Origin of the sequence: Aerococcus viridans, assembly GCF_002083135.2 — a bacterium.
GTDB classification, from domain to species: Bacteria; Bacillota; Bacilli; order Lactobacillales; family Aerococcaceae; genus Aerococcus; species Aerococcus viridans_C.
This window is the reverse complement of sequence record NZ_NBTM02000001.1, coordinates 1,153,426-1,211,096: the sequence shown is the minus strand read 5'-3', so window position 1 is coordinate 1,211,096 and position 57,671 is coordinate 1,153,426. Positions and strand designations below refer to the sequence as shown.

Genomic DNA, 57,671 nt, shown 5'->3' with positions numbered 1-57,671 from the left:
TTGAGTAATTAAAATGGGAAGAGATTTTTTGTCTCTTCCCATTTCCAGATCTAATTGTATTATTTACAGTACGCTAGATTTCCGAGTTAAGCCATTGGCGGAAATTTTCCTAGCATGCCTTCGCGGTGAAGCAAGGATGTCCTGCCAAATATCAGAATGTTCGGGGGCCCTCCATTACAGTTTGAAACGTCAGTCAGGCAAGCCCTCGGACCCAGGCAGAATAAGGTCTCACCGCTAGTCCAGCTCTTCAGGGCAGACACGCTTGAACGCCCTGAAGAGCATCTTATATCTAAGGCAATGATGGAAAAAAACTGAAGCCGAAGCCTTCCTAGAAATTTTATTATTCTGCTGAAAATTCGAATGTGTCGTTTTTATGCTCTTTTAAGTTCATGTAGAAGCCACTACCTTCGTATACTTGAAGAGCGACAACTGATTTCCGGTCTTCTTCATCAGGATAAACATCTTTTACATATGGATTGTCTTTTAGAATATCCTCCAAGTAAGATTGATTCACTTCACGCACTTTACCGTCAACGGTAATGGCTTGAATACCATTTTCGTCATTTGACATAGCTGAAATTGATACATGCTCATTTGCTTGTAATTGTGTATAGAATTCATTCCCTGGTTTAGTCATAAAGAAAATACCATTTTCATTCGCTACACCAACATTCGCAAACCGTGTACGAGGTTTCCCTTCACTATCTACCGTCGCAAAAACCGCTGCCCCCATATTTTCTAAGATTGTCATGTAATCTTGTAATGCCATTTTTCAACATCTCCTTTATAATCTTGCTTTCTTCTATTGTATCGCAAAATCTCATATTTCTTTAGCAGAATCTAAGTCAAAAATCCAATAAAAAAACGGAAAATGACAGGGTGGCCGTTTCCAGTTTAAGGTGTCTAAATCCTATTGAATGGTGAGGGTAAAGTGAACGGTGTATTATCACTAGCGTTCCCTACGTAGAACTTGTACTCACCGGGCTCGATGATAAAGTCGTGGGCGTTGTGGCCCCATACGCCTAGTAGGTGATTGGTTGCGAATGGATCAATTGTGATAGCGATATCTGTTGTTTAGCTTGCTTCTAAGTAGACTTTCTTGAAGCCAGCTAAACGCATTTATGGTGGCCAGGGAAAATGGTTTCTTCCTCGCGAGCTGGGTAAGTTGTTGGATTTTTTGATCAATATTCATATGTTCAACTAACAATTCTGCACGTTTCTTTGGCTCTAAACTTGTATCTCACCACGGCATCTTTTTTGTATCCGCTTCCACAAATATCTCCCATTTTTTGCTTTAGTTCTTATAGATTAGCGAATTGCTCAAACCTCTTTACTTTCAATCATTGAAACCCTTATCATTTTTTCTATCATATAATAAATTTAAGTTTTTGACTACCGTTTACATTTTGGAAAAAGCAATCTTTGAAAAATTCTTCGCACAACCCTCCCCTCGAAATAACCCGCTAATAGCTAGTTCTTAATATTTGCATTTCCTCCTAGCTGTCGCTATATTGGCAAGTGAACAAAAGCTGTAACCAGTGATTGAATGCGAGGAAGTGCCATTGAAAACAACCATTAGAAGACGACAAATTGGCGAGATACCTTTGCTTGAAGTCGTCCCTTTAGACCAGCGAAATGCCCCATTACCCTTGATTGTCTACTATCACGGCTGGCAATCCAATAAGGAACTGAATTTGACCCAGGCCGAAAGTTGGCCCAAGTAGGTTTTCGGGTCCGCTTACCAGACGCTATGAACCATGGTCGCCGCAAGCAAGCCATATCTGCCATCCCGTCTTTGACTTTTTGGCAAAGTATCCAATCTAATTTATTTGAATTCGGGGCTATTATCCAACATTTCAAACGACTGGGTTTGGTCTTAGATGACCGGATCGGGATTGGTGGGACTTCTATGGGCGGGTTTACATCATCTGCTTTACTGACCCACCATCCAGAAATTAAAGTAGCGTCTTGTATGATGGGTTCACCTACCCCTATCCAATACCGAGAGCGACTAATTGAACATGCCAGCAGATTATCTAACCGGTTTGTTCCAGATGATTTAAGAGATTTGACGGCTTGGGTTGACCGGTATGATTTGTCCACCCAGGTTGACAGCTTAGCAGGCAGACCTTTCTTCATTTGGCACGGCGAGCGCGATTGGCGGGTCCCTTATGACCAGACTGTGGGGTTCGTAAAAGACAACAGCCACTTGGACAATATTATTTTTGTACACGAGGATGAAGACCATTTGGTTAGGACAAAAACAATGGATATGATGACGACATTCTTCTTAGGCCACTTATAGGATTGCCAACATCACGAAAAAAGGACAACCTTTCCTAGCTGAGGTTAGCTAAGAGGGTTGCCCTTTTTCAATGATTTAAAGTTTAATTTTTAAGATTTTAATTATTCAGCTTTTAACGCTGCTTTTGTGATGTAGTTGTATGGTTGGTTGAAGTGAGGTAAGAAGAACAAGTCTAATAACGCTAATTTATCGACTGTTAATTGTTCTTGCACTGCTAATGAGAACATGTGGATACCCATTGATATATCATAGCGTGATACCATTTGCGCACCTACGATACGACGAGATTCTTCTTCGTATACAATACGTAATTTGACTTCGCCATTTTCTTCTGCTGGCATGAAGCTTGGTAGTTGTGTATCTTCGATGTCTGTGTAGTTCACTTTCAAGCCGTTTTTCTCTGCTGCACGTACTGATAAACCAGTAGATACTAATTTCAAGCCAAAGATTTCGATACCGTTTGAACCTTGAATACCAGCACCTTCTACGTGGTTACCTAAGATATTTTGACCTGCAACGATACCTGAACGAACAGCGTTTGAAGCTAATGCAATATAAGCTGTGTCATTTACAGCGTTTGAGTAGTTAGTTGCACAGTCACCTACTGCATATACTGAGTCATCGTTTGTTTTGAATGTACGGTCTACTAAGTAAGCACCGTTAACGAATGTATCTAAGTGGTCTGCACCTAATCCAGCATTTGGACGGAAACCGATACAGTTGATGATAACATCAGCTTTGTATTCACCGTTAGTCGTTTTAAGACCTGTTACCTTACCGTTTTCACCTAAGTATTCTTCAGCTAATTCACCAAAGTGAGTGTGAACGCCGTTAGCTCGTAGGTTTTCGTCCATTGCTACTGCGAAGTCTACATCGTAGTAGTTCATTAATGAATGTTCTTCAGCATCGAAGATGTGTACTTCTTTACCACGACGAGCTGCTGCTTCAGCGATTTCAACACCGATGTAACCAGCACCAATAACACATACAACGTTTGCGTCGTCTGCTGCTAAGGCTTTGTCAACTGCTTGACCTTCTTGGAATAATTTTAGGAAGTGTAATCCTTCTAAGTCGTTACCTGGTAATTTAGGTGCGATTGGAAGAGATCCAGTTGCTAAAACTAATTTGTCATAGTTTTCTTCTAATTTTTCACCTGATTTAGTTTCTGCGTATACAACTTTATTTTCAAAGTCGATTTCTTTTACTTCCGTTTCCAAAGATACTTTAGCACCTTTAGCTTCGAAATCTGCAGCATTTGTGTAGAATAACCCTTCGTAGCTATCGATTTGACGTCCTACCCACAATGCGGTCCCACAACCTAAGTATGATAAGTTTGAGTTACGGTCTATTAATGTAACTTCTACGTCTTGATCTGAATCTAATAATGTATTTGCTGCTGAGATACCTGCATGGTTAGTTCCTACTACTACAACTTTCATTAAATGTTTCCTCCTCGGTGTACATATCGTTTGCTCATTTATTTACAAGCACAGAATAACACCATTTTTTGGGGATGACAAACCAAAGTTGTATAATTTATAAAAGCTCACAAAGTCCATAGCAAGCAATTTTAAAAGAAAGTTTGTGAAAAACTTATTAAGCCCCTTTATTTATGGGCTAATTATTGCAAATTTTGTTATTTTTTTAAAAATAATCTTTTTCACTTCAAATTCGTTATTTCACAAATTCAGATGTTTTCGTACATTTTTTGTACTTTTATAGATTTTGAACCTATCTTAATGAAAAAGACGCTCACAATTAAGTGGCGTCTTTCCTTTATATCTCAACGTTTATCGCGTTTTTACTTGTGAATGTGTCGCATGTGAGAAAGTTTGTGCATTTTTATACGATGTTACATCTTATCGATTTCTTCCTCAGTCAAAGCTTGGTGGCGTAAACTCTCTAAAAAGCGCACTGGCAGATCCACATCTTGCTCCCCAGCTTCTTGACTAACCTGCTCGCGGTATCTGACATCAATCCTGATAATCTTATAGACAGAAGCTAGGACTGGCACCCCGATTAACATACCAGGAATACCCATCAAGCCCCCACCAACAGTCACGGCGAATAGGACCCACATACTAGGCAAACCAATCGAATCACCCACAACACGCGGATAGATTAAATCCCCTTCCAATTGTTGAACAAACAAAACAAAAATGAGATATACCACTGCATAGGTCGGGCTTAAAGCGAGTAGGATCACGACACCAACCGCACCCGATAAGAAGGCCCCAATAATTGGAATTAATGCCATAACACCTTGCAAGACACCTAACATGGCGGCATAAGGAATTTGTAGAATGAACAATCCGGCTGTCACTAAAGCCCCTAAAATAATGGCTTCTGTCACCATACCAGAAATAAATTTAGAAAATGTTTCATTGGCCACATGCGCCACATTCTCAATTAACTGATGAATATCATCTCTGACATAAACGGTCAGCAACCGGTCTACTTGCTTGCCCAATTTCTCCTTTGAAAAGAGAATATAAATAGCAAATAGGATACCCAAGAAAATGTTGGTTACTGCCCCAACTGAAGTTGTCAATACGGAAACAGAAGTGGTTGCGACATTAGATGCTAAGCTATTAATCCCACTAGCTACACTAGAAAACATGCTACCCCAATCAATGTTGACTTGGTTGGCCAATTCATTGACTAAGGGTACTAACGCTTCTTGACGGTTAAACCAGTCTGTTAGGTTTTGAATCGCTTCTGGAATAACATCAATCAAGGTCATGACAGCTGAAGCCAATTGCGGTACGACAATGACAACAGTCGCTGCAATGACTAAACAGACAATTAAAACCGCTAGAGTAATGGCTACAGGGCGTCTAGACCCCTTTAGATATTTATTTTTGGCATTTGGATACAGGTATTTCTCGATCCAAGTCATCAATAGGTTCAAGACAAAGGCAATCATTCCACCTAGAATTAAAGGGAAGACGACTGACCAAATCATAGAAACTGTTTGGACAAGATACGACCAATTGATGACGGTTAGAATAAATAACGCAATCAAGGCCAACCATTGGACCCCTTGCTTTGTTGGCCCGTTTAATTTTCTCAAAATAATTCAACTCTTTCTTTACTTTAATATGTATATATTTTAGCATATCATGCTAAAAGTAGGTTAATGAGAACAGTTGGGTCAATGGGGCCAAAATAAGGCGTTAAATCGATATTCCTTAACAGCTCAGCCAGCGATTCTTGTCTAAGGGGTTGGCCGATGAGCACCTGTTCTAGGTCAGCAATATCCTTTTTACCAAAAAAGTCGCCATAAATCCGACATTTTTGAATATGGCCTTTAGCGACTTCTAAGGACACTTCAATGGTTCCTATGCCAGGGGCGCGGACGGCGTTATTGATGGCATATGTCGGGTTATTGCCGAAGTTCCAGTCCCAATTCTTGTATTTATCGGCCACCATCTGGTCGATAATAGCCCAGTCTCGGTCGGTTAAATCATACCGCTTGGCTTGACTCATATCCTCGATGCCTAAAAATTCAGCAGCCATCAAATCTTTGAATTCAAAATTGGTCAGCTTTTGGTAAGCTGGCGCTAAATGACTTCTGATGTCCGTTACCCGTGCACGGACAGATTGGATGCCTTTTGAAGTAATTTTCTTTTCATTAGGATTGAGGGCTTTGACCATAGCATCATAGTCGACATCAAGCATTAAGGAGAAGCCACCATATACTAAATTATTCTTCATGGTCATGGCAGCCCCTGAAATCTTTTTACCAGCAATCTCTAAATCGTTCCGTCCACTCTGACTCAGGTCTTTGACCCCAAATTTCTCTAGGGCATCAATCGTTGGCTGGTACATCTTGGCGTAATTGCCGTAAATATCTGTGTTCCCTGGATAAAGGAAGCAAAAGTTGACGTGGCCGGCGTCTTGGTAAAGGGTCCCGCCACCGGTATCGCGGCGGACGAGTAGGATGTCATGGTCTTCAACATAGTCTTCATTGACTTCAACCAGGGAATTTTGAAACCGGCCCACTTGGACTGTTGGCTCGACGATATAAGGTAATAATATCGGCTCTGTAATTTCAAGATGCTCTTGCACATAGACTTGGACCGCTAAGGCGTAAGCACCATCCATGATATATTGGCCATTTCGGATTGGTTCAATGACGATCATTTGGCTAATTCCTCCTGCATTAAAGCATTTGCACCAATAATCGTTTCTGCAATATCCTCATCTAAACGATACGTTTGTTGTTTTAAGTGGTCAGGAATGCGGTATAATTTCTTATTCATTGGTACATACATCGCTTTAGGGTTTTTAGCCGTCATCTCTTGGAAAGGTGTCTTTACAAATTGTGGCGTGGTATAACCGACCCCTATATCTAAAAAGAGAATAGCTTGTCCCTCGTATTCATCCAAAAAGGCATCATAGCGTGCTTTTTGTGCAAAGAAATCTGGACTTTCAACCATCCCTTTACCTGCTTTTCGTTTATTTACTTCCATAACAGCTCCACATTTTGGACAACGCGGAATTAAATCATAAGGAATCGCCATATTTTCTTGCTGGTCCACCATTTGCCGGATTAAATCGTCGTCTCGGTAGGTTTCTTGATGGCACATTTGACTACACTGCATCAGGATATACTCTCCTTGAATATGGAAGACCTTATCTATATCATAATCAGCAGCCGCAAAGGCATTATCGGCATTGGTCGTAATAATATGATGTGGTTTACTTCTTAATAAATCTTTCAACGCAATGTAAGATTCTCCAACTGGTTGATCAAGATAATTTAAGGCGATAAAACGTGATTCAAAAGCCCAATATTCTTGCGTCGATGGAAAATCGAATAAACTAGCTTGTAACATATCGAAGAAACCATATTTCTCAATAAAGTCAGGGAAATTATTTTCAAACCGCGGCCCCACATAGGTAAAGCCATCTGCAGCCGACATGCCAGCCCCGATACCGATAACTACAGCATCTGCCTCAGTTATTGCTTCTTTTAACATACTTGCTTGATTTTCTGTAGGGTCCTCAAAGGATTTCCACATACCTATACTTCTTCCTTTCCTGTAAAAAGAGTAGGCAGCTAGTTTTTAGCCTACCTACTCCAAAAATTCGTCATTATTTTTAACGTTTTTACATCAATACGTCTTCATATAGGGCCAGATCTTCAGCCGAATAGACATTGAAGAGGACCTGTAACCCACTAGCCGTCTGCGCCAAATAATCGCGGACCGTTTGGATGGCAATATCCCGGGCCAAGGTTTTAGTAAAGCGGAATTCACCCGTAGAAATGGCACAGAAGGCAATACTCGAAAGCCCCATCTTATCCGCTTCTACCAGGCAATTTCTATAGCAAGCAGCCAACAAATCTTGGTTCATTTTTGACACAGGTTCCTTATAAATCACCGGCCCCACCGTGTGAAAAATGAATTTTGCTGGCAAGTTGTAAGCTTTTGTAACCATGACCTTCCCCACTGGCAGTTTACGGCCATTAAGGGCAAGCGCCATGTCCGTTCTTACCTGAGCACCCGCCATTGTATGGATTGTATTGTCTATACAATGATGGTTTGGAATATAGCAACCTAGTCCATTCTTATTGGCCGCGTTCACAATGGCATCCACCTTCAAGCGGGTAATATCCCCTTGCCAAAGAAAAATACGTTGGTCCAACTGGCTTTTTTGCCATTGGTCTGGACTGGCAGCTGGCGCTAGCTTGGCCTGCAAGACTGCTCCTTCGGCCATCAAATATTCTTCACTCGGCTGGTAGCTGTCTCGTACATTGACTAGCCCACGGAAAATGGCCCAGCGGTCGTTTTCGTCGGCGATGGACGCTAAGTTCAATGTCCCGTCAGCTTGGACGATGCCTGCCCTTTTCAAAGATTCAGTAAAGGCTTTCTGGGCGTGACTGCTTTCATTCTGATGGTCCCACAGGTAGTGAATGGCCGTCTTGAGCGCTTTGTCCATCAGTCTAGGCTTCTGGCAGTTGGTCGTATGCTGCTTGGTCTACGCCAGTCATTTTGTATACCCAGCTGGCTTCGGCTTTTTCTGAGTTCAATTGTTCAGGTGCTTCTTCTGCTTCTTTGTTGATGGCTGTGATAGTTCCTGCCAATGGTGCTTGCAATTCTAGGACGGTTTTTGAGGCTTCCAGGTTTAAAATCGCTTGGTCTTTTTCGATTTGGTCGCCGTCATTGGCGATGAATTCGACGTAGCCAACGGTCCCGATGTCGTCTTGTAATTCTGGTGTCATGATAAATGTGAATTCGTCTTCGTTTTGTTCTACCCATAGATAATTTGCTAGTTTGCGCATGTTGTTTCCTCCTAAAATTTGATTGCTTCTTTGTTGATCAATGTAGCATGATTTGCCCTGATTGACTAATGATTTACTTGTAATTTTGTTATCATTATTTTTTGGAAAAAGGGCCATCGCCGCTCAAGCTGATGTCTAGATATCAAAGGCTTGTGCGATCAAGGCCAGGTGTTCTTGACGACTTTCTATGCCCGGCACCGTCGGGATCACCATAAATTCATCGGCAGCTGTGACATCAATGATCCGGTCAATTTGAATTTTGACTTGCCGGATATCACCTGTGATGAGTTTTTTGCGGTTACGGGCTATTTTAACCAAATCTGGTTGCGTAAACTTATAGTTGGCTGCTTCATCGATAGTTGGCAAGTGGTCAAATTCGCTGTAGTCCTTTTTGCCAAGAATCCATAAATCAAATGCTCGCTGAAGTGGCTTGATATCAGTTCCCTCTGGCACAACAGCAATGAAGGCTGAAACCATAAATTGAGGCTTAGCTAAAGTGGCTGATGCTTGGAAATTGTCCCGGTAAATTTTCGCAATCCGCCCCGCCACTTCAATGGCATCTTCGTCCTGGTTAAATAATAAACTATAAACGTAGCCAATCCCTAATCGGGCAGCCTTATAAGCTGATTCTTCGCTGGCTGATAGGGTCCACAAGGTCGGTGGGGTTTCAGCCCGCGGATAAACCTGGACATCCCCATAAGAGGAGGCTGTTTGGGTCAGAAAGTCTCGCACTTCCCCCATAGCCTCTTCATTGTCCCTGTAGCCTTTGAGATTATTATCCAATGCCTCACGAACCGCTTGACGGCCGGGATTGTTGCCCATACCTAAATCCACCCGGCCAGGATACAAGTGAGCGATTGTAGCAAAGACTTCAGCCACTTTCAATGGGGCATAATGGGGCAACATGACCCCGCCTGACCCAAATTTCAACCGCTTAGTCTGACTCAAAAAATGGGTCATCAGAATTTCTGGGGCAGCGGATGGATAAGCAGCTAAACTGTGGTGTTCCGCAAACCAAAAGCGGTGATAACCCAAATCTTCAGCCGTCTTAACTAAAGCGAGTGTATCAGCGTAAGCCTCTCTATCGCTTTTTCCCTTGTCACGGACCACGAAATCAAGGACATTCCATTTCACTGTATTGGTCATACAACTGTACTCCTTTACTTTTATAAACTGTAATATTACAAGTTTACAATTATATCCACAAATTACAGGGCTAGCCTTTTCAACTATTATCATGATATCATATAAACTGTTCAAATGTTTGCATAATTTGTTTTTATCCAACTAATTATGTATCCGCATACACCTATTGTGATTTTCAAATATTCAATCCAAATTCATTCTGAAATCCATAGACATAGAAAGGACAACCAATCATGACCCAAGATTACAAGACTTTGTTACAACCAGTGACCCTACCCAACGGCCTAGTCCTCGAAAACCGCTTTGCCCTATCGCCAATCGTAACCAATTCATCCACCCAAGAAGGCTTCATCACCCAAGAAGACCTCGATTACGCCAGCCGTCGCGCTAAGTCAGCTCCCATCCAAGTGACCGGTGCTGCCTACATCGAACCCTACGGTCAACTGTTTGAATATGGTTTCTCCGTTGACGACGATCGCGCTATTCCAGGTCTTCGCAAAATGGCTACCGCCATGCAAGCTGACGGCGCCAAAGCCATCCTACAATTAACCCATGCTGGCCGTTTTGCCAACCAAGCGATCTTGGACTACTACACAGTTTATGGCCCAAGTCCGCAGCACTTGCATACGCCAATCGACCACCAAGTTTTAGAAATGTCACCACGTAAGATCAAGCAAGTCGTTCGCCAGTACGGAGACGCCACTCGCCGTGCGATTAAAGCAGGTTTTGCTGGGGTGGAAATTTCAGCGGCTCAACGTTTATTGATGCAGACTTTCTTCTCTCCTTATTCAAACCAACGGACAGATGAATATGGTCTACAAAGTTTAGAGAACCGGGCCCGCTTTGGACTTGAAGTCTTTAAAGAAGTACAAAAAGTGATCAATGAAGAAGCGCCAAGTGATTTTATCCTCGGTTTTAGAGGCACCCCTGAAGAAACGCGCGGCAAGGAAATCGGCTATACCGTTGAAGAATTTAACCAATGGGTGGACTGGATCCTTGAAGTGGCAGATTTAGATTACCTCGCTATTGCCTCTTGGGGACAAAACATTTTTCAACATACTGTACGCGCTGAAGGTCAATACTATGGTCAACCAGTCAATAAAATCGTTCATGACCATTTAAATGGTCGCGTTGTCATGATGGCAACTGGTGGGATCAATTCACCTGACAAAGCCATGGAAGCTATCCAATATGCAGATATGGTGGGGATGTCATCGCCTTTTATTACAGAGCCGGATTTTGTCAATAAATTAGCAGCCGGAAAAGCAGATGAAATTGACTTACAATTAACCAACAAAGATATTGATGACCTTGCTATACCAAAAGCAGCCTTCAAAGACATCGTCCGTATGATGGACTACGGCAAAGGCTTACCACAAGAAGCCCGCGACAAATTACGTGAACACGAAAAAAATTATCATTCAAAATAAACACTTAAACATCTAAAGATCTAAACATTTAAATACTTATAGATATGCCTTCGGTTTTAGCTTTCTCTATCATTGCCTTAGTTGCGGGAACGACATATGTTGCGTCTAAACACCCTGTGTCTGCTATGACGAAATCAACTGCCTTCATGTATACCAACAACAAAATTCGTGTTAACGGTATCGCCCCAGGTGCCATCGCTACAAATATTGCCTCAACCGTGACCGACTCAAGTGACTTTGGGAACGCTCGGATTGGTGCCGTCAGCGCCTTAAACCCAGGTGTTATCAACCTGAAGATATTGCCAATGTCGCAGTATTCTTAGCATCAGATGAGGCTAAATTTATCAACGGTGATATTATCACTGTAGATGGTGGCTTCACGGCGCCATTCTAAAATAAATAAATATCCCGAAAAAAAAAGCTGGTCCTCATTTTTCTGAGGGTCAGCTTTTTTTGTTTTCATATTCTTATTTATCGATCATCACGCAATAGTCGATTATGGGTTTGGTCGATTAAGACAGCGCCAAGCGGTGCGGTGACTAAGATGGCAACGACTGAGATGATTAAAATGATTTGACCACTCGGCAAGCCCATCGCTAAGGGCACCGCCCCTATGGCTGCTTGTACTGTGGCTTTTGGAATGTAGGCAAAAATGGCGAATGCTTTTTCCTCCTTGTTTAATTGAGTGCCTAAAACAGATAAAAGTACACCAAGTCCTCTAAATACCAACAACAAGACAATTAACACTATTGCAATGATGCCTGAATCTTTCACGGATTCGATGGACATGCTGGCACCAACTAACACGAACAGGATAATTTCAAAGACTTGCCATAAGTTATTAAACCCTACTTGAACAGATTTAGCTTGAACTGGATTGACGCGAAGTATCATAAAGCCCATCGCCATCACAGCAAGTAAGGCTGAGAAGCCGATTGGTCCTGTCATGGCTTTTTCAATTCCATCAAATAACATAGCCATCCCAAAGGTTAAGATGACTGGGTATCCACCTGATAATTGATATTTTTCAATGGCTAGTGACAGTAGCCAACCTACCAATAATCCCCCAGCGATGCCTAATATGATAGAAGTTGGCATAGATAGCATGCTTAACCAATGGAATTCACCAGTTTGAGCAAGGGCTGTTAAGGCAGTGAATATGATGATGACGAAGATATCATCCATAGAAGAGCCCGCTAGAATCATTTGCGGTACCCCTTTTTTCTTACCGTATCCCTTACCCATTAAATCTAACATGCGGGCAACGACGACGGCTGGTGATGTGGCCGCGATAATAGTCCCTAAGATAGCGGCAGATAAGTATGACATCCCAAAGAATATTGGTGCCAAAATGATAGTCCCGATGATTTCTAGGGTGGCTGGTAGGAAGCTCATCAAGATGGCTGGGCGCCCTACTTTCTTCAAGTCCTGCAAATCGATATTTAAACCCGCTCTAAGTAAGATGATCATCAAGGCAATCCGTCTTAAATCACTGGATATATCCAATGTACTTTGGTCAATTAGATTAAAAAATGACGGTCCCATGATTAAGCCAGCGATGATGTAGCCGATTAAACTAGGTAAATTCATCGCACTCAACAAGCGCCCCAATAAATACCCCACAATAATGATAAAACCTAACGATAGTAACATAATTTCCTCCTTTTGCAGGCAAAAAAAAGCTGATACGCCTGCAGTTTTACTTGCAGAAGTCATCAGCTTTTCAGCGGTTCGGTATGGGATGGCCTAAAATCACCATCTACTTGACCAGGGAGAACCTCATTCCCTCTTTTTATGCTTCCTAAGCATACGCCATTTTTCTGAAAAATACAAGGTATTAAATACACATACTCTTATTATTATAGCAGGTCATCGGCCTTCACATACCTATCATAGTTTTAAAAGCAGTGGGCCCAGAATTAGCCAAGGTCTAATTCTTTGTCTGGCAATTCATTCTGTAAGGGCTAATGCGCCTAATAGAATGATATGGGTCAGTAGTCAGCCTCTCTTCCCTGCTAAGGCATGCTAGGACGTTTCAGTCTCTTACTCATATATAAACGACTACTCTCCATAATAACAATTACAAAAACAGTGAGATCATAATATATACAAAACTTTATCAACCAGACATTTTCGCTTGTTATTAAAGAAGTTGAGGTGTCTTTTCTTGCTATCGTTTTTACCTGGGTGTATAGTGTAGGTAATCCTAAAAACAAAACGGCAGTATCCTTGAAAGGATGGAGAAAGATGACTAAATTAGTATTTATCCGCCACGGACAAAGTGAATTAAATTTACAAAATGTGTTTACTGGATGGTTAGATCCGGCTTTAAGTCCTCTGGGGGTGGAGGAGGCTAAGGCCGCCGGTCTAGCGCTTAAAGAAGAAGGTTTAATTTTTGATGTTGTACACACTTCCCTACTATCACGCGCGATTCAAACAACTTTTTATACGCTAGATAATTTAGACCAACTTTACTTACCAGTCTACAAACATTGGCGGTTAAACGAACGTCATTACGGTGCGCTTCAAGGATTAAATAAGGCAGAAACGGCCGCTATTCACGGTGAAGACCAAGTGCATATCTGGCGCCGTTCTTATGATGTCCGCCCTCCACAAGCGACTGCCAATACTTTTGACCGCCGCTACCAAGACCTTGATATCGACCATTTATTAGCAGGCGAAAGTTTAAAAGACACTTTAAACCGGACCATGCCTTATTGGGAAGACCATATTGCAGCTGATTTAAAAGAAGGCAAAAATGTCCTTGTTGTCGCTCATGGTAACAGTTTGCGGTCATTAACCAAATACTTGGAGGGTATTTCTGATGAAGATATTCCTGACTTAGAAATTGCAACCGGTGAACCCATTATTTATGACGTTGACGAAACCCTTCATATCTCAAACAAAAAAGTTTTAACGAAACACATCGCCAAATAACATGTAATCATATGCAAATAAATAGCTTAGATGTCGGGAACAATGTATTCCTCGACTTCTAAGCTATTTTTCTTCTTTAAGTTTTTCTTCTTTAAATTGTGTTTCATAAGCTTGCGTTAACTCAACCAATTCATCTGGCAATGGCCATTGTGGTGGTTGACCGTTCATGATTTGCACGAATACATTTAAGCAATTATGCCAACCGGTAGCTGTTTGCACTACCCAGGCAAGGTCTGAAAATGTATGGTTAAAATGTAATTTAGCACCAGATTCCGTTTCAGAAATTTCCATGCGCATCACATCGCGACCATCTTCGATAAACTCAAAACCATCTTCAAGTGAAAACTTAGTAATCACACCTTGGTAAAGATTCCCTTCGCCATCGTCAAATTTGATCAATCCGCCAACTTGGCCATCCATTTCCCCTGTTGCGAATGGATACCATTTTGAAAAAATGATCGGATCTGTCAATGCGTTGAATACCGCCTCTTTTGACTGGTAAAAGTCCCTTTCAAAGTATAGTGTATACGAACTTTCGTTTTCAATTAATTGCCCAAATAACATTGTGTTTCCTTTCTCTTAGGCTAAATCTAATAGCCTTTGGATATCAATCTTCTTCATCTAGATCATGGCTTACAATTGTGCCAGATTTTGTTGCCACGCTCCAATACTTGCCGGTACAATTTGCCACGATAAACCATATCTATCTTTTACACAACCACACTGCTCAGCTTTAGGACCAGCGGCATAATTTTTCCCAGTAATAATCTATTTCATCTGACTCTCGCAATTAAGGCTCAAAGATATCACCTCATTAAAATGGAAATATGGCCCGCCATCCAAAACAATTTAAGGTTGATTATTTAAAGTGAACTCTGCCGTAATAACTTAACCTGACATACCCTCAAAGTGTTCCTGTAAACTGGCATCTGGATAGTATTCAATGTGCTGAATTTCTGAATTCGGAATCAAATCTACATAGAAGCGAACCGCCTATCACAATCGCCGTCACTAAACCATAAACAGGGGCAATCCACTTCACGATAGCTCCTCCTCATTGGGTGCTGGTTAGTCATACGTCACTAATACCTATATAGTTTACCACAAGAAATTGAAAATTCGAACGGTCTATCCCAATTAGGCCTATCCCCCACTGAAAAACGACCTACACCATCATCGACCTACCACCAATAACCCTTGTCGATGACTACAGGTACGCTTTAACTACATCGATGATTCCACCATGATCATTCACATTAGCTTCAACAGCAACCGTATCATCAATAGAACAAATAATGTTGCCGTCAGCCTTATGCCTTTCTTTCCTCGATTAAAAAAGTAGTATACCATTTATCCAAAAATACTTTACTTAATCCACATTTTACTTTTCATTGAAGTTATTACTCGGTTGTGGACTTACTAAGCAAAGGCTGGAACATACCTAGCATGCCTTCGCGGTGAACTCAGGGTGGCCTGGCGCATGTCAGTTTGTTAGGCGTTTATCCCTTACAGAATGTATAGTCAGCCAAACCATTAGACCTTGGCAGTTGGAGGCCCCACCGAATCTAAGGTAATGATAGGTATAGTGAAAGCCGAAGGATTTTAATCACTAGATAAAAAAAGATACAGCCTTTACACTGAATCCTTTAGAGTAAATCTACTTAGCTTGTTCTGCTTTTTTATCTTTTTTGTAGACAGCATCGACGATGACGGCGATGGCGTTGTCACCTGATACATTTGTTGCGGTACCAAATGAGTCTTGGGTGATGTATAAAGAAATGGCTAATTGGTTGAAGGCTTCTGTTAGACCAACCATTGGTAAGAAAGGTAAAGCTGACATGATGGCCCCGCCTGGTGCACCTGGTGCAGCGACCATAGCGATTCCTAATACCATGATGAAGCCAGCCATTGTACCAATTGAGATTGGCATTGAGTACATCATTAAGATGGCTGTCACACAAGATATGATGGTAATCATTGAACCAGCTAGATGGATAGTGGCGCATAGTGGCACAACGAAGTTAGCGATTTGCTCAGAAACGCCATTTTTCCGGGCAATTTCAACGTTTGTTGGAATGGTTGCGGCAGATGATTGGGTACCTGCGGCTGTTAACCAACCTGGAATTTGATTCTTCATCATTTGAATTGGGTTCTTACCGGCGTAAGCACCAACCACGGCAAACATGAAGGTTAGGTATAGTAAATGTAAGAAGATGGCAGTGACTAATACCCGCCAAAAGACTGACATAACGGCAAATACTGAACCTGAATATGACATATCTGCAAAGTTGAAGAAGATATAGAATGGCAGGAATGGAATCACGACTGTTTGTAAGGTTAAATCGATAACCTTACCAAAGTCGGTAAATACTGTCATTAAAGATTCTCCGCGTCCTCTTGCTCGTAGCCAAGAAATCCCTAAGCCTAACATAAAGGCGAAGATAATGGCTGTGGTAACTGAAAACATGGGTTCTAGACCAATTGAGAATAAGGCGGTTGCCCCTTCACCTGATTCTTGGATGGTATTTGCCAAGTCAGAGGTGATAAACATTGGGAATAAATTGCTGGCTACAGTATAGGCAAGGATACCGGCAACGATTGTTGACCCGTAGGAAATGGCTACGGTAATTCCTAAAAGTTTACCCGCACCTTCTGCTAGTTCAGCGATACCTGGAATAATCAGGCCGACAATCATCAATGGAATGATGAAGGCCAGGAACTCGGAGAATAATCCGGATAATGTTTTTAATACTTGAAAGAAAATTTCTGGTAGAAAACCAAATTGGCCGACAATAATCCCTAATATAATTGCAATTACTAATTTCAAGGCTAGCGGTATTTTAAACCCCTTCTTTACCATATGAACAACTCCTCTAAATCATTTCTTTCTCAAAAAGAAAAAAGTCCCAAATCAACTTGGGGCTTAACTTATTTTTATGCGTTTACTGCTTCTATTTTAACAGATTTTTAATGAAATAAACTAGGTAATTTCGACAAAATTGCATTCGCTTCTTGCCATTTCGGAAAATATTGGTCCATTAGCTGGTAGAAACGCTTGGTATGGTTGGTTTCTAGTAAATGTACCAATTCATGAACGACGACTGATTCCAGGCAAATTAATGGTGCAGTGACCAAGTTCAGATTAATCCAGATGCGTTTTTTCTGGATATTACAGGTGCCCCACCTGGTTTTCATTTGCTTGATCCGAAATTCATTGGCCCATACGTCCATATGCGTCATCATTTTAGGGCCGGTAATGGCCAATTGGTCTTTCAACGCTTGTCTGTAATAGGTCGTCATGACTTGTGCCCGCTCAGCCTGGTCCATACCTGGTTTGACAGTTAAAACTAGCTGGTTATCCATTAATCGGCAAGACGTCGGCCCCACTTGTTCAATGACTAGTAAAGGATAGGCTTGGCCCCATAAATAATGGCTTTCGCCGGTTTCATAGCGTTTGACTTGGTCTTGGTAACGGTTTTTGATATCTGCTTGCATCCGCTCAATTTGGGCTACGTTGTTTTCCACAAAAGCGACAATAGCGGCTTTACTTTCGTATTTGGGTGCTGAAATGCGCAGGTCTCCATGAGGCGGGACGGCTTTTAAGGTCAAGTTTTTATAGTTGGCCTGCTTGGTTACCTGAATGGGATAGCCCGCAATGGTCATATCAAGTTTAATAACTGGCACCTCCTTGCGTGATTGTTTTGGCAAACTGACTGCCCTTATTCACTCTCGTTAATTTCTGTAATGAGGTTATCGTAATTGACTGTAGCATTCATGAAAGCTGTATTATCAGTTGCGAAATGCTGGTGGAAGTCGGTGACGGTTTGGACGGATACATCTGCATGATTAATCCTATAATCAATGATGTGGCCACCAAAGTTCTTGTCTTCGCTGATAAAATGGCAATGAAAACCTTGTTTAACTACACCTTCAAATAGGTAAGGACCGTAAATCCCGATGCAAGTGCCCTTGACGTTTTCTTGCTTGAATTCGGGTTGCTTACGACTGGCTTCGATAAAGCGCGGGAAAGGTTCTTCAACGCGCGGGATAACCCGGGTATGCATGAAATCAAAAGACCCTTCGATGCGGATGACTGAAAATGTCGATAAGGATTTCAATTTCCCTTTTAAGAACTGATGCCATTCGTCTAGGGTAAATAATTCGTTTATGGTGAAGGTTTGGTCAGGCATAAAGTCAGTCACGGCGGCATACGGCACGGTTTCGTCCCCTTTTAAAACAACTAATTCGCCGTTTTCCTTGGCTTGGTATGCCTTACCGTCAATCACGATCAATTCCCCATCTAAATGGTCCATGGTGCCAATCCCATAGTTGCCCTCTTTTAATAAGGCTTCTATAGTCATCGACCCATCGAAAAAGCCCGCCATCAAGTCGCCCAATGTTTGATGTTGAAATAGTTTCGTCATATCTGTCTCCCCGTATCGCTTTCTGTGCACAGTTCATTTTATTTAAATGATGGTACTTCTTGTCATGTCCATACTACCTTTTTTACCCTCGTCTCGCAAGTTGCTGCGGGGGTGCTAGCTTGAAATTGTTGACCCTTTTTCCTATACTTACTAGTACTTACGAGACAAAAAATTTGAGAGGAGTGGTTGGATGATTTCGCACGAGTTACCTTTGATGCCGATTGGCGAGGATGAGAAGCGGTGGATGGCGGAAATTACTGGTGATGATGAGACTTTCGTCTTGAAGCGGGATTTTCAACCTGAGATTCGGCCCGGCGTTTGGGAAATTTATGATGGTTGGTACCAAATTCACGGCCAATTTCCTGGCATTTCACCCTTTGAGAAGGAATATGTCCTTGTGCAAAATGGGCAAATGACCCGCCACCTTGATTTTCGCTATATGATCAGTGCTCTACCGCAAATTAAGGCCTACGAAGACCAGCGAAAAGAACGGTTAGCATACCAAATCACTAAAGTCCTAGATGAAATCTACGAAGCAGTACCCTACGACGGAGTTTCAGACGCAATTCTAAGCCAAAAAGAGGACATGTCGATGGTAGAAACGTCTAGCGAATTGGTCAAAGGACTAGCCAACATCTTGAAACAAAAAGACGACATCATCAAAAAATACCAGACATATTACGACCAAGCAGAAGACTTGTGGTAAAAAGTTTCTTCAATAACAAAGGCTGAGAACATCCCATTCTCAGCCTTTTTCCATATATATTTATTTCCACTTCGCTTCTGCTGTTGGTTCATAAGCAGCCATTTTCTCTAACAAGACTTCCGGATCAGTTTCAACCAACAACATATCCCGGTATTGTTGATGCATAAACCCATGATCGACTTGGAAATCTAAAAAGTCCAACAAGCCATCATAGTAGTTATTCACATTCAAAATCCCGATTGGTTTATCGTGGTAACCAACTTGCTTCCAGGAAATCACCTCAAACAACTCTTCCATGGTCCCTGGACCACCCGGCAAGGCAATAAACCCGTCAGACAAATCAATCATCTGCGCCTTTCGTTCGTGCATCCCTTGGACAACAAACAGTTTAGTCAGGTCAGGATGTTGAATATTATTGTCCGCCAACTTCTGTGGCACAACCCCCATCACATCGCCGCCAAATGCCAAAGCCCCGTTCGCTACAGCAGCCATACAACCCACATTTGACCCGCCATAAACCAAAGTCCGCCCTGATTTAGCAATCACTTCGCCGACCCTTGTCGCCGTTTCTTCATACATCGGATCATCCCCAACAGCCGATCCCAAATATACCGCAACACTTTTAAGTTCCATACATAACACCCCTTCTTTCCCAATATTTTAGGCAAACCATCAGCATCTGACAAGTACCTCCCTAGAAAATGGCGAAACGCATCCTGCTGGTATTCTTTATCAAGCATCCGCATTGACCCACCCCACGTATCCTGTCATAATACAAGTAGAAGAGGTGGTTATATGACAACAACATTAAATAAAATCGCATATGAAAACTTACAAGACCAAGTAGTGGTGGATATCCGTGAAAATACAACCTTCCGCCAAGGTCACTTGCCGAATAGCTTGAACGTCACAGCCAAACAAAAAGACAAATACTGGGATGGCTTGGTCAAAAACAAAGAAAACCTCGTCATCCTTACAGATAAGGAAGAATCGCTTGTTGACTTTGAAGACTTAGATCCAAACGCTTATCTTCTTTTTGAAGATATCCCGCAAGAAGTATTGGTTACCAGTGCAGAAATCACTGCAGCAGATTTCTTACAATTGCCTGATGACCAGGATTATGTATTATTAGACTTACGTCACCCAGATGAAATTACCCGCCCAGCACCAGAGAAAAACTTGGTCAATATCCCACTAGAAAAGCTAGCGGATAACTTAGAAAAAATTGATAGCGACAAAGATATTTACCTACTCTGTGGATCAGGCGGCCGCGCCACAGCAGGCGACGCCTACTTAACAGCACATGGCTACAACAAAACGCATGTCATCGAAGGCGGCATCAAAGCAGTCATTCAAGCACAAGGGGAATAATTGTTTTAGCTGTATTTTATTTTAATTTGCTATGTTGCTTTACTGAGGAGAATTTCCACTAATATTGCTAAAAAGATAGTGATTGCCAAGTCAGCGGTCACTATCTTTTTCATTTGCGTGATTGTTTTCCTGGAATTTGATTGGGTTTTTTCCGTATTTTTTATCCATTAGTGTATAATGGACATATATTATATGTTATAGGGAGGAATAGAACATGTTGAAAAAATTACCCATTCTATTATTAACAGGTTTGCTTTTAGCTGGTTGTGCTGGAAATGAACAAGAGAAAGACGATGGGTCCCAAGAACAAGCTACTTCTAGTGAATCTTTAGAGGCTAACAATACTAATGATGGTGAAGATGCGGAAAGCATTGGTCACGATGAGGATACTAATGAAGAAACAGATAATCAAGTAGCTAACTACTATATCGACCCTGAGATTTCAAGTGTATTGCCGGCTAATGAGGATGCGAACCCTAATGTTGTGCTCGCCACTGTCGATGATGTACCAAGGAAGTTACCCGAAACACCAACGTCGTCAGTAGAGGAAGCACAAGCTATGGCCGATCGCGGTATTTACGGGATTTTCTTCGTCAACGGTATGTACTTACAAGGTGAAGATGGCGAAGAAGGCAGGCAAGCATTAAAAGAGATTGCCGACATGGGTCATGTGATTGGTAACCACACGCTTACTCATTATAGTCTTGACCAAGTACCTGACGAAGAAACCTTGCGTCACGAAATTATTGGTAACCAAGATATTATTGAAGAAGTTATTGGTTATCGCCCACAATTCTTCCGTCCACCACACGGTATTGAAGCCCCAGGATTAGAAGGGATTTTAGAAGAAGAAAATATGGTGTCGATGAACTGGTCGTATGGTTTTGATTGGGACGAAAACTATTCAGACCCAGCAACACTAGCAGATGTCATGGTGAACACTGAATTCTTATCCCCAGGCGCTAATTTATTAATGCACGACTTAACTTGGACTAACGAAGCTATGCCGGCCATACTAGACGGTATCCAAGCCAAAGGATATGAATTTGTTGACGCCCGTGACATCGCTACACGAGACGAAATGGCTGACTTATAATCTAACCACTTGATTTTTAAAAAATATTTATACACGCAAAAAGATAGTGTCTGTTTAAGTTAACATTCACTATCTTTTTATATTGGCTATTAATTTGACTACATTGAGAAATTACTCATCATAATTAGCATATATTTATATTCTGTAACTATTGAATGTATTCGTGGATTACCTTAAAGCCACAGGCTTCATGTTTTAATTAATCTTTTATTTCTTTTTTCTTTAATAACACGATATTTTCTAAATGTGCGGTATGAGGGAATTGGTCGATTGGTTGCACTTCTACGACTTCGTAGCCAAAGTCGAGTAACCAAACTAGGTCGGCTGCTAAACTTTTCGGTCCGCATGACACGTAGACAATGCGGTCGGTGCCGAATCGACCGATGGCACGCATGACTTTACCGCCCGCCCCGTTACGTGGTGGGTCTAATAATAATAAGTCTGGTTGTCCCCAAACATCTGGTAAAACCCGCAATCCTGCTCTGGCATCTGAGGTCATAAAGAAGGTATTATCTAGGTTATTATCCGCGGCATTTCGTTTGGCTGAGTTGATTGAGTTTTCTACGATTTCAATCCCTGCCAGTGATTTTGAAGCGGCTGCTAATGGTAGTGAAAAAGTCCCGATACCACAGAATAGGTCTAATACTTTCATATCCTCTTTGACCTGAGCCATGCCAATCGCTGTTTCAACCATCTTATTGGCTTGGACAGGATTTACTTGGAAGAAAGTATCTGGCCAAATACGGAATTTAAAACCTTGTAGTTCGTCGTTGATATAGTCACGACCGTGAATGAGATAGACATCATTGTCATACGACCGTTCGGTACCCCCATTTTTCTTCAACCATTGGAATGAAACAATCCGTGGTTGCGCGTTCAGAAGGCGTTGGGTAAGGTCTTCAATGGCTTCAGTATAAGCATCCGGTGCTTCTAAAGCGTAAATGGCGACCATAATTTCCCCTGTTGCAAATGATTGACGCATCAATAGGTTGCATAGCAAACCTTCTTTGGTATCTTTATCCAAGCCTGGGAATTGGTAGTCTTTTTGCCATTTGGAGACAACTTTTTTTATGGCAATCATCTCTTCTGGGGCTAGGATGGAGTCTTCTAAGTCGATAACTTTGCGGTAATTTCCTTGTTGGTGCATGCCTAAAGACCCATCCACACCAAAAGTTAATTCCATCTTGTTGCGGTATCGGTAAGGATTGTCCATGCCGATGATGGGTTTGACTAGGTTGGTATCAAAGCCAGCTTCTGCTAAATAACCCTTAATCAGATTTTCTTTGTGGGTTAGCTGGTCTTCGTATTTCATAAATTGTAGGGGCGCGCCGGCAGCCATTTCTCGGTCTACTGGCATATCCAAATTCCGCATGGGACTAGGTTCCAGCAATTCGTCAAATGATAGACTGGCTTTATGACGTCCTTTGGCATTGGGCACAGTCACGCGGACTTTGTCGCCTGGGACGACATTATCGATAAATAGTAGTAAATGTTTTCCGTGGGGGCCTTTTTCTGGCGGATGGATATAGCGCACAAACCCCACGCCTGTATGGTCCAGTTTCTCAACTGTCACTTCAAGAACTTCTGTTGGATATAGATCTTTCTTCACTTTTTCACACCTCTTCTGGCAATTGTCAAGAAATTATAACAGTTTATGCGAAAAAAGACTAGGTTTCCCCAGTCTGATTTCTACTATTAACTACTATATATGTGACGGTAATTTATTCCCCGCGGTAGCGCATTTTCAACCCATTTAGGAAGTTACGTGCGTACCGGTCGCCACATGGTTTGTAGTTGCGGTGTCCTTCTTTACGTAAGACGGCGCCTAATTCACTTTTGGTTAAACGGCCACCAGCATCTTCCATGATTTCATGCAAATCTTCTGTGGTTAATGACAAGGCAATCTTCATTTTCTTCAATAATAGATTGTTGGCATTGTCGTCAGTTAACTCAAGTTTTGGTTCCGGTGCCCCTTCACGGACGCCACGTTGGGAAGTGATAATCCCATTTAAAAAGCGTTCAAAGTGTTCATTGTCTAAGACTTCTTCATACTCACGCTCATACCCATCTTCACTAGTAGGCGTTGAAGTAGTGAAGGCACGCACTTGATCAGCTGTGACACTTGCCCCACCCATGTCGAAAATTTTTACAACATCTTCGTCTTTGATATCTAAAGCATATCGCAAGCGCGTTAGTCGGTCATTATTATTCATTTTATCTCAACCTCTCTCAATAGTTATTATAGCAGATTAACCGTCACAACGGGCATCTGCTTCAGTAATTTCGCGGATTGGCTTACAAGGGTTACCGACTGCAATCATGTTGGTTGGGATATCTTTTGTGACTACTGAACCGCCACCAATGACAGCCCCGTCGCCTATCGTTACACCTGGCATGACTTTCACGCCACCACCAAACCAGACATTATTGCCGACTGTAATGGGTTTGGCGTATTCTAATCCCTTGTTGCGGCGGTCTGCATCTAGCGGGTGGCCGGCTGTATAAAAGCCACAGTCTGGTGCAACAAATACGTTATCTCCGAAAGTGACTTTAGCCCCGTCTAGAATAACTAAATTATGGTTGGCATAAAAGTTTTCCCCGATTTCAATGTTAAACCCATAATCACAATAAAATGGCCCTGTAATTTCAAATTGGTTACCTGTCTTACCTAACAATTGCCGAATAATACCTTGTCGCTTTGCTTCTTCACTAGGCCGCGCATGATTAAAGTCATAACACAATTCCTTAGCGTATACTCTTGCAGCGACTAACTCCTGGTCATAGTTAGCATCATAAATTTTACCAGCTAACATCTTATCTTTTTCACTTGTCATGAAAGAAACTCCTTATATCATTAACCTATTTCTTAATGCTTAGTATAACAAAATCTATTTATAACCAGAAATAACTATCTTAATCATTTACAAATTTATCTAGATTGAATAAAACGCTTAATATACTAGTCTCGTTAAAAAATTTAAGTTCCAAGTCTCATATTAAAAAGGCCGGGGTAATTCCCGACCTTTCATGCTAATTTAGTTCTTTTTATGATGAAGTTTATTTACAATTATCGATGTAAGAATACTAGTAATAATTGTAAATCAAGGTAAAGTAAAAAGTTAACCATCTAAAGTGTATCACCCTAGATGGTTAACTAGCTACTACTGTTCTATATCATTTGAGCTTAAATCTCTATTCTCATTCAATTGTTTCCACCAGTAGGCACTCTTCTTCGGATATCTTTCTTGCGTATCAAAATCTACATAAAATAGGCCGTATCGCTTATTATAGCCGTTTGACCACGAGAATACATCCATTAATGACCAAACAAAGTAACCGGCTACATTGACACCAGCATCAATTGCCTCTGTACAAGCTATTAAATGCTTTCTGATGTAATCAATTCGAGGCGTATCATCGATTAACTCTGTATTGAAGTCGTCCTTATACCCCATCCCATTTTCAGTTACATAAATCTTCTTATAGTTTGGATACTCTTTAGCTACGCGAATCATTTGGTCTCTTAGGCCATCTGGATAAATTAGCCAATCCCAATCATTTCTTGGGATGTCCATATCAAACATTTGCTCGCCTACTCCATGTAACGCGAAAACTGACGTGCCTTTCTCCCCAGTACCATTATGGTGGATATCATTATCACCATCATAAGCTCTCACAAAATTACTTTGATAGTAATTAATACCTAGGAAGTCATTTAAATCTTTCGCTGCATCAAGATGCGCTAAGTCTTCTTCTGTAATATGAATTTCACCATTATTTGCTAGTAGTATTTCATTTACAGCATCCATCACTTCTTCGGTATAGTAACCTTTATAGGTAGCATCTAGTAAAAACTTATTCGCAAGTACATCATACAAGAATGCTGCATGCTCATTTTCTTTTTTACCTTCATAAGGATACTTCGTTTCTAATGAATGAATAATTCCAATCTCACCATCATACTGGTTGTCCTTAAATAATTTAATGGCTTTTGCATGGGCAACCATCATATTATGTTGTCCTTGCAAAGTTTTTGAGAAATCATAAGTAATTGCTGGTGGGAATTTTCCTACTAAATATTGCCCACTAGTCACAGGCCAAATCTCATTAAAGGTAATCCAATATTTTACTTCCTCTTGATATTCGTTAAAGCAAAATTCTGCATATCTGACAAAACTTTCAATTGTGTGCGGATTTAAGAAATCTCCTTGACTATGTAAGGCATCCGGTGTATCGAAATGATGTAGTGTAACATAAGGCTCAACACCTTGAGCACGAGCTTCTTTAAACAAATCATGGTAAAATTGTACACCAGCTGGATTAGCTTCCGCATCGTCTCCATTAGGGAAGATACGCGACCATGCGATAGATATACGAATAGCATCAACACCAAATTCGTGTGACAATTTTAAATCTATCGGATATTTGTTATAAAAATCACTCGCAGGTTCGGCTTTAAATCGGCCTTGTTTTTCCAAATAATCATCCCAGGCCACCTTACCTTTCCCGTCCACTGACGTTGCACCTTCTGCTTGATAAGCAGCTGTTGCGCCACCCAATAAAAATTCTTTAGGTAAATTCATCATAAACTCCTTTGCTTAACTTTAACTATTATGCTTCTTTTAATACGGAATCAACAAATTCTAATGCGGCTTTTGGATCCCGTGTTAATGAGATGTATTCTTTCCCTCTTGTTTTGACTAACTTCACATTTAATCTATCAGCATCTTCTTTAATATCATCATAGTTAGAAACGACTTGAGGTGCCAATATGATTAAATCATAGTTCCCCATAATCTCTTGGTGAGCACCATAAGCCCCTGCACCTGCTACTACTGGAACATCATATTCCTTAGCCCCCTTGTTTAGGGCGTTGGCTAATAGCCCACTGGTTCCTGCACCGGCACATAAGACCAAGACAGATACTTCCTCTTTGATATGACTACCAGTTGAAACTTGACCGTCATTTTCTCCGACTTCAGTTGCATCAGCTTTAGTTTCTGCTTGTTCTTCAATAATTTCATCTTCGTTACTTAATTCTTTTTCTAAAATTTGTTTGTCATAAACTTTAAAGAATGGGTAGTAAATAATCGCATCTACTGCAATCAGTAGAGCCACTACAACAAATGATAAAGGTGCAATTCCTGTCCCTAATACGATACCTATAGGTCCTGGTGTTGGCCAAGGTAGGAAATAAGAGAATCCATTCATTCCAAAAACTTCTACAAAGAATTTAAAAATCCAGACATTTAAAATAGGTGCTAAAACAAAAGGTACAAAGAATACTGGATTCAGTACCAATGGTCCACCAAATAGGATTGGCTCATTCACACCAAAAGAGGTTGGGATAAATGACGCTTTCCCCACTGCTTTATTTTGTTTTGATTTACCAAACCACATAAATAAGTAAGGCACGACAAACGTTGCACCTGTACCCCCTAATGTTGCAACAAAGTACTGTAAGCCCGGTGTAATAATGTTAGCAGCATGCTCGCCACCTTGGATTAATGCTAGGTTTGCATCCATATTCAAGAAGGCAATTGCAGTAATGGCTGGTTCTACAATTGATGGTCCATGAATACCAATAAACCAGAAGAATCCTATAGCACCGTAAATAATGGCGATCCCCACATAACCATCGGCTGCAGTAAACAAGGGTTGAAACATTTGAATTATGGCTTGTGCAAAACTTACGCCTGTAAAAGCACGAATCGCAATGTCAATACCATACGCGATGACCACTGCAATAGCAAATGGGATAACGTCCGTAAATGCTTGTGAGATATTTGGTGGTACTTCCTCTGGCATTCGAATGGCAATGTCATTTTTCATACAGAAATTATAGACAATCACGGTAATAAAGGCTGCTACAAAGGCTGCTAATAGGCCTGTTGTGCCGAGATAACCAGATGAGAATCCCGCAACAACTGCATCCCCTTCACCCTGTGCAATTTCAGTTGATGAAAGGAATAGGAAGACAACAATCGCTGCAATCATGGTGGAAACCCGATTTAACTGCTTGGTTGCCGGCAAGCGTCTATTATAGGAATCTGTTAGCGCCCTTGCTGTTGTTGCTGAAACGAGTAGCCCTAAAATCCCCATTGAGAAGGTATATGGTTTTACAATGAAGGCAACAACTTCATCACTCCAGTAGAATCCCCACACATTAGGCACATAAGCAATCAGCATAAAGATACTTGAGAATAAGACGACAGGCATGGCTGATATAAACCCATCTTTAATCGCCCTTAAGTAAATATTTCTAGATAGTTTCTCGAAGAATGGCTTCATCTTCTCAATCTGAGAAATCAATTTGTCCATCATTTTAGTCACCTACTCTACGGTAAAGTTCGATAAAATCAGTTATAATCTCTTTTAACAACAAGGTCGTCATTAAGTGGTCTTGTCCGTGGACCATAATGAAACCTAACTCAATATTCTCACCACTCGCTTCTTTAGCTAGCATATTTGTTTGGGCATTATGGGCATCCACTAAACTTTCGTTGGCTTCACCAACCAATCGTTCAGCTTCGTCAAATTCGCCGTTTCGCGCTTTGGATAAAGCTTCCACCAAAATTGACCGTGCCTCACCAGCATATGCGACAATTTCAAAACCTATCATAGTTGCTTCTTCTTTATTCATCACTGCTACCTCCGTTAATTGATCTTATTTACTTGTGGCTAAATTACTGGAAATTTTACTTTCCCAAGATACTGCTGTCTCGTTTAATGTCTGATTTAATTCTTCAATATTGGCCACACCTTGTGTGCTCAACCATTCGCGGGCTGCAGCTTCTCCTTCATTAGCAAAAACGGCAACTGACTCTTTCCAAGTAGCCCGGCCACATAAAACCCCATTAAAGTCTGCGCCAGCTTCTTTGGCGAATACCAAGGTATCTCTAAATAACTGTGAACTTACTCCTGCACTTAAGTAGATATATGGCAATTCTGTCGCTTCGTCTTGCGCTTTAAAGTAACCTTTTGCTTCTTCAGCAGTGTATACTGGCTCATCATCAGTAAAGCCTTCAACAAAGTTCATATTTACAGGTACTTCCACTTTTAAGACATCTACATCATATCTATCCTTAGAGAATTCTTTCATAGCTTCTAAAACTTTTCTTGGTTTCACTTCTGCATATTCTTTCGATTTAGCATCTTCAATATCTTTGTCATAAGTTAAGATCTCTAAGAAGTAAGGAATTTCTTCTGCCTTACATTCAGAACCAATACGTTCTACAAAGGCTTTTTTTTGTTCATTAATCTCATCATCTTCATCTGCATCATAATATAGAAGGAATTTAACAGCATCTGCCCCTTCATCTTTAATTCGTCTAGCAGACCAGATTGGTAATAAGTCTGGTAAGCGACCTGGTTCTGAAGCGTCATAACCTGTTTCTTCATAAGCTAGTAACAAACCTGCAGAAGGTGCTTTCACTTTTGCCGCTGGTAAACCATATTCAGGGTCTAATAAGATAGATGAAGCGTATGGTGTCAACTCTTCAGAAATAGCTTCTTTGAATGTTTCAACCGCCTTTTGAATATCCTCTGTTTCCCCTGCTTGAGCGATCATTTTCTTCAATGACCCCCGTTGATCAATAGCTAGTGCGGAAATAAATCCTTCTTTAGTAGATAATTGTTTTAATTTATTTAGTTTACCTTCTGATACGAATTTCATAATATCCTCCTTGTAACTGATTGTTAATTAATGTTGTTTTATGTTTTTATTTGTTTAATTAGATATTATAACGCTTTCACATTATAGTCAAGCCTTTTTAGAATATTTATTATTCTATTTTTTTATTTATTATGATTGTTATTGTTGATATTTGTTTATTTTTGTTCTACAATGTGTTTGTAAATAAATAAATTAAATTTTGGAGGTTATATTATGAAAGTGTATCTTGGTGCTGACAAAGACGGAATGCAATTAAAAGAAGTCATTAAACAATACTTACAAACAAACAAGATTGATTTTGAAGATCTATCAGAAACACCTAGCATCGATTTTGTAGAATCTACTACTAAGGTAGCTCAACAAATTCTAGCGGATGATAATGCCCGCGGTATTTTATTTGATCGATATGGTGCTGGTTCATACATTTCAGCCACAAAAATCAAAGGGATTATTGCCGCTGAAGTTTCTGATGAACGGTCTGCTTATATGACAAGAGAACACAATAATTCAAAAATCATTACATTAGGTGAACAAATTGTGGGGCACGAACTAGCAGAGAACATTGTGGACGCATTTCTATCTGCCGATTATGACGGTGGTCGTCACCAAATCCGTGTAGATATGTTAAACGCTATGTGCTAAGAGAATAGAATCGGAGGTAAAATTATGAAAATTGCAATTGGTTGTGACCATATCGTGACAGATATTAAAATTCGCGTATCAGATTACTTAGTAGAACAAGGTTATGAGGTGGTTGATGTAGGTACCTATAATCACGTGAGAACCCACTACCCTATCTTTGGGCGTAAAGTTGGTGAGGCAGTAACAAATGGTGAAGCTGATCTTGGTGTCGTCATTTGTGGTACTGGTGTTGGGATTTCAAACGCCGTCAACAAAGTGCCAGGCGTTCGTGCAGCTTTGGTAAGAGATATGACAACTGCTCAATACTCTAAGCGAGAATTAAACGCCAACGTTATCGCCTTCGGTGGGATGATTACTGGTGAATTATTAATGGAAGATATCATTTCTGCCTTTATCCAAGAGGAATATCAACCTTCTGAGGAAAATAAAACCCTAATCAACAAAATTACCCACCTTGAATCAAGCAATCATTCAGACAACCCTGACTTATTCACTGAATACCTTGAAAAATGGGACCGTGGCGAATACCACGATTAAGCGGTGATTATATGATTTTGACTGTAACCTTAAACCCTTCCGTTGATATCTCATACACCATCCCCGACCTACGATTAGATACAACAAATAGAACTGACCAAGTGGGTAAGACAGCTGGTGGCAAAGGGATTAACGTGACTAGGGTCATTCATGATTTAAATAAAGCCGTCACCGCCACTGGTTTTATCGGTGGACATTTAGGTGAAGGCATTGTCTCGGAATTAAATAAAAACGGTATCAAAACAGATTTCTTATCTATCGAAGGTGACACCAGAAATTGTATTGCCATCTTACATGATGGCCATCAAACCGAAGTCTTAGAATCAGGCCCTACCATCACCGATAATGAAAATGCGGCCTTCTTAACTCACTTCAAACAAGCTGTTGACTATGCTGATGTCATTACCATTTCTGGGTCTTTACCCAAGGGTTTAGAAGAAGATTACTATGTAAAACTGATTCAAATTACCAATGATTTAGACAAGAAAACCGTGCTCGATACGTCCAAATCTAATCTTTCAAGTGTACTAGAAAGTCCATTTAAACCTACTGTAATCAAACCCAATATCGAGGAATTGTCCGATTTATTAGGTCAAAAAGTGAGTGCAGATCCAGCCGATTTAAAAGCTGTCTTAGCTGATGAATTATTTTCGGGGATTGAGTGGATTGTCGTGTCTTTAGGAGGCGACGGGGCTTTTGCTAAACATAACAACCGCTTTTATAAGGTAAATATACCAACCATTCCTGTTGTAAATCCTGTTGGTTCTGGTGATGCAACAGTTGCAGGGATTGCCGTGGCCTTAGAGGATAATTTAGATGATATTCACCTACTTAAACAAGCCATGACAACTGGTATGCTAAATACTATGGAGCGTATCACGGGCCATATCGATATCAATCATTTTGATGATTTATTTGATCGCGTGACTATAATCGAATATTAATTCATTTTGTGCTCTTTTCAAGTATACTATGTATTTGAGAAGAGCATTATTTCGTTATATGATATATATACGACCTATTTTCTATGACGATGCTATTGAAGCACTTGCTAATAATAATTGAAAAATACCTATTACACATTACCGGAAATGAGGTGAACTCAACAATGTTAAAAAAGAAGAGACATGAACTTATCTTAGATTTATTAAAACGTAACGGCACCGTATCCGTAACTGATATCGTCGACAAGTTAAATGTATCAGATATGACTGTGCGACGAGACTTAACAGAACTAGAAGAAAGTGGTTCATTAAGACGGGTTCATGGGGGAGCCATTTCACTAGGTGAATATCCAAAAGAAGAACTATCTCATGACGCTAAGAAGGTCATTAATATCAGCGAGAAAAACCGTATCGCTGAAAAAGCGATTGAGCTAATTAATGACGGTGACATCATCTACATGGGCCCTGGTACCACCATGGAAATTATGGCTCAAAAGATGGAACGGCAAGATTACGAGGTATACACCAACTGCTTACCCGTCTTCAATACCCTGGCTGATAAAGACATCAATGTCTACCTACTTGGGGGTAAAATTAAGAAGAATACCCAAGCTTTTAATGGCTATATCACCCTCGCTGTACTGGAAAACCTAAAATTCCACAAGGCCTTCTTTTCTGCCAATGGGGTCACCAGTAACAGCATTATGACTGCCACCCTTGAAGAAGGAAAGACGCAGGAACTGGCTCTGAATAATTCAACTGAGAAGTACCTACTGCTAGACGCCTCTAAAGTTGGTAAAGAGGACTTCTTCACTTACTATTCTTTAAACGACGTGACTGCCGTAGTCATTAATAATGATGAAGACCACCGCTATGAACAGATTGTGAAGCATTCAAACGTCCTATTAGCTTCTGAATAGGCGTCATTTACCCTTTGAAAAATGGTTCTATAATAAATAGTGTTGGTGAGAATTCATATTGAATCTCATTGACACTATTTTTGTGTACGCAAAAAGGACATGATATCCTTAATCCATGTAAACCACTACGAATACAGAAAGAAGGAAAAATCATGTCCCATACATTTATTATAAAACAACTTTGCGGTATTTACGACAATAATATTGATATTACAATACCAAAATCTATGCATCTGTTGCCACTTGAAAAGTATCATGAAATAAATCATTTCGTTTTACATGGGGTTCTTACGTACAAGCCTAAGGCTTATATGCACTGTGGTGTAAAGAATACTGGTAATCAAGATATCATCAAACATGGCTTTAAACCAGCTATCATTCGATTACCGAACACAGCTACTAATCCTATTTTACTTAAATTACAGAAGCAACGCTTTTATTGTAAACATTGTGCACAAACTTTTATCGCTGAAACACCATTAGTTGAAAAATTTTGCTATATTTCTAAAACCATTAAAAGTCAAATTAGCTCCGAATTGGTTGAAACCCAATCTATGCGGTTAATCGCTAAACGTTATCATGTCTCTTCTCCAACAGTGGCCGGAACTTTAATGAAAGCAAGTATGGGACTATCACCTAAGGGAAATTATCTCTCGAATCACCTCGGTGTAGATGAGTTTAAATCGACTAGTCGTGTAGCCAATGCGATGAGTGCTGTCCTTGTGGACACGCATAATAGAAGGCTAATTGATATTGTCGTTGATAGAAAACAAGCGTCGCTCATCGATTACTTTTCTTCTTTTACCCGGACTGCTCGAAGCAACGTGAAGACAGTTTCGATTGATTTATATACACCTTATCTAGAGGTCATCCGCACATGTTTCCCTAATGCGAAGATTGTCATTGATCGATTCCATATAGTAAAGCTGTTGAATGAAACAATCAATTCTATTCGTATTAAAGTGATGAATGCTATCAAAACAACCCGTCCATTGGACTACAATAAACTCAAAAAACAATGGAAATTGTTGTTAAAGAACGCTGAAGATTTAAATTTCACGGATACACATTATGTTCGTCAATTTGGTGAAGCAATATCAGAACAACGTTTTGTTGATTATCTTTTGAGTATCTCACACGAACTTTTAGTTACTTATACCCTGATGAATGAACTAAAATATGCCATTTCAACTCATGATATCAATATTTTCAATGAAATCCTACATGGGACTAAGAACCAAAATTTGCCAAGTCGTACGAGAAGAACTATCAGAACATTAGCCAAATTCTTGCCTTATATACATAACGCCTTAAAATATACTGTATCAAATGGTCCTACCGAAGGTATTAATAATAAAATTAAATTAATTAAACGAACAGGTTTTGGATATTCGAACTTCCATCATTTACGTGCAAGAATTTTAGTCCAATTCAAATTAAATTACAAACCATCCAATCCTAAACCTTATACATTTGAGAGGATGGCAAGCTAACCCAGGGATAGTGGTATATTTTTGAATAAAGAGAATAAAGAGGACTGAAAGTGTACGTCCTTAGCCGTGAACAAGCATGAAATCGAGACTAAGGCTCGATTTCAAAGCAGAGAGACCTTGGCTCTCGCTGGTGCCACGGCTTTTAAGGAACGTACACTGAAGGACAAAACACCATTTGTTAGAAATGTTATCTCATTGGTCATTTCCCTTGCCTAAAGGGAAGAAAAAAGCCAGACACATCACAGCGTGCATGGCATTTAACTTTATTGATTTCTTAATTATTATTAAAAACTAAAAAACGTATTCGTGTGCTTTGAAATTATTTACCAACACTATTTGTAAAAGAACCAATCTTTTTCCTCTCTTTATTTAGTTAACTAAGCCTTTTTTGTCCCAGCCTCTCCTAAAATACTATTATTTATTTCCCTAACATGTCATAACGACCTGTATGTAAGTGTCGAATGGTTTCACCACCTGGTAGTGGAGGTAAGCCTAATGAATCTTCACGAGAGTAGGCTTCTTTCAGCCCTTCTGTCCATGAGACATAGTCCATGTTTTCTGGGCTAATTTCATGGAAGATCTCATTTCCGCGCCCTTCTTGGATCTTACGGCCAAATTGTGGGTCTACTAGCGTACCACGGCCAACAACAACGATATCTGTATAGTTTTCTACTGCATCTTTAGCACTTTCTTCGTCAAAGACACCACCAACCGCTAACAATTTAGTTTGGTCATCTAATACGGCCTTAAATAATTTAGCATATGATTCATCCACGCCATTTGGTGTAGAGTTGTAGCCTCCCCATAATGATAGGTGAATATAGTCGAGTTCATTTTTCACAATTTCAGAGACTAAGGCTGTAGCATCTCTGTAGTCGTAACCAACCACATCGCCGTGAATTTCTTCAGGGCTAAGTCGATAACCAATAATAAAATTGCTTGGCGCTTGTTCAGCGACTACGCGTTTCACTTCTTTCACAACTGCTAGTGGAAAGGCCATGCGTTTCTCAAGGCTACCACCCCATTGGTCGTTTCGCTGGTTTGAAAAGGCTGAAAAGAATTGTTGCAATAGGTAGTGGTTGGCTCCGTGGATTTCAACCCCATCAAAACCGGCTTTTATCGCACGAGTCGTTGCCCGACCAAAGTCTTTGATGATGTCTTCAATTTCTTGACCAGTTAATTCACGCACTGGATAAGATAAGAAATCGAAGTCAATGGCTGATGGTGCCACAACGTCTTGACCAGAAATTGCTTGACCTACTGCTGCTCGACCTGAGTGGTGGATTTGTAGGACAGCTTTGTTGCCATCTTTCTTCATAGCTGTCGCTAATTTTGTTAGACCGTCCAAATGGGCATCAGAATAAACCGCTAATTGTTCTGGGTAGCCAGGATGGTAGGCAGGTCCACCGTTTTCACTGACATAATGGAATTCAGTGACGATTAAACCTCCTGCTTGTGACCGGGAACCGTAGTATTTCAAGGTGTCGTCGCTCACAAATCCGTTGCGTTTACCAGATTGGGATTGCATGGGTGACATGGCTACCCGGTTATTTAAAACGGCTCCGTGACGTAGGGTTACTTTGTCCGTTAATTTGTTTGTCATTCTGCTAGCTCCTTATATAGATTTTCTTCAGCATTTATTTCCGACTGTTATATCGATAAAATTCGATATGTTTGGGTAAAAATATAGGTCGCTGATTAGCTAGTTCCTATATTTCCTTATCTATAAACTTGCTTAATTCTTGAATTGCGGCCTCATTGCGACGGTAGTACGTCCACTTACCAAGCCGAGTTGGGGTCACCAAACCAGCCTTACTCATCATGGTTAAATAATGAGAAGTTGTAGACTGGGTAAGCCCTAGCACCCGTTGAATTTCCCCCACACAAACCCCGTGTTCCGTCATATCAGCATCCGTTTCATGTGAGAAATAAGCCGTTGGATTCTTCAAATAGTGCATAATCTCTGAGCGGTGTTCATTTGCTAAAGCTTTAAAAATATCTATCGCCGCCAAATAATCACCTCCCCTTTTTCAAAAACATAAAACAATCATATCGAGTTATTTCGCTATGTAAAATGAATCGGCTCAAACAAGCTAAATTTTTGAATATCTTTTGTATATGCAATTTGAACACATGAAAATAGAGATAACAACCGTCGCTTTAAATCCTTAAAGGAGAATCGCTATGGACAAATATTCTGTATATGGCAACCTAGTTGCTAAACCAGGTCATCAAATGCGAAACCCCCCCATTTTATACATGAGCTTACTCATCAGTTAAAAGAAACTTTCCAAAAAACACGCCGTCATACTGATTCTCCTTTCAGTATAGCGGCGTGTTTTAGTTTTTTAGATTGACTGGCACAAGTCATTTTGACAAGTCTTCTAGAAATTCGTCGCCCCAGTCACAAATTGCATAGACGACATTATCCAGTCTCTTACCAATATCCGTTAGCTTGTATTCAACTTTTGGTGGCAACTCTTGATAGACTATTCTTTCAATCACCTGGTCGCGTTCTAATTCTCTGAGTTGTCGAACGAGCATCCGTTGATTGATGTCTGGCAACAAGCGCTCAAACTCGCTTAATCGTAGCACTTCCTTTTGCAATAAATGATAAATGATGGGAATCTTCCATTTACCACCGATAATCGATAGCGCCAAATCCTTTGTTGTATAGAATTCCTTGTTATTAAATTCGATAAGCATTGTATCCCTCCATTCAGACTTTTGAACTGAATCATTATTAAAGATAACGCTATTAAAGATACCACAGTATGGTTAAGTTCAGAAAAACTTTGCACCTTGGATAGGAAAGTCACCTTTTATATATTTCATTAGGCAAAAAAGGCTGAGACATGATGATCTCAAACCTATTTTACCTTATTATACTAACAAACTGTTACATATCTACATTTCTAAAGTTAGCTTCCACAAAGGCAGCTTCTTGATCATCATCTGACAAGGCATAGGCTTCCCCGATATCCCCATCTTTGTTGTTCCACACGTAATTGTGGGCGTAAACGGCATTTGAGAAGTCCCCTTCGTTCCAAGCGGTTAACACTTCAATGTAGAAAGGATAGTGTTCAGAGTCACTAAATGCTTCAGCTTGTTCAAGCATGATAGCGATTCTTTCTGGTGTGATTTCTAACGCCCCCTGTTTCGAGTTGGCTTGAACTTTTTGATGGGTCATATAGTGGATGGCATTTAGAAATTGGCTTTCTTGGGTAATATCAATATGCAACCAAGAACCATATAATTCTCTACCCATTAATACCTTGGTTTCCGCTTCTTGAGCAAGCGCTTTTTCGATTTCTGAACCTTCATATTCTGAATCCTCTGCTTCTTCAGATTCGCTCTCTTCTAATTCAGATGAAGCACTTGATTCTGAACTTGAAGCTGTAGAACTTGTAGACGACGCTACTGAACTTGACGCGGCGGTGGTACTCGATTCGCCTGATTCACTTACACTAAAGTAGACCACAGCAACAATCCCACCCGCGACTACTAGTGCTAAAAAAACTAAAAATGCATTTAATACCTTTTTCAAAGATAGATCCTCCCAAAATACTTTTTCTTCATCTACAAATTCTGTTGAATTGACACCCCGTTCTCTCTATAAGGTGTCATTGTTCACTAGAAAAATACCCGTTTCCCGATTAAGCCGATAGTGACTGTCCAAGCAGGTGCTTATTTCCAGTCAAATCTATGGCGTGTTACTTTCATCTAAACCCTCCCAAACTTTGCCAGTGAAATAATTTTAAAGCGCCCCTCGTCCATTTTAACCACCTTATCATAAACGGCTTCATAATTTAACTTCTTTGCTTAATAAATACGAACTTATTATCATTTGAGTGGTCTAAGTCAAATCGATAACCGTCAGCGTCGAATTTTTGAATATCTGTAAGATTTTTAATTTGATTGCTCACTAAAAAGGCAACCATCTTACCACGCCCCTTTTTAGAAATGGTTGAATGTTTTTTCAATCCATCCGCCTTGTTTGGGTCGTATTCGTAGAATTCAAAGTCAATCCAATGGTAGCGCCCTTGGTCCAGCATCACTGAAAACTCCTGGCTCGCCAGATTTAAGACTGTTTCCCCCTTTTCAAAAAAGTCATTAAAATCACTTCCCCATAGGTGGCGCAAGTTTTGGCCGTTGACTTTAAGGGGTGTGTTGAAATCGAGTCGGTAGGGGCGGATGGGGTCGGTGGCTTTAACTGGGCCGTATAAGGCGGATAGGATGCGGAAATGTTGGTCTAAATAGCTTGCGATTTTTGAATCTACAAGGTCTACATCGATTTGACGGAAGGCGAGGCCGTTATAGAGGTCCAGGGCTTGGTAGGTAGGACCCGTATTTAAGTGTCGGATATAGTCTTTGACTTGTGACACTTGTTGGTCAGAAATTTTGTAAAGTTTTTTCAACTGGTCATCTGACTGGGCTTGTAGGGTTTGGATAATGGCTTGGGTAGTGGCTGAATATATCGGTTTATCTGTTGAAAGTTTATCTATTCTCATTTCTTTAGCTGGGGCAAAAATAATTTTCATTGTTCACTCGTCCTAACACTTATCATCTATGGTCCTAGTTTAGCTTATTCTGTAACGATTGGCCAAATGATTGCCATTTGAATTGTTAGCAACTTTGGTCCAAATCCCCTATGCTAAAAGTAACAAATAATTGAAATGAGAACGGATGATTTTAATGAGGAAAATAGACGGTAGTGTTGCTTTGATTTTTGGTGGGACTTCAGGAATCGGCGAGGCAATTGCAATTAAATAAAAAAGACAGCGACTTATACCCAGATGGCTACAATCTAGAAAACCTATTTGTGGATTAGGCCGTAAGGATTACACATAGAATCAAGTATCGGATTAAATAAAGATCGGGACAAAAATTGCCCACCACTTCCATTCTGACTATTGAAAGCCGATTAAAAAAGCATTGCCTGAAATTTTGGGCAATGCTTTTTTTCGTTATTTTTACCAAATATTCCAAGGATAAGCTTCTGGCAAGGGGGATTCTACAGTGATTGGGGTCTTTTGAACAGGGTGGTGTAAGGTCAGACTATGCGCCCACAAAGCAATTTGTTGACCCACTTTACTATATTGTTCACCATATTTTTGATCCCCCCAAATAGGCGTTCCAAGTCCCGCCAGTTGGACCCTAATTTGATGGGGGCGACCGGTCTGTAATTGCACACTAACTAGACTGAGTCCGTCTTTAGATGCGATAACACTATAATCTAGGATAGCCTTTTTCCCTTCTTTATGGTGCTCTGAAACAATTGACACTTTATTCTTTTGTCGGTTTTTGTACAGGTAATCCACAAGGCGGTTGCTAGCCTGTTTCGGTTTCCCATTGACCACCGCAAGATAGGTCCGTTCCATCGCATTCCGCCGAACCTGGTCAGATAATCTTGACGCGGCTTTTGAAGTCTTGGCGAATACCATTGCCCCACCAACCGGACGGTCTAGTCGATGTACTAATCCTAAATAGACATTACCCGGTTTTTGATAGCGGTATTTGATATCCTCTTTTAGGTGGGTAAGTAAGTCTTTATCCCCACTTTGGTCGCCTTGAACTGGTATATTTACTGGTTTTTGAACCAATAATAAATGATTATCCTCATATAAAATCGGCACGTCCATTGCCTCTACTCCTTTTCAAACATAGTGGCCCCACCATAGCATATCACGTTAGCTTTCCCAAATTTAGATAGGTTTTTATAAATAAAAATCGGTAATTTTATACATTAAAAAGTAGTAGAAGCTCATGCTAACGGTGTTTAGAAAGTCACACAACCAGTACATATTTCGTTTTTCAAATGTTAACGATAGACAAACATCTTTAAGATAGTATCAAACTTGCTTAGTATTTCAAAGATTGTTTCAGCTGCACCTTTTATGTTAATATCCCCCTTTACGTTTTATGACATTCTTCTTAGAATGATTAAGTTATTAAATATATTATGAATAATATTCAATCATTAAAGATTCAATTTCATTCGGTTATTGTTTTTTTGTAGGTAAATAAAAATGTAAACGTTTTATTAATCTTTATTTATTTCTCACCAAATGATATGATAAAGATTGGATTAAAATCATACATATTATCTAATAAAAAATTCATTTATATAGAAGTTTTTAATTTAATATGGTTAGGGAGAAAATTTATATGAAAAAACAATACGCATTTTATGCTGTTACGGCCGCATTAGTTGTAGCCATTTCTTTATTTATCATTATTCCTGTTCCTGCATCGAATGGATTCTTCACATTCGCTGATGTAGGTATCGTTACAGCTTCACTGGTGTTTGGGCCAATAGGCGGCTTGGTGGTCGGTGCTATGAGTGGTGGTTTAATTGACTTACTCTCAGGCTATGCACAGTGGATTATCTTCTCAGCACTTATCCATGGAGCGCAGGGATATATTGCTGGTTTAGCCAAAGATAAAGGCCGTAAAGAAAAAGTATTATATTTAGTTTTATCCGCAGTTGTGATGATTGTCGGTTATGCGATTGCTAGCTGGATCTTATATGGTACGGCTGCTGCAGCGATTGCTGGCTTGTTCACTAACATTCTACAATCTGGTGTAGGGGTCTTGATCGCTATCCCAATCAGTATCAGGTTAAAACCAGTTATTCAAAGTTATTTATAATCTTATTAATCAAATGACCACTAACATAGTTGATGTATTAGTGGTCATTTTAGTTTGTTATTGTGAAGCAGTTAAAGAAAGTTTTTCTAAAATTTGATTTAATACTGCCCTCTTCATCTTGTCGAAGTGTTGTATCTTCATAACATTTCAGAAAGGTTGCTAAACTAACCACAGATTATTTCTTTATATATTCATCTTAGAGATAATGCTCGGAATTCTTCATATCCTAATTGAATAATCCATATCATACGACTGTATTTCTCATATATGTTATGATGAAATTAATCAAAAATAATGGGGGTATTTATAATGAGCCAAGTACTTGTTGAAATTTGTTTACGTGTTAGAGATATTGATGCGACTTTAGACTTCTATACAAATCTATTTGATTTTGAGGTAGCTAGCCGCAGAGAGTTTCCGGAGAATAAATTTGATTTAATCTACTTAAATTCACCGGGTTCAAATGTCCAAATCGAGTTGACTTACAACTATGACGCAGAGCCATATACTATTGGAGACGGCTTTAGCCATTTAGGTGTAACTGTTGAAGATTTAGAAGCTATGCATGAAATTTGTAAAGCATCTGCTTATGAAACTGGCGACTTAAAAGGTCTTTCAGGAGGCACACCTTCATACTTCTTCGTCACTGACCCAGATGGTTACAGAATCGAAGTTAAACGTAAAAAATAAACTTTTTAGCATTTTAAAAGGCGCTACCTTATTCTTTGGGGTAACGCCTTTTTATTATTCTTTCGGCCCTATTGAAATACCAATTTCGTCCGCTTCAACATGCGTATAAATGAGGGTTAATAAGGGTTACCCACCCGTTTAAAAATAGTATATGTAGTCCCTTTATAGATAGACAAGATGGTTTTAGCCTAGGCTAATTGTTTATGGTGGAGTAGCGGTATTTTCTTCAAAAGCATCAACTGGTACCAATATTTCCTAGAGCATGCTACCTTAGGACTGCTTGCATCTCATGAACATAGTCGTAAATGTGAGACTTGGCATCATTTCCGTGAGCTTCAACTAAACCCACAATCCCGCTACCTACAATGACGCCATCCGCTTTAGCTGCAATCTCTCTCACTTGACTTGGCTGGTTAATCCCGAAACCGACTGCTACCGGAATATCCGATACAGCGCGAATTTCAGCCACCATCGCAGAAATATCCGTTGTAATATTAGACCGGACACCGGTAACACCCATAGACGACACTAGATAGATGAAGCCTTCTGCCTTTTTGGCTACTTCCTTAATCCGGTCTTTAGAAGTCGGGGCAATCAAGGTAATAACCTCAATGCCATACTGACTTGCGACAACCTTCACTTCCTCCTGCTCCTCGAATGGTAAATCAGGAATGATAATCCCTGAAATCCCAATCTCCTGGCACTTGGAGAAGAAATTGTCATAACCGTATACAAAAACCGGGTTTAAATAGGTCATAAATACCAAAGGCACACGGATTTTATTCTGCAATGAGGCCACCATATCAAAGACATTATTCAAGCGCACTCCTGCTGATAAGGCCCGAACACTCGCATTTTCTACAACTGGCCCTTCAGCGATTGGATCTGAAAAAGGAATCCCGATTTCAATCAAGTCAGCCCCTGCTTCTTGGGCAGCTAGAATATTTTCAACTGACTGGTCTAGATTGGGATCACCGGCCATTAAGTAGGTGATAAAGGCCTTTTTATTTTGGAATGCTTCAGCTATTTTACTCATAAATCTCTTCTCCTTTATAACGGGCAATGGCTGCCACATCCTTGTCCCCACGTCCTGATAGACAAATCACGATGCTTTCGTCTGGTGATAATGTAGGCGCCAATTTTTGGGCGTAAGCAACAGCGTGGGCAGATTCAATCGCTGGAATAATCCCTTCCATTTTAGATAGGTATTCAAAAGCTGCCACCGCTTCATCATCTGTTACTGGTACGTATTCCGCACGCCCAACTTCATTTAAACGGGCGTGTTCTGGCCCAATCCCTGGATAGTCAAGACCCGCTGAAATGGAATAAACTGGGGCAATTTGACCGTACTCATCTTGGCAGAATAAACTCTTCATGCCGTGGAAAATACCTGTCGTCCCCTTGGCCATAGTCGCTGCATGTTGAGTCGTATGAATCCCTTTCCCAGCCGCTTCACAACCAATTAAACGAACCCCTTCGTCTTCAATGAAGTGGTAGAAAGTCCCAATCGCATTAGACCCACCACCCACGCAAGCAATGACTGCATCCGGCAATTGCCCATGTTTTTTCTGGAATTCATCTTTAATTTCACGAGAAATCACACTTTGGAAGTCCCGCACCATAGTTGGATATGGATGAGGCCCCATAACTGAACCTAGGACATAATGCGTATCTTCCACCCGATTACTCCATTCACGCATAGTTTCGTTCACCGCATCCTTCAAGGTTTTGGTTCCCTTAGCCACGCTGTTCACCTTAGCCCCTAATAATTCCATCCGAAAGACATTCAAAGCTTGCCGGTCTGTATCTTCTTGCCCCATAAAAATTTCACATTCCATCTTCAATAAGGCTGCCGCTGTTGCAGTCGCCACCCCGTGCTGACCAGCCCCAGTTTCTGCAATTAAACGGGTTTTCCCCATTTTTTTCGCCAACAAGGCTTGCCCTAGGACGTTATTAATTTTGTGCGACCCGGTATGGTTCAGGTCTTCTCTTTTTAGATATACCTTGGCCCCGCCTAAATCTGCCGTCATATTCTCTGCATAATACAAACGCGATGGACGACCCGCATAATCATTTAATAAAGTCGTCAACTCCGCCTGAAATGCCTCATCATTCTTATAAAAATTGTAAGCTTCCTCCACCCGTTGCACTTCAGCCATCAAGGTTTCTGGAATATACTGGCCACCAAAGTCGCCAAATCTACCATTAGTCATGTGTTACCTCCCGTATTTTCGCTACGAATTCCTGCATTTTCACTGGATCTTTGACCCCATCAGTTTCAAGTGACGACGACGCGTCTACCGCATAAGGCCGAACCACTTTTAAGGCCTCTTCAATATTTTCAACCCCTAAACCTCCAGCCAGGAAAAAGGGCTTATCTTGGTATGCTGACACCATTTCCCAGTTAAAAGTCTTGCCCGAACCACCGCGGCTAGGACTCAAGCTGTCGAATAATAAATAGTCCGCTTGACTTGGATCCACCACCAATTCATCCCCAACCGCAACCGATTTGATAATGTCTTGGTCAACTTGGCCCTTCAAAAGTTCAATATAGGCCTGGTCTTCTTCGCCGTGTAACTGGACTAAATCAATAGTCCCCGCCTGACAAATCGCCACAATCTCTTCAATTGGGGCATTCACAAAGACGCCTACCGTTTGAATATCCGCAGCTAAATCACGTCTAAAACTTGCCGCTAAGTCAGGCTTCACATACCGCTTGGTTTCTGGCACAAAGATAAAACCCACATAATCTGGTTTAGCCACATTCGCTGCCTCAATATCTTCCGGCCGTCTCAAGCCACAAATTTTCACCTTAACCATTACAAAGCCCCTTTAAGTTCACTTAATTTCGCTTGCTTATCCTCAGCCAACATCATAGATTCACCGACTAAAACCGCGTCCACTCGGTTGTCATGCAATAATTTGATATCCGCTGCTGTCTTAACCCCACTCTCAGCAACAAAGATCGTTTCATCCGGCGTCAGATTTCTCAAGCGAATCGAATTTTGGAAGTCCACTTCAAAGTTATGTAAATTTCGGTTGTTGACCCCGATAATCCGGCTGCCTGCTTGAATGGCCATGGCAATTTCGTCCGCGTCATGGGCTTCCACTAAAACCGACAAGCCCAATTCGTCCGCTAAGGCAATGTATGCTACCAACTGGTCTGGACTCAAGATTGCACAAATCAATAATATGGCGTCCGCCCCGATTGCCCGAGCTTGGTAGATTTGATAAGGGTCGATCACAAAGTCTTTCCGCAAAATGGGAATGTCTACTGCTTGGCTAATTTCCCGTAAGTATTGGTTGCGCCCCTCGAAATAATCTTCTTCTGTTAAAACCGACAAGGCCGTTGCCCCAGCCGCTTGGTAATCTTTGGCAATGTCCACATAAGGGAACTCTTTAGCAATTAAACCCTTTGATGGCGAGGCTTTCTTCACTTCGCATATAAAGGACATGTCCCCTTCTTTCAAGGCTTGTTCAAAAGCAAAGGGTGGCAAATGACGGTCTGGCAAAGTCGCTAACAAGTCTTTCAAAGGTGTTTTCAGCTTGTCTTCGGCTACCCTTTTTCCCCGGGCAAGGACGATTTCATCTAAGATACTCATACAGTGACCTCCTGACCAATGCGGTTTGTTGCGGCAATAAATTCATCTAATTTGGCTTTAGCCTTACCTGAATCAAGCATTTCTTCAGCTAGACGGACACAGTCGCGTAAAGACAATTCATCTTTACCCATGTACAGGCAACAAGCCGCGTTCATGACAACGATATTGCGGCGGGCACCTTGTTCACCGTTTAAGATATCTAAAGCAATCTGAGCATTCTCTTCTGGATCACCACCGATTAGCTCGCCCAATTGACCGCGTTCAAGGCCGAATTGTTCTGGGGTAATAAAGTAGCTAGTCACCTTACCATCATTGACTTCGCAAATAGTTGTGGTATCCGTAATGGTAATTTCGTCCAAGCCGTCATGACCGTGAACGACCATAGCCCGTTTCACATTCAATTGGTTTAATACTTGAGCAAGTGGTTCCACTAATTTCTCGTCGTATACACCCAATAATTGTTTGGTTGCCCCAGCCGGATTGGCTAAGGGCCCTAAAATATTGAACATCGTACGGGCACCTAATTGTTTACGGACAGGCGCCACATGTTTCATGGCTGAATGGTAAGTTTGGGCGATCATAAAGCAGAAGTCTGTTTCCTCTAAGATTTGTGCACTCTGATCCGCCGTTAGGAAGATGTTTGCGCCCAAGGCTTCCAATACATCCGCTGATCCGCATTTACTAGATACTGACCGGTTACCATGTTTAGCTACAGCAACACCAGCAGCCGCAACGACAAAGGCAGAAATGGTTGAAATGTTGAAGGAGTTTAGCTCATCCCCACCCGTCCCAACAATATCAAGGACGTCCTTTTTTGCGGATAATTTAAGGCCCTTATCACGCATGACTTCAGCTGAAGCAGTAATTTCGTCAATTGTTTCACCCTTCATCCGCAAAGCCGCAAGGTAAGCACCCATTTGACTGTCAGTAGCTTCCCCTTCCATCATCTGGTTCATGACTTGGCCTGCCGTTTCTTTAGATAAATCATTGCCTAAGAATAATTCATTAATCGCCTTGTTAATCATGTGTATTTCCTCCTACTTTAAGAAAATTCTGAATCATCGTTTCGCCTGAAGGTGTCAGTATCGACTCGGGATGGAACTGGACACCAAACATTGGGTGTTTACGGTGACGGACAGCCATCACCTCACCCTTGTCCGATTCGGCAATCACTAGTAGCTCATCCGGCATGCTTTGTCGGTCCGCAATCAGCGAATGGTAGCGGGCTACTGGCACAACTGGCGGTAACCCTCTAAAAATCTCAGTCCCACTCGCCACATGAATGGTTGACTGTTTCCCGTGGACAGCCGGTTGGGCATGAATAATATCCGCGCCGTAAGCTAGACACATCGCTTGAAGACCTAGACAAACCCCTAAAATCGGAAAATGGTCAGCCAATTCTTTGGTGACAGCTACTGTGACGCCTGCATCCTCCGGTCGTCCTGGACCAGGAGAGATGACAATATGTGAAGGATTTAAATCAATAATTTCATCGATGGTGACTTGGTCATTTCGCACAACTTGGATGGCTTCATCCGTATTCTTGCCGATCAATTGATAGAGATTGTAGGTAAAGCTGTCGTAGTTATCAATCAGTAAAATCATGGTTACGCCTCCTCGTGTCCTAATGCTGTCATCATGGCTTTGGCCTTGTTCTTCGTTTCTAAGTATTCTTTTTCAGGATCTGAATCTGCCACAATCCCAGCGCCAGATTGGACAAAGACTTGGTCATTCTTCAAGACAGCCATCCGGATGCCGATACACATATCCATGTTGCCGGCAAAGTCGATATAGCCTAAAGCACCGCCATATGGGCCTCGTTTGGTATTTTCAATTTCATCAATCAATTGGCAGGCCCGAATCTTAGGGGCACCGGATAAAGTACCCGCTGGTAGTGCTGATTTTAAGACATCTAAACAAGTCGCGTTTGGTCTGACTTTGGCCGTTACCTTGGATGAAATGTGGCTGACGTGTGAAAACTGCTTGATGGCTCTGTATTCACTGACTTCTAGGGTACCGAATTCAGCGACCTTTCCGATATCGTTGCGGGCTAAGTCAACAAGCATGTCATGTTCGGCCAACTCTTTTTCATTTTGCAAGAGGCCTTCAACTAATGCCCTATCTTCCGCATCCGTTGCCCCACGCGGTACAGTACCGGCTAGTGGGAAGGATGAAGCGACCCCGTTACGAACAGAGACCAGGGTTTCCGGTGATGCACACGCGATTTCTAAGTCATCGAAATGCATGTAGACCATGTAAGGTGACGGATTAATCGTCCGAAGCAGGCGATAAGTTTGGAGTAATGACCCGGAAAATGGGGCCTTAAACCGGTTGGATACCACCGCTTGGAAGATGTCACCCTCCACAATATGATGTTGGATTTTCTCTACGATACGCTCGTAATCTTCTTGGCTAAACAAAGCTTCAAAGTCGCCCACCTCTTGGGTCAAGTCCTCCTCGCGAACAGGGTCTGGACGCATAATCATCTGCTCCATATCCTTCAGGTCTGTAGCCCCTTTGATGTAGTTTTCTTCTAATTTGTCGGTTTCGATATTGACGATTAAGACAATCTTTTGGCGGAAATGGTCAAAGGCAATGACCTTATCCATCAACATGAAATGGTAGTCCCGGAAATTTTCTGGGTTATTTTTCGTTAACTGTAGAGATGGTTCCGTATATTTGATGCAGTCATAAGACAAGTAACCAACCAAACCTCCTGTAAAAGGTGGTAAATAATCAATACTTGGACTCTTATAACGGTCAAGGATATCGTTCAAGGATGCTAGTGGATCATCTGCTTGGAAGCTTTCTTCATGCTTACCCTCTTGCACGGTTACTTGACCGTCTATTGAGTAGATCGACAAGTTTGGTTTATAGCCAAGAAAAGAATAACGACTCCAGTTATCCTTATTCACCACACTCTCTAGTAGGTAAAAGTGGTCAGATTGTTTGCTAATCGTTCTTAGCACTTCGATTGAGGTTGCTACATCGGAAAAAATTTCTAAAGCAATTGGGATAATCGTATGGTCTTTCCCTAACTGTCTCGCCTCTTCTAAACTTGGTTTAATCATTGTCGTACGCTCCTTTTAATTCATTATTGAAATCATAAAATTACGGCTAGTCATGATGATCGGGGCGAAAACAACAGAAAAAGCACCCATCCATGACTAATACAAGTCAAGGACGGGTGCTCTAAAAACATCCGCGGTACCACCTTAAATTTACAGACACTACGCCTGTACGCTCTGCAGGATACTAACATATCCCTCGCAACTGACGTATGCGTCACGTCGCAGAATAATCAGAAGTTTATCTCCAAATATACTTCCTTTAACTGCGCCCTCCGTGGTCCATTTGATGCACTGCGTTGTGCGAGGCTCTCAGTAATCCCCACTCCCTGTAACTGCACGTTACACCGTTATCTCCACTTCATTGGTTTGAAGTTGTTATTCGATTAACTAGAGTATAACGGGACAGGCAAAAAGAAGTCAAGAGTTTTATTAACAAAACATTAAAAAATGGACGCTTAAATAATTATATTTTAATTATTTATATCAAATGTTCATTGCAACTTCTTTATCCATTTTAGGTATCTCAGAAACAAAATTCATAATTTTATCCTTGGAAAAGTTTCTAAAACTACCTATATTGAGCATCCTTTTCAGTTCTTTTTCATTATTTAAACTTTTGACCATAACTTTTCTCCTTATTATAACTTCACAAGACTTTTCTCGCTTCATACATCAACAAAAATAATAGTCATAAATTTAGCCAAATAATACTACAGCGCGAATTTAGATTTCAGCTACCACTTAACTTAAATATACTATATACCATTTCTTCCAAATCAAGCACCAAATTATAAATCAAACGAAGCAACAATAAAAAAGCCAGGTATCCACTAAGGTTGTAGATACCTAGCTTCCTAATTATTTGAAAGTTTTATCTCAATTATAATATTTCCTTTACTCGGCCAACGGTGCCATCTTCTAGCATGACTTTAATACCATGTGGATGGTTTTGAGAGTTTGTCAGGATTTTACCCACAATACCCTCTGTTAATTTTCCAGATCGTTGGTCCTGTTTTTGAACAATTTTTACCTGGCTACCAATTTGAATATTACTTCTTTTATTACCTTCGTTCATGATGGACTCCTTTTACAGGTCTCGATTTGTTATAGTCGCAACCATTTGTTTAACCCATTTTATCAGAAGTTCATCGAAAAAGGCTAATATTAAAAATAATGGAAAGCCAGTCGCTGTACCTTTACCAATATCACCAGTAATAATCCCAACAACAAACCAACATAAAATACCGTAGCATAATTATTCGGGTTCTATTTCCAACATAAAATCTCCATATCAGTCCTCAAACAACCTAAAATTATCTAACTTTTTAACGTTCGTTTTTCTCAAATTATTGAAAGTATGATTGTATGTTTTATATTGTAATATGCACAATCACGAATATTATTTTTGGGATAAAAAAGGCTATAATCTATTCAATTATAGCCTGCATAACATATAAAATTGTTGCTACATCAATCTATATATTACTAAGTCGTTAAATCGTAGCTAATGCTTTATCTAAGTCAGCTATGATATCATCCACATTTTCAATTCCGATAGATAAACGGATTGTTTCAGGTTTAATGCCACCTTCAGCTAATTTTTTTTCAGTTAATTGACTATGGGTCATTGAAGCCGGGTGAACCACTAATGATTTAGCATCTCCAACATTCGCTAATAGAGAGAATAATTCTAGATTTTCAATGAATTTGACCCCACCTTCATAGCCACCTTTAACACCAAAGGTAAAGATTGAACCTGCCCCTAGAGGTAAGTATTTTTCTTTTAAGCTATAATATGGGCTACTTTCTAATCCCGCATAATCAACCCATTCTACTTTGTCGTGTTGTGCTAAGAATGTAGCCACTTTCTCTGCATTTTCAACATGACGATCCATACGTACATGTAATGATTCTAAGCCTTGAACTAATAACCAAGCATTGAAAGGTGAAATTGAAGCCCCAGTATCACGTAATAGCGTCGCACGAATTTTTGTAGTATATGCTGCTGGGCCAAAGGCATCTGCGAAAACAAGATCATTATAAGTTGGATCTGCTTGACTTAAGCCTGGGAACTTATCATTTTGTTTCCAGTCAAACTGTCCACTTTCTACAATTACCCCACCAATTGACGTACCGTGACCACCAATAAATTTAGTCGCTGAATGGACAACGATATCTGCACCATGTTCAATAGGACGCGCTAGATATGGTGTTGCAAAAGTATTATCAACGATTAATGGAATACCATGCTTATGTGCTACTTCAGCTAAGCCACTAATATCTTCAATATTTCCAGCCGGATTGCCGATTGTTTCTACAAATACAGCCTTGGTATTGTCTTGAATAGCTTTGTCCATATTCGCTAAATCACTCGTATCTACTATCGTTACATCGATACCGAAGTCCTTGAAAGTATGTTCAAATAAGTTGTGGCTTCCGCCATATAGGTTAGCTGTCGCTACAATATGGTCTCCTGCTTTAGCTAAAACTTGAATAGCATAAGTAATAGCGGTCATACCCGAAGCGACAGCCAAACCAGCTGAACCGCCTTCTAAAGCAGCCACTCTACCTTCAAAGACGCCCTGAGTAGGATTTGTGATTCGCGTATAAATATTGCCACCTTCTGCTAAGGCAAAACGATTAGCGCCTTGCGCAACATCATCAAAAACATAAGCTGTTGTTTGGTGTAAAGGAACAGCGCGTGACCCTGTTTCATCAATCGTTTGGGCAGCGTGAATGGCTTGTGTCTCAATTTTATAGTCTTTTGTCATAATAAATCCCCCCGATTTTATCATTTTTCATCAAAAAAGCTTCCATCCTTTGCTTATGCAAAGGATGAAAGCTACTTCATGGTACCACCTTAATTTATTATATTATTGCTAATATAAACTCACAGAGTACGCTAAAAATCATTGTACTCTTTCCCTGTAACGGGGGCTCCCGAATAATCCTCACCTATCTTAGGCTCAAACTATTATACTCCAAGACCATTTTCTTCTAATCTCCTTGACCTACTTCCACCACACATAGGCTCTCTCAGCAAGGGTCATAAAATACTTATCCCATCATCGCGTATTGCATATATCAATTTAGATATATAATAATGTCATTTTGATGATAAGTCAACCTTTTATATTTAATTGTTTTTTCATTTTAAATCTTTTGTTAAGCGTAATTCACTATATTAATAAGATGTAGTGCATTACTTTTTAAAAATTAGTTTTATACCTTCATCAACTTAATTCTTGCTTACAGGTAATCTCTCCGCAACTTTTACTTACTCATTAAATTACTGCTGATACTTTTTCTAAACCTGTGATGATTATATTAACACCTTCGATTCCAAAGAATAAACGGGTTGTTTCAAGCTTTATGAGAAACCTATCATCATAAATACCACCTACAAGTATTATCGACTTAGCTTATTTTTATAAAAATCGTTGAAGTATTTGCTTGGTTTCTTCGTCGTTTAATTCAGATTGATTGGCACTTTGAGAGACGGAGTGGATAATATCCGCTAAGTTGATTTGCTGCATCTCCAATTCGACGCTACGTTGCAATTGATCATATTTTTCAGCTAATACACCTTGGATGTTACCCCCTACAACACAAGTTGGGGCTGTTTTTTCATCCACCCGGAATATTTGCTGTTCTTCATCAATAGCTTGATAAATATCATAAAAAGAAATCGCCGCTGGTTCTCTACTTAATTGCGGATTAGCCTTTCCTGATTGGCTGATAATAAGGCCGGCCTTTTTAAGGCTACTCATAATGCGTCTAACAGAAACGGGATTAGCATTCACACTTTTGGCAATCACTTCACTAGATAAGTCCGTACCTTGAAGCATCTCAATATAAACTAAAATATGAATAGCATCACTAAACTTTACTGAATGTTTCATCTGAATATCCCACCTCTTTTCTCTTGACTTATTATAGCACATTCACTATGATTACCCTGTAACTTTAATTATTACAGGTAGAAAAAAGGAGTGTTTATTCATGAAATATTTAGTAACTGGCGCAACAGGTGCCTTTGGTGGGCTCGCATTAGACAAATTAAATACATTAGTTCCCGTATCAGATATCCACATCTTAGCACGTAGCGAAGAAAAAGCTGCGCCACTTGCTGAAGCTGGCTATACAGTACACATCGGCGATTACTTAGATAAAGCATCTTTAAAAGCTGCCTTCACAGGTATTGACCGCTTATTACTAGTTTCATCAGCACCTGGCACTCGTCAAGAAGAACATCAAAATGCAATTGATGCAGCTAAAGAAGCTGGCGTTAGCTTTATCACCTATACAAGCTTCGCCCATGCAGACCAATCTTCTGCCGACTTAGCAACTGACCACCGTTATACCGAAAAAGCCATCAAAGCATCCGGCATTCCATTTACAATTTTAAGAAACAACTGGTACTTGGAAAATGAACTACCGCTAGTAGGTGCAGCTTTAAACAGTGGTAAACTATTATACACCGCTGAAAATGGTAAAGCTGGTTGGGCATTACGCCGCGAATACGCTGAAGCAGCTGCGACCGTTTTAGCTGGTGAAAAAACTTTCCCTGAAATCCTAGAACTATCTGGTAAACCAGTAGACTACGCGACTTTAACTAAAGCACTAGCAGAAGCAACAGGTAAAGAAATTGCCCCTCTAGAAACTAACGACGAAGCATTCGTTAAAAATCTAACTGACAATCAATTACCAGAACCAGTAGCAGGCTTCTTCCTAGCAATCCAAAAAGACATCAAAAATGGTGTATTGGATGTACAATCAGACGACTTTGCAAAAGTATTAGGCAAACCGCTAACACCGCTTGTAGACGCCTTTAAAGAATTACTTCAATAATTCATATCGTTCAATAAACCCTTCTTCAAAAAAAATCAAAAGACTCTACTAGCTAGCCTTAGCGGCAACTAGTAGGGTCTCTTTTTTACTACCGTATTGCTTTATAGTCCACATCTGTATAGGAAAAATTAGTAATCAAATTGACCAATTGATCATAAGTTTCAAGACTTATTGCCTCCTTAAGTCCATCATAATCATTAACATGGACTTTTCCTATACAACACACGCAAACTCTAGCAATATGTGCCCCAGAACATGGCTCATCACGACAGATCACAGCAATATGATCATGCTCCTTAGGGTCCCCTGTCTTACTTCTGCGGAAACGAAAATATGGCATAAAACCTAGGGCGCCAATCCCATCTACAAATTCACTAAAATTTACGCACTCATCATTAAACATTCGACACACTCCTAGTTATTTTATTCAATAAAAAAAGCACAACGCGACTCGTCGTGCCAATAACTTGGTTAGACTCATCTATCTCTTTCGAGTTGGAATTAGCACCTTGCCAAAGGTAGGTTGCTGAAGCTTCATAGGGCCAAATCCCTCCACTTGCTCTGAATAAGTTGTGTTCTTTGATTGTATACGTATTATACCAGACGTATGGATAGATTTCAAATCGTGATGAAAGCAGACATTTAAATTAAGATAAGCAAACTTTTATTCGACTTATTTATCCATACAATTATGAAGTAAAAATGATGATACCTATACGCGACGCTAGTTCGACGTTTCAAAACTATCATCATCCATTTGACGTTTGATTATCCTAGCTATCTTCCAAATGATAAAACCTCCTAAAGCAAGACTGTAATCTGGCTTTAAGAGGCATCTACAAACTATACTAGTAGCTAGTATAATCATTATTTATTTAAAAAGATATGGGAATTTTACATATAAATCCCTGTTCAAACACAGTATGTGTTGCTACACTAAAATTCCCTACTACGTATACTATAATCATTAAGCAAGTTCTGTAACCCACTTTATAGGCTACTGTAATCTATATTGTAAGTGTCCCATTGTGACAAGTCGCCTGCTTCTAACCCTTTCTTAAACCAGTTTTGCCGTTGCTCAGCAGTACCGTGTGTAAAAGAGTCGGGCATCGTACGGCCATAGGCCTTTTCTTGCAAGACATCATCACCAATGTGATAAGCTGCGTTTAATCCTTCTTCAAGGTCCCCTGCTTCCATCCAATCATTCTCAACGACGTTATGTGCCCATACACCAGCAAGATAGTCAGCTTGTAATTCCAACCGTACAGTCCATTGATTTTGTTCAGTTTGACCTACTTCAGACTGAATTTGTCTAACCTGGTTGGAAATACCAAGTTGCTGTTGGACATGGTGACCTACTTCATGGGCGATTACATAGGCCATAGCAAAATCACCACCGCCTCCATAATTTTTAACAAGTTGATTATAGAAATCTAAGTCGATATAAATAGTTTCATCCGTTGGACAATAGAAAGGTCCAACTTCAGATGTATTATACCCACAAGATGAATTCACAGCATCCTCAAAGATGACCAAATCTGGCGCCTTATATGTATATCCAGCTTCAGAAAATGCTTGTGTCCAATATTCTTCGGTATCATAAAGGATAACAGAAACAAATTCAGCCAATTCATCTTCAGTAACTGTGTCACTATCTGTGGATCCAGTCTCTGGTAAACTGACCTGATTATTAGGATTTGCTTGAATTTGCGTATTCGATTCCATCTGTCCCGGTAATTGGACATCTACCTGACTGGTTTGATCGTTTGATTGATTATTGCTTGAACTAGACTGGTTGCCACCTAATAAAGATGTCCCACCAAATACAAAGAATATAATCAGCATTAAGATAATCGAACCGCAACCTAAGCTTCTACCTCCAGTTGATCTTCCACGCCCTCCTGGAAGTGGAATAGGTATTCTACCTCCGGATCGCCCTTGCCCCAAACCACCTAATCCACCACTTCCGGTGTTTCGACCACGCAAGTCTTTTACATTACCACTACGTTTGCGCCCTTGCCATTTCATGGAAATACCCCCTGACAGTTTTCTACATTATACCATATGTGATATATTCCATAAACAAATGTAATGTAAACGTTCCTCATAATTTATAAAAAGATGGTAATTAAGACTAGCGTGACCCGTAAGAATACTGAAGTATTTTTTATTGAACTATTACGGAAAAAACAGTCAATAAAGCCGTAAAGGCGTTGAATATCATCTACACATTCAACACCTTTATCATTTTCATTAACAGCCTTATATTACCAAGGTTTTAATCAACTATCTTTTCCATTAACATAACTGCTTCAACATGTTTTGAGATGAAATCATAGCTGTCAAAGGGGAATTTCTATTTTCCTTTTTTACCAAATTATCTTTGAGGGGATATATCCACTGTGGGCTTGCGTATGTGGGAAAATATCAGTTCCTTTATCCGATTTGAAAAAATGACTCCGACAGGTTGAAATCTTGTTTGCCCCGAAAAACTTGTCTACTCAGTTTTTATTCCAACAAAGAATGTATCACTTTAACAATGGTCAATCCATAATCAACAAAGAAGCTTTTTTGTTCTTCCGAATAGGTTTTTCTTTCCGATATTGCATCATCTGTGGCATGCCTAAAACAATGCATTTTCTTTCTATAGCTTGTTACTACATCGTTAGAAATATAATCAAAACAAATCGTAGAATAATCAAGTGTAAGAAACTTACCGTTCTTCTTTAATAAACTTTCTATTAAATTTGCTATCTCTGCAAGTTTTTCATCTATACTCATATTATTGAATGATGCTTGTCGGTTTGATATCTCAATAAACTTTTGATTGATTGAATCATCTATATCAACATAGGTTGATTTCTGCTCAAATGTCAACCTTGCAACAAATGTTCTTCTGACAGCATATCGAACAGTCCCATTATCATCATCTCCCTCTGCAATAATTCTGTTCCTAATTTCTCCATAAGTAAAGTCACTAGGTGCAACAGGTGGTCGTGCCAATAATCTAGGAAATTCTTTTATCACATATCCTACTTTGTATAAATAATACGATATGAGATAAAACCAACATTTATTTTCACTACCAGAAAAATCTACATCTGGCTGGCATAATTCTCTAAACTTTGTTATCGCTTCCTCTGCATCATACACCTCAAATTCATAATCCTCTACTTCCGTATAACCACTAAATATATTGTAAACATTATTAACGTTCTCAATCGAATCGTAAAAACGATAACGATATTCATCCTTTTGTATATTTTGGAATTAAAAATCTTTTAACTCCATACTGACACTCCAATTCTTTTGCTCAATTTCGTAGTGCACCTTCAGATAATCATCACTATAAATTCTAATTTATAACGTTACTCGGACTCATTACCGCTCTTTATCTCATCACCATCTGGAAAAGTTCAAAGCTCGATGATACAAGCATTATCCTTAATCAAGGTATTGTATTGCTAAAGCAATTAGGCCAAGCGTATCGCTTAAAAAACTGGAAACGATTCGAAACCACCCTGATTCAAGCGAATCAGCTGAAGATCTCATCAGGATTAAAGCGTGTCTTAAGAACCTTTAGAAAGTATCTGAAACCTATCCACAATTGTTTTGTTTACACAGGTTTGACTAATGGTCCCTTAGAGGGCATCAACAATAAGATTAAAGTACTAAAACGGAATGCCTATGGCTATCGAAACTATAGCCATTTTAGAGACAGAATCTTACTCATGACTCGTCTTTATGAACCCGAATCAAAGAAAAAAGATCAAGCAACGTTATTCGTCGCTTGATCTTAGCATGATCCTTCATCAACCTTATTTGACAAAGAGCCAATTTTTAAGCTAGAAAGTTAATTTTAGAATTCACATCATAACGTGTTGATTCAAGTGGTTCTTCGCCTGGTTTACCAATTGAAATTGCCATAATAGGCACGAAACGCTCATTATCAAGGTTTAAAGTTGCAACTAAGTCTTTTGAATTATAGCCTGCCCATGCATTCGCTTCATATCCGTGTGCTCTAGCAACCAATAATAATTGCATTGCTAACATTGAACTGGCTAAGGTAGCATCTTTAATTAAAAAGTCTCGATCAGCTTTCTCATACATTGGTAAAAATGAATTGAAGATGGCGTCTAATTTTTCTTTGGTAATTTTGCCCTCTTCATACACTTTGGTCCAAACTTCGCGATAAACTTTATGTGAGTGAGTATCGCCTAATATAAAGATTGTAACTGGTGCTGTTTCTAATTGGGGATAGTTAAACGGCATCGTGACTGCTTTGACTTTGTTACGAGCTTCTTCATTATCAACGACGACAAAGTGCCATGATTGTAAGTTACATGCGGATGGTGTAATTGTCGCTTCATCTAACATTTCGACGATTTCATCACGACTGATATTTTGACTAGGGTCAAATCGACGGTATGAACGACGATTGAATACGATATCTTTATAGTCATTATTAACATAATCTTTTGCTAAAAATTTCTCTCTCATGAAAACACTCTCCTTTTCTTATAAATTAATTTTATCGCAAAGCTGGTGGATTTACAATGAATTTGTGAAAAATTTAACAATCTATTAAAATAAATATGAGACCAAGCAAGAAGATTTATACTGTGATTAAAATAAAGATTTTTAATGAACTTTTTTGCTTTTATTGAGCGTTTATATTTAGATACAGCAGAGTGGCATTAAGTAACTCCTCGATCCCCCCCTCGGAAGAAGAGCTTCAAGACGGCCTAGGATAAAATAAAAAAAGTCAGTAGAACAAGCCCACTGACTTTTGAAACCCTTGTTTTTAATGATTAACGGTTAGACATGATAACTTTAATTTCGTCTTCATTAATACCTACTATCGCTTCGCCTAAATCAGTTGAAACTTCGA

At 40.2% G+C, this 57,671-nt stretch carries 59 protein-coding genes, 1 pseudogene, 2 riboswitches and 1 other annotated feature (1 of these 63 running past the window's edge); of the genes and pseudogenes, 17 read left to right on the top strand and 43 right to left on the bottom strand.

What is annotated here, in order from left to right:
* Nucleotides 1-340: 340 nt before the first annotated feature.
* Nucleotides 341-769 (bottom strand): pyridoxamine 5'-phosphate oxidase family protein, encoded by a 429-nt coding sequence (locus A6J77_RS05790; RefSeq protein WP_083068982.1) that lies wholly within the window; start codon nt 767-769, stop codon nt 341-343.
* 793 nt (nt 770-1,562) lie between these two features.
* Between A6J77_RS05790 and A6J77_RS05785 the strand changes: the two are divergent.
* A pseudogene (locus A6J77_RS05785) lies at nt 1,563-2,305 on the top strand (alpha/beta fold hydrolase).
* A 101-nt stretch (nt 2,306-2,406) separates the two neighbouring features.
* On the opposite strand, the gene nox reads toward A6J77_RS05785, so the two are convergent.
* From nox to A6J77_RS05750, 7 genes are all read right to left on the bottom strand, one after another.
* Nucleotides 2,407-3,744, bottom strand: coding sequence for a H2O-forming NADH oxidase (gene nox, locus A6J77_RS05780; protein ID WP_083068980.1), 1,338 nt, complete (start codon nt 3,742-3,744; stop codon nt 2,407-2,409).
* A gap of 413 nt (nt 3,745-4,157) precedes the next feature.
* Nucleotides 4,158-5,378 carry an AI-2E family transporter gene (locus A6J77_RS05775; RefSeq protein WP_083068978.1) on the bottom strand — a complete coding sequence of 407 codons (1,221 nt, stop codon included), beginning with the start codon at nt 5,376-5,378 and terminating at the stop codon, nt 4,158-4,160.
* Between the two features lie 47 nt (nt 5,379-5,425).
* The gene (locus A6J77_RS05770; RefSeq protein ID WP_083068976.1) at nt 5,426-6,451 is read right to left on the bottom strand and encodes a lipoate--protein ligase; all 1,026 of its coding nucleotides are present in this window, start codon (nt 6,449-6,451) and stop codon (nt 5,426-5,428) included.
* Nucleotides 6,448-7,332 (bottom strand): SIR2 family NAD-dependent protein deacylase, encoded by an 885-nt coding sequence (locus A6J77_RS05765; RefSeq protein WP_083068974.1) that lies wholly within the window; start codon nt 7,330-7,332, stop codon nt 6,448-6,450. Before A6J77_RS05765 ends, A6J77_RS05770 begins: the two co-directional genes overlap by 4 nt.
* A gap of 88 nt (nt 7,333-7,420) precedes the next feature.
* On the bottom strand, nt 7,421-8,251 hold the full coding sequence (locus A6J77_RS05760) for a protein-ADP-ribose hydrolase (protein WP_083068972.1): 831 nt from the start codon (nt 8,249-8,251) through the stop codon (nt 7,421-7,423).
* Between the two features lie 4 nt (nt 8,252-8,255).
* Nucleotides 8,256-8,594, bottom strand: coding sequence for a glycine cleavage system protein H (locus A6J77_RS05755; RefSeq protein WP_083068970.1), 339 nt, complete (start codon nt 8,592-8,594; stop codon nt 8,256-8,258).
* A 135-nt stretch (nt 8,595-8,729) separates the two neighbouring features.
* On the bottom strand, nt 8,730-9,740 hold the full coding sequence (locus A6J77_RS05750; protein WP_193756643.1) for an MsnO8 family LLM class oxidoreductase: 1,011 nt from the start codon (nt 9,738-9,740) through the stop codon (nt 8,730-8,732).
* Between the two features lie 233 nt (nt 9,741-9,973).
* Between A6J77_RS05750 and A6J77_RS05745 the strand changes: the two genes are divergently transcribed.
* Genes A6J77_RS05745 through A6J77_RS09505 form a run of 3 tightly spaced genes read left to right on the top strand, consistent with a single transcriptional unit; the run spans nt 9,974 to nt 11,564 of the window.
* The gene (locus tag A6J77_RS05745) at nt 9,974-11,170 is read left to right on the top strand and encodes an NADH-dependent flavin oxidoreductase (protein ID WP_083068966.1); all 1,197 of its coding nucleotides are present in this window, start codon (nt 9,974-9,976) and stop codon (nt 11,168-11,170) included.
* A 44-nt stretch (nt 11,171-11,214) separates the two neighbouring features.
* Nucleotides 11,215-11,493 (top strand): SDR family oxidoreductase, encoded by a 279-nt coding sequence (locus A6J77_RS09295; protein ID WP_083068964.1) that lies wholly within the window; start codon nt 11,215-11,217, stop codon nt 11,491-11,493.
* Nucleotides 11,469-11,564, top strand: coding sequence for an SDR family oxidoreductase (locus tag A6J77_RS09505; RefSeq protein WP_083070252.1), 96 nt, complete (start codon nt 11,469-11,471; stop codon nt 11,562-11,564). The genes A6J77_RS09295 and A6J77_RS09505 overlap by 25 nt, the downstream gene beginning before the upstream one ends.
* A 77-nt stretch (nt 11,565-11,641) precedes the next feature.
* Here the strand turns inward: A6J77_RS09505 and A6J77_RS05735 are convergent, their stop codons facing one another.
* Complete coding sequence (locus A6J77_RS05735; protein ID WP_083068962.1) at nt 11,642-12,823, bottom strand: cation:proton antiporter; 1,182 nt, start codon at nt 12,821-12,823, stop codon at nt 11,642-11,644.
* A gap of 46 nt (nt 12,824-12,869) precedes the next feature.
* A riboswitch (Fluoride riboswitch) is annotated at nt 12,870-12,966 on the bottom strand.
* 451 nt (nt 12,967-13,417) lie between these two features.
* Between A6J77_RS05735 and gpmA the strand changes: the two genes are divergently transcribed.
* Nucleotides 13,418-14,107: a 2,3-diphosphoglycerate-dependent phosphoglycerate mutase gene (gene gpmA / locus A6J77_RS05730; protein WP_083068961.1), complete on the top strand. Its 690-nt coding sequence runs from the start codon at nt 13,418-13,420 to the stop codon at nt 14,105-14,107.
* 63 nt (nt 14,108-14,170) lie between these two features.
* Here the strand turns inward: gpmA and A6J77_RS05725 are convergent, their stop codons facing one another.
* The 5 genes from A6J77_RS05725 to budA form a co-directional block, all read right to left on the bottom strand.
* Nucleotides 14,171-14,671, bottom strand: a complete 501-nt coding sequence (locus A6J77_RS05725; protein WP_083068959.1) for an SRPBCC domain-containing protein — start codon at nt 14,669-14,671, stop codon at nt 14,171-14,173.
* Between the two features lie 69 nt (nt 14,672-14,740).
* Nucleotides 14,741-14,872, bottom strand: a complete 132-nt coding sequence (locus A6J77_RS09550) for a VOC family protein (protein ID WP_227645189.1) — start codon at nt 14,870-14,872, stop codon at nt 14,741-14,743.
* 892 nt (nt 14,873-15,764) lie between these two features.
* Nucleotides 15,765-16,967, bottom strand: coding sequence for a dicarboxylate/amino acid:cation symporter (locus A6J77_RS05715; RefSeq protein WP_083068957.1), 1,203 nt, complete (start codon nt 16,965-16,967; stop codon nt 15,765-15,767).
* Nucleotides 16,968-17,074: 107 nt separating this feature from the next.
* A complete protein-coding gene (locus A6J77_RS05710; protein ID WP_227645131.1) occupies nt 17,075-17,815 on the bottom strand; it encodes a M48 family metallopeptidase in 741 nt (246 codons plus the stop codon).
* Between the two features lie 11 nt (nt 17,816-17,826).
* Nucleotides 17,827-18,531: an acetolactate decarboxylase gene (gene budA / locus A6J77_RS05705; protein ID WP_083068953.1), complete on the bottom strand. Its 705-nt coding sequence runs from the start codon at nt 18,529-18,531 to the stop codon at nt 17,827-17,829.
* 190 nt (nt 18,532-18,721) lie between these two features.
* Here budA and A6J77_RS05700 point away from each other — a divergent pair, with 190 nt between their 5' ends.
* The gene (locus A6J77_RS05700) at nt 18,722-19,237 is read left to right on the top strand and encodes a hypothetical protein (RefSeq protein WP_083068952.1); all 516 of its coding nucleotides are present in this window, start codon (nt 18,722-18,724) and stop codon (nt 19,235-19,237) included.
* A gap of 60 nt (nt 19,238-19,297) precedes the next feature.
* Here A6J77_RS05700 and A6J77_RS05695 read toward each other — a convergent pair whose 3' ends face one another.
* The gene (locus A6J77_RS05695) at nt 19,298-19,870 is read right to left on the bottom strand and encodes a TIGR00730 family Rossman fold protein (RefSeq protein ID WP_083068950.1); all 573 of its coding nucleotides are present in this window, start codon (nt 19,868-19,870) and stop codon (nt 19,298-19,300) included.
* A 162-nt stretch (nt 19,871-20,032) separates the two neighbouring features.
* On the opposite strand from A6J77_RS05695, the gene A6J77_RS05690 reads away from it, so the two are divergent.
* Together A6J77_RS05690 and A6J77_RS05685 are read left to right on the top strand one after the other, a co-directional pair.
* The gene (locus A6J77_RS05690) at nt 20,033-20,608 is read left to right on the top strand and encodes a rhodanese-like domain-containing protein (protein WP_083068948.1); all 576 of its coding nucleotides are present in this window, start codon (nt 20,033-20,035) and stop codon (nt 20,606-20,608) included.
* Nucleotides 20,609-20,822: 214 nt separating this feature from the next.
* Nucleotides 20,823-21,704, top strand: a complete 882-nt coding sequence (locus A6J77_RS05685) for a polysaccharide deacetylase family protein (RefSeq protein WP_083068946.1) — start codon at nt 20,823-20,825, stop codon at nt 21,702-21,704.
* Between the two features lie 199 nt (nt 21,705-21,903).
* On the opposite strand, the gene rlmD is transcribed toward A6J77_RS05685, so the two are convergent.
* From rlmD to lacD, 7 genes are all read right to left on the bottom strand, one after another.
* Nucleotides 21,904-23,313, bottom strand: coding sequence for a 23S rRNA (uracil(1939)-C(5))-methyltransferase RlmD (rlmD, locus tag A6J77_RS05680; RefSeq protein WP_083068944.1), 1,410 nt, complete (start codon nt 23,311-23,313; stop codon nt 21,904-21,906).
* Nucleotides 23,314-23,425: 112 nt separating this feature from the next.
* Nucleotides 23,426-23,917, bottom strand: a complete 492-nt coding sequence (locus A6J77_RS05675; protein WP_083068942.1) for a DUF1456 family protein — start codon at nt 23,915-23,917, stop codon at nt 23,426-23,428.
* A gap of 36 nt (nt 23,918-23,953) precedes the next feature.
* Nucleotides 23,954-24,538: a sugar O-acetyltransferase gene (locus A6J77_RS05670; RefSeq protein WP_083068940.1), complete on the bottom strand. Its 585-nt coding sequence runs from the start codon at nt 24,536-24,538 to the stop codon at nt 23,954-23,956.
* Nucleotides 24,539-24,865: 327 nt separating this feature from the next.
* Nucleotides 24,866-26,290, bottom strand: coding sequence for a 6-phospho-beta-galactosidase (gene lacG / locus A6J77_RS05665; RefSeq protein ID WP_083068939.1), 1,425 nt, complete (start codon nt 26,288-26,290; stop codon nt 24,866-24,868).
* A gap of 25 nt (nt 26,291-26,315) precedes the next feature.
* The gene (locus tag A6J77_RS05660; protein WP_083070251.1) at nt 26,316-28,025 is read right to left on the bottom strand and encodes a lactose-specific PTS transporter subunit EIIC; all 1,710 of its coding nucleotides are present in this window, start codon (nt 28,023-28,025) and stop codon (nt 26,316-26,318) included.
* A 4-nt stretch (nt 28,026-28,029) separates the two neighbouring features.
* Entirely contained in the window at nt 28,030-28,347 is a 318-nt protein-coding gene (gene lacF / locus A6J77_RS05655) for a lactose-specific PTS transporter subunit IIA (RefSeq protein ID WP_083068937.1), read from the bottom strand.
* 24 nt (nt 28,348-28,371) lie between these two features.
* A complete protein-coding gene (lacD, locus tag A6J77_RS05650; RefSeq protein ID WP_083068935.1) occupies nt 28,372-29,379 on the bottom strand; it encodes a tagatose-bisphosphate aldolase in 1,008 nt (335 codons plus the stop codon).
* Nucleotides 29,380-29,592: 213 nt separating this feature from the next.
* Here lacD and lacA point away from each other — a divergent pair, with 213 nt between their 5' ends.
* The 5 genes from lacA (at nt 29,593) to A6J77_RS05625 (ending at nt 33,915) form a co-directional block, all read left to right on the top strand.
* Nucleotides 29,593-30,021, top strand: a complete 429-nt coding sequence (lacA, locus tag A6J77_RS05645) for a galactose-6-phosphate isomerase subunit LacA (protein WP_026466573.1) — start codon at nt 29,593-29,595, stop codon at nt 30,019-30,021.
* Nucleotides 30,022-30,045: 24 nt separating this feature from the next.
* Complete coding sequence (gene lacB / locus A6J77_RS05640) at nt 30,046-30,558, top strand: galactose-6-phosphate isomerase subunit LacB (RefSeq protein ID WP_003141165.1); 513 nt, start codon at nt 30,046-30,048, stop codon at nt 30,556-30,558.
* A gap of 11 nt (nt 30,559-30,569) precedes the next feature.
* A complete protein-coding gene (lacC, locus tag A6J77_RS05635) occupies nt 30,570-31,502 on the top strand; it encodes a tagatose-6-phosphate kinase (RefSeq protein ID WP_083068933.1) in 933 nt (310 codons plus the stop codon).
* 164 nt (nt 31,503-31,666) lie between these two features.
* The gene (locus A6J77_RS05630; RefSeq protein WP_083068931.1) at nt 31,667-32,422 is read left to right on the top strand and encodes a DeoR/GlpR family DNA-binding transcription regulator; all 756 of its coding nucleotides are present in this window, start codon (nt 31,667-31,669) and stop codon (nt 32,420-32,422) included.
* Nucleotides 32,423-32,574: 152 nt separating this feature from the next.
* A complete protein-coding gene (locus tag A6J77_RS05625) occupies nt 32,575-33,915 on the top strand; it encodes an ISL3 family transposase (RefSeq protein ID WP_083068929.1) in 1,341 nt (446 codons plus the stop codon).
* Nucleotides 33,916-34,333: 418 nt separating this feature from the next.
* Here A6J77_RS05625 and A6J77_RS05620 read toward each other — a convergent pair whose 3' ends face one another.
* From A6J77_RS05620 to A6J77_RS05595, 6 genes are all read right to left on the bottom strand, one after another.
* The gene (locus A6J77_RS05620) at nt 34,334-35,518 is read right to left on the bottom strand and encodes an NADH-dependent flavin oxidoreductase (protein ID WP_083068927.1); all 1,185 of its coding nucleotides are present in this window, start codon (nt 35,516-35,518) and stop codon (nt 34,334-34,336) included.
* 106 nt (nt 35,519-35,624) lie between these two features.
* On the bottom strand, nt 35,625-35,927 hold the full coding sequence (locus A6J77_RS05615; RefSeq protein WP_083068925.1) for an ArsR/SmtB family transcription factor: 303 nt from the start codon (nt 35,925-35,927) through the stop codon (nt 35,625-35,627).
* A 355-nt stretch (nt 35,928-36,282) separates the two neighbouring features.
* Nucleotides 36,283-36,621, bottom strand: a complete 339-nt coding sequence (locus A6J77_RS05610) for a winged helix-turn-helix transcriptional regulator (protein ID WP_083068923.1) — start codon at nt 36,619-36,621, stop codon at nt 36,283-36,285.
* Nucleotides 36,622-36,814: 193 nt separating this feature from the next.
* On the bottom strand, nt 36,815-37,462 hold the full coding sequence (locus A6J77_RS05605) for a DUF6241 domain-containing protein (protein ID WP_083068921.1): 648 nt from the start codon (nt 37,460-37,462) through the stop codon (nt 36,815-36,817).
* A gap of 262 nt (nt 37,463-37,724) precedes the next feature.
* Entirely contained in the window at nt 37,725-38,456 is a 732-nt protein-coding gene (yaaA, locus tag A6J77_RS05600; RefSeq protein WP_083068919.1) for a peroxide stress protein YaaA, read from the bottom strand.
* Between the two features lie 432 nt (nt 38,457-38,888).
* Nucleotides 38,889-39,557 (bottom strand): RluA family pseudouridine synthase, encoded by a 669-nt coding sequence (locus A6J77_RS05595; RefSeq protein ID WP_083068917.1) that lies wholly within the window; start codon nt 39,555-39,557, stop codon nt 38,889-38,891.
* Nucleotides 39,558-40,083: 526 nt separating this feature from the next.
* Between A6J77_RS05595 and A6J77_RS05590 the strand changes: the two genes are divergently transcribed.
* Together A6J77_RS05590 and A6J77_RS05585 are read left to right on the top strand one after the other, a co-directional pair.
* The gene (locus A6J77_RS05590; protein WP_083068909.1) at nt 40,084-40,566 is read left to right on the top strand and encodes an ECF transporter S component; all 483 of its coding nucleotides are present in this window, start codon (nt 40,084-40,086) and stop codon (nt 40,564-40,566) included.
* A 309-nt stretch (nt 40,567-40,875) separates the two neighbouring features.
* Nucleotides 40,876-41,256: a VOC family protein gene (locus tag A6J77_RS05585; RefSeq protein ID WP_083068902.1), complete on the top strand. Its 381-nt coding sequence runs from the start codon at nt 40,876-40,878 to the stop codon at nt 41,254-41,256.
* A gap of 265 nt (nt 41,257-41,521) precedes the next feature.
* Here the strand turns inward: A6J77_RS05585 and trpA are convergent, their stop codons facing one another.
* The 10 genes from trpA to A6J77_RS05535 all read right to left on the bottom strand — a co-directional run bounded on the left by trpA (nt 41,522) and on the right by A6J77_RS05535 (nt 51,831).
* Nucleotides 41,522-42,292, bottom strand: coding sequence for a tryptophan synthase subunit alpha (gene trpA, locus A6J77_RS05580; protein WP_083068900.1), 771 nt, complete (start codon nt 42,290-42,292; stop codon nt 41,522-41,524).
* On the bottom strand, nt 42,285-43,469 hold the full coding sequence (trpB, locus tag A6J77_RS05575; protein WP_083068898.1) for a tryptophan synthase subunit beta: 1,185 nt from the start codon (nt 43,467-43,469) through the stop codon (nt 42,285-42,287). The genes trpA and trpB overlap by 8 nt, the downstream gene beginning before the upstream one ends.
* Nucleotides 43,462-44,076: a phosphoribosylanthranilate isomerase gene (locus A6J77_RS05570; RefSeq protein WP_083068896.1), complete on the bottom strand. Its 615-nt coding sequence runs from the start codon at nt 44,074-44,076 to the stop codon at nt 43,462-43,464. Before A6J77_RS05570 ends, trpB begins: the two co-directional genes overlap by 8 nt.
* Complete coding sequence (gene trpC / locus A6J77_RS05565; RefSeq protein WP_083068894.1) at nt 44,076-44,858, bottom strand: indole-3-glycerol phosphate synthase TrpC; 783 nt, start codon at nt 44,856-44,858, stop codon at nt 44,076-44,078. The genes A6J77_RS05570 and trpC overlap by 1 nt, the downstream gene beginning before the upstream one ends.
* Nucleotides 44,855-45,883 carry an anthranilate phosphoribosyltransferase gene (gene trpD / locus A6J77_RS05560; protein ID WP_083068892.1) on the bottom strand — a complete coding sequence of 343 codons (1,029 nt, stop codon included), beginning with the start codon at nt 45,881-45,883 and terminating at the stop codon, nt 44,855-44,857. Before trpD ends, trpC begins: the two co-directional genes overlap by 4 nt.
* The gene (locus A6J77_RS05555) at nt 45,876-46,463 is read right to left on the bottom strand and encodes an anthranilate synthase component II (RefSeq protein ID WP_083068890.1); all 588 of its coding nucleotides are present in this window, start codon (nt 46,461-46,463) and stop codon (nt 45,876-45,878) included. Before A6J77_RS05555 ends, trpD begins: the two co-directional genes overlap by 8 nt.
* Nucleotides 46,464-46,465: 2 nt before the next feature.
* Nucleotides 46,466-47,929: an anthranilate synthase component I family protein gene (locus tag A6J77_RS05550; RefSeq protein ID WP_083068888.1), complete on the bottom strand. Its 1,464-nt coding sequence runs from the start codon at nt 47,927-47,929 to the stop codon at nt 46,466-46,468.
* Nucleotides 47,930-48,809: 880 nt separating this feature from the next.
* Nucleotides 48,810-49,004, bottom strand: a complete 195-nt coding sequence (locus A6J77_RS05545) for a YwbE family protein (protein ID WP_059133858.1) — start codon at nt 49,002-49,004, stop codon at nt 48,810-48,812.
* Between the two features lie 418 nt (nt 49,005-49,422).
* Entirely contained in the window at nt 49,423-50,700 is a 1,278-nt protein-coding gene (locus A6J77_RS05540) for an O-acetylhomoserine aminocarboxypropyltransferase/cysteine synthase family protein (RefSeq protein ID WP_083068886.1), read from the bottom strand.
* A 57-nt stretch (nt 50,701-50,757) separates the two neighbouring features.
* Nucleotides 50,758-51,007, bottom strand: a binding site (T-box leader).
* A 350-nt stretch (nt 51,008-51,357) separates the two neighbouring features.
* Nucleotides 51,358-51,831 carry an Rrf2 family transcriptional regulator gene (locus A6J77_RS05535; RefSeq protein WP_083068885.1) on the bottom strand — a complete coding sequence of 158 codons (474 nt, stop codon included), beginning with the start codon at nt 51,829-51,831 and terminating at the stop codon, nt 51,358-51,360.
* Nucleotides 51,832-51,931: 100 nt separating this feature from the next.
* On the opposite strand from A6J77_RS05535, the gene A6J77_RS05530 reads away from it, so the two are divergent.
* Nucleotides 51,932-52,780 carry an SDR family oxidoreductase gene (locus tag A6J77_RS05530; RefSeq protein ID WP_083068883.1) on the top strand — a complete coding sequence of 283 codons (849 nt, stop codon included), beginning with the start codon at nt 51,932-51,934 and terminating at the stop codon, nt 52,778-52,780.
* Nucleotides 52,781-52,868: 88 nt separating this feature from the next.
* Here A6J77_RS05530 and A6J77_RS05525 read toward each other — a convergent pair whose 3' ends face one another.
* From A6J77_RS05525 to A6J77_RS05515, 3 genes are all read right to left on the bottom strand, one after another.
* Entirely contained in the window at nt 52,869-53,183 is a 315-nt protein-coding gene (locus A6J77_RS05525; RefSeq protein ID WP_083068881.1) for a hypothetical protein, read from the bottom strand.
* 71 nt (nt 53,184-53,254) lie between these two features.
* Nucleotides 53,255-53,352: riboswitch (SAM riboswitch) on the bottom strand.
* A 418-nt stretch (nt 53,353-53,770) separates the two neighbouring features.
* Nucleotides 53,771-54,808, bottom strand: coding sequence for a neutral zinc metallopeptidase (locus A6J77_RS05520; RefSeq protein ID WP_083068879.1), 1,038 nt, complete (start codon nt 54,806-54,808; stop codon nt 53,771-53,773).
* A 480-nt stretch (nt 54,809-55,288) separates the two neighbouring features.
* Complete coding sequence (locus tag A6J77_RS05515; RefSeq protein ID WP_227645130.1) at nt 55,289-55,933, bottom strand: hypothetical protein; 645 nt, start codon at nt 55,931-55,933, stop codon at nt 55,289-55,291.
* Between the two features lie 308 nt (nt 55,934-56,241).
* Between A6J77_RS05515 and A6J77_RS05510 the strand changes: the two genes are divergently transcribed.
* On the top strand, nt 56,242-56,574 hold the full coding sequence (locus tag A6J77_RS05510) for a transposase (protein ID WP_127885813.1): 333 nt from the start codon (nt 56,242-56,244) through the stop codon (nt 56,572-56,574).
* A gap of 46 nt (nt 56,575-56,620) precedes the next feature.
* Here the strand turns inward: A6J77_RS05510 and A6J77_RS05505 are convergent, their stop codons facing one another.
* Nucleotides 56,621-57,280 carry a nitroreductase family protein gene (locus tag A6J77_RS05505; RefSeq protein WP_083068875.1) on the bottom strand — a complete coding sequence of 220 codons (660 nt, stop codon included), beginning with the start codon at nt 57,278-57,280 and terminating at the stop codon, nt 56,621-56,623.
* 311 nt (nt 57,281-57,591) lie between these two features.
* Nucleotides 57,592-57,671 carry the 3' portion of a pyridoxal 5'-phosphate synthase lyase subunit PdxS gene (gene pdxS / locus A6J77_RS05500; RefSeq protein WP_083068874.1) on the bottom strand. It continues 778 nt past the right edge of the window, so the window shows 80 of its 858 coding nt (coding positions 779-858); its start codon lies off the right edge, out of view; the stop codon is at nt 57,592-57,594.

What these genes read in the sequence shown, in the direction of transcription:
- A6J77_RS05770 (WP_083068976.1), bottom strand. Translation starts at nt 6,451, where the DNA reads ATGATCGTCATTGAACCAATCCGAAATGGCCAATATATCATGGATGGT.
- gpmA (WP_083068961.1), top strand. Translation starts at nt 13,418, where the DNA reads ATGACTAAATTAGTATTTATCCGCCACGGACAAAGTGAATTAAATTTA.
- A6J77_RS05540 (WP_083068886.1), bottom strand. Translation starts at nt 50,700, where the DNA reads ATGACAAAAGACTATAAAATTGAGACACAAGCCATTCACGCTGCCCAA.
- trpC (WP_083068894.1), bottom strand. Translation starts at nt 44,858, where the DNA reads ATGAGTATCTTAGATGAAATCGTCCTTGCCCGGGGAAAAAGGGTAGCC.
- A6J77_RS05585 (WP_083068902.1), top strand. Translation starts at nt 40,876, where the DNA reads ATGAGCCAAGTACTTGTTGAAATTTGTTTACGTGTTAGAGATATTGAT.
- A6J77_RS05620 (WP_083068927.1), bottom strand. Translation starts at nt 35,518, where the DNA reads ATGACAAACAAATTAACGGACAAAGTAACCCTACGTCACGGAGCCGTT.
- lacF (WP_083068937.1), bottom strand. Translation starts at nt 28,347, where the DNA reads ATGAATAAAGAAGAAGCAACTATGATAGGTTTTGAAATTGTCGCATAT.
- A6J77_RS05630 (WP_083068931.1), top strand. Translation starts at nt 31,667, where the DNA reads ATGTTAAAAAAGAAGAGACATGAACTTATCTTAGATTTATTAAAACGT.
- A6J77_RS05735 (WP_083068962.1), bottom strand. Translation starts at nt 12,823, where the DNA reads ATGTTACTATCGTTAGGTTTTATCATTATTGTGGGGTATTTATTGGGG.
- A6J77_RS05760 (WP_083068972.1), bottom strand. Translation starts at nt 8,251, where the DNA reads ATGGACAAAGCGCTCAAGACGGCCATTCACTACCTGTGGGACCATCAG.
- yaaA (WP_083068919.1), bottom strand. Translation starts at nt 38,456, where the DNA reads ATGAAAATTATTTTTGCCCCAGCTAAAGAAATGAGAATAGATAAACTT.
- lacG (WP_083068939.1), bottom strand. Translation starts at nt 26,290, where the DNA reads ATGATGAATTTACCTAAAGAATTTTTATTGGGTGGCGCAACAGCTGCT.
- lacC (WP_083068933.1), top strand. Translation starts at nt 30,570, where the DNA reads ATGATTTTGACTGTAACCTTAAACCCTTCCGTTGATATCTCATACACC.
- trpD (WP_083068892.1), bottom strand. Translation starts at nt 45,883, where the DNA reads ATGATTAACAAGGCGATTAATGAATTATTCTTAGGCAATGATTTATCT.
- A6J77_RS05750 (WP_193756643.1), bottom strand. Translation starts at nt 9,740, where the DNA reads ATGACCAATACAGTGAAATGGAATGTCCTTGATTTCGTGGTCCGTGAC.
- A6J77_RS09295 (WP_083068964.1), top strand. Translation starts at nt 11,215, where the DNA reads ATGCCTTCGGTTTTAGCTTTCTCTATCATTGCCTTAGTTGCGGGAACG.
- lacD (WP_083068935.1), bottom strand. Translation starts at nt 29,379, where the DNA reads ATGAAATTCGTATCAGAAGGTAAACTAAATAAATTAAAACAATTATCT.
- A6J77_RS05595 (WP_083068917.1), bottom strand. Translation starts at nt 39,557, where the DNA reads ATGGACGTGCCGATTTTATATGAGGATAATCATTTATTATTGGTTCAA.
- A6J77_RS05790 (WP_083068982.1), bottom strand. Translation starts at nt 769, where the DNA reads ATGGCATTACAAGATTACATGACAATCTTAGAAAATATGGGGGCAGCG.
- A6J77_RS05695 (WP_083068950.1), bottom strand. Translation starts at nt 19,870, where the DNA reads ATGGAACTTAAAAGTGTTGCGGTATATTTGGGATCGGCTGTTGGGGAT.
- A6J77_RS05715 (WP_083068957.1), bottom strand. Translation starts at nt 16,967, where the DNA reads ATGGTAAAGAAGGGGTTTAAAATACCGCTAGCCTTGAAATTAGTAATT.
- A6J77_RS05555 (WP_083068890.1), bottom strand. Translation starts at nt 46,463, where the DNA reads ATGATTTTACTGATTGATAACTACGACAGCTTTACCTACAATCTCTAT.
- A6J77_RS05590 (WP_083068909.1), top strand. Translation starts at nt 40,084, where the DNA reads ATGAAAAAACAATACGCATTTTATGCTGTTACGGCCGCATTAGTTGTA.
- A6J77_RS05765 (WP_083068974.1), bottom strand. Translation starts at nt 7,332, where the DNA reads ATGTGGAAATCCTTTGAGGACCCTACAGAAAATCAAGCAAGTATGTTA.
- A6J77_RS05660 (WP_083070251.1), bottom strand. Translation starts at nt 28,025, where the DNA reads ATGGACAAATTGATTTCTCAGATTGAGAAGATGAAGCCATTCTTCGAG.
- A6J77_RS05505 (WP_083068875.1), bottom strand. Translation starts at nt 57,280, where the DNA reads ATGAGAGAGAAATTTTTAGCAAAAGATTATGTTAATAATGACTATAAA.
- A6J77_RS05520 (WP_083068879.1), bottom strand. Translation starts at nt 54,808, where the DNA reads ATGAAATGGCAAGGGCGCAAACGTAGTGGTAATGTAAAAGACTTGCGT.
- budA (WP_083068953.1), bottom strand. Translation starts at nt 18,531, where the DNA reads ATGACGAAACTATTTCAACATCAAACATTGGGCGACTTGATGGCGGGC.
- A6J77_RS05550 (WP_083068888.1), bottom strand. Translation starts at nt 47,929, where the DNA reads ATGATTAAACCAAGTTTAGAAGAGGCGAGACAGTTAGGGAAAGACCAT.
- A6J77_RS05610 (WP_083068923.1), bottom strand. Translation starts at nt 36,621, where the DNA reads ATGCTTATCGAATTTAATAACAAGGAATTCTATACAACAAAGGATTTG.
- lacA (WP_026466573.1), top strand. Translation starts at nt 29,593, where the DNA reads ATGAAAGTGTATCTTGGTGCTGACAAAGACGGAATGCAATTAAAAGAA.
- A6J77_RS05745 (WP_083068966.1), top strand. Translation starts at nt 9,974, where the DNA reads ATGACCCAAGATTACAAGACTTTGTTACAACCAGTGACCCTACCCAAC.
- A6J77_RS05545 (WP_059133858.1), bottom strand. Translation starts at nt 49,004, where the DNA reads ATGAACGAAGGTAATAAAAGAAGTAATATTCAAATTGGTAGCCAGGTA.
- A6J77_RS05530 (WP_083068883.1), top strand. Translation starts at nt 51,932, where the DNA reads ATGAAATATTTAGTAACTGGCGCAACAGGTGCCTTTGGTGGGCTCGCA.
- A6J77_RS05670 (WP_083068940.1), bottom strand. Translation starts at nt 24,538, where the DNA reads ATGACAAGTGAAAAAGATAAGATGTTAGCTGGTAAAATTTATGATGCT.
- lacB (WP_003141165.1), top strand. Translation starts at nt 30,046, where the DNA reads ATGAAAATTGCAATTGGTTGTGACCATATCGTGACAGATATTAAAATT.
- A6J77_RS05675 (WP_083068942.1), bottom strand. Translation starts at nt 23,917, where the DNA reads ATGAATAATAATGACCGACTAACGCGCTTGCGATATGCTTTAGATATC.
- A6J77_RS05755 (WP_083068970.1), bottom strand. Translation starts at nt 8,594, where the DNA reads ATGCGCAAACTAGCAAATTATCTATGGGTAGAACAAAACGAAGACGAA.
- nox (WP_083068980.1), bottom strand. Translation starts at nt 3,744, where the DNA reads ATGAAAGTTGTAGTAGTAGGAACTAACCATGCAGGTATCTCAGCAGCA.
- A6J77_RS05725 (WP_083068959.1), bottom strand. Translation starts at nt 14,671, where the DNA reads ATGTTATTTGGGCAATTAATTGAAAACGAAAGTTCGTATACACTATAC.
- A6J77_RS05535 (WP_083068885.1), bottom strand. Translation starts at nt 51,831, where the DNA reads ATGAAACATTCAGTAAAGTTTAGTGATGCTATTCATATTTTAGTTTAT.
- A6J77_RS05625 (WP_083068929.1), top strand. Translation starts at nt 32,575, where the DNA reads ATGTCCCATACATTTATTATAAAACAACTTTGCGGTATTTACGACAAT.
- A6J77_RS05690 (WP_083068948.1), top strand. Translation starts at nt 20,033, where the DNA reads ATGACAACAACATTAAATAAAATCGCATATGAAAACTTACAAGACCAA.
- A6J77_RS05570 (WP_083068896.1), bottom strand. Translation starts at nt 44,076, where the DNA reads ATGGTTAAGGTGAAAATTTGTGGCTTGAGACGGCCGGAAGATATTGAG.
- A6J77_RS05685 (WP_083068946.1), top strand. Translation starts at nt 20,823, where the DNA reads ATGTTGAAAAAATTACCCATTCTATTATTAACAGGTTTGCTTTTAGCT.
- A6J77_RS05700 (WP_083068952.1), top strand. Translation starts at nt 18,722, where the DNA reads ATGATTTCGCACGAGTTACCTTTGATGCCGATTGGCGAGGATGAGAAG.
- trpA (WP_083068900.1), bottom strand. Translation starts at nt 42,292, where the DNA reads ATGAGTAAAATAGCTGAAGCATTCCAAAATAAAAAGGCCTTTATCACC.
- A6J77_RS05525 (WP_083068881.1), bottom strand. Translation starts at nt 53,183, where the DNA reads ATGTTTAATGATGAGTGCGTAAATTTTAGTGAATTTGTAGATGGGATT.
- trpB (WP_083068898.1), bottom strand. Translation starts at nt 43,469, where the DNA reads ATGACTAATGGTAGATTTGGCGACTTTGGTGGCCAGTATATTCCAGAA.